At 72.6% G+C, this 57671-nt stretch carries 45 protein-coding genes and 1 pseudogene (2 of these 46 running past the window's edge); 24 read left to right on the forward strand and 22 right to left on the reverse strand.

The window, feature by feature from the left end; genetic code table 11:
* The 3 genes from exaC to HDG69_RS05100 form a co-directional block, all read left to right on the forward strand.
* Positions 1 to 889 carry the 3' portion of an acetaldehyde dehydrogenase ExaC gene (gene exaC, locus HDG69_RS05090; protein ID WP_171782633.1) on the forward strand. Its footprint begins 635 nt before the window's first position, so 889 of the gene's 1524 nt are visible here — the last part of the coding sequence; its start codon lies beyond the left edge, outside the window; the stop codon is at positions 887 to 889.
* Between the two features lie 3 nt (positions 890 to 892).
* Positions 893 to 1306, forward strand: coding sequence for a DUF779 domain-containing protein (locus tag HDG69_RS05095; RefSeq protein ID WP_171782634.1), 414 nt, complete (start codon positions 893 to 895; stop codon positions 1304 to 1306).
* A gap of 73 nt (positions 1307 to 1379) precedes the next feature.
* On the forward strand, positions 1380 to 2417 hold the full coding sequence (locus tag HDG69_RS05100) for a hypothetical protein (RefSeq protein WP_343036259.1): 1038 nt from the start codon (positions 1380 to 1382) through the stop codon (positions 2415 to 2417).
* 84 nt (positions 2418 to 2501) lie between these two features.
* Here the strand turns inward: HDG69_RS05100 and HDG69_RS05105 are convergent, their stop codons facing one another.
* The gene (locus tag HDG69_RS05105) at positions 2502 to 2978 is read right to left on the reverse strand and encodes an HNH endonuclease (protein ID WP_171782636.1); all 477 of its coding nucleotides are present in this window, start codon (positions 2976 to 2978) and stop codon (positions 2502 to 2504) included.
* Positions 2979 to 3282: 304 nt separating this feature from the next.
* On the opposite strand from HDG69_RS05105, the gene HDG69_RS05110 reads away from it, so the two are divergent.
* Complete coding sequence (locus HDG69_RS05110) at positions 3283 to 4371, forward strand: FUSC family protein (RefSeq protein WP_171782637.1); 1089 nt, start codon at positions 3283 to 3285, stop codon at positions 4369 to 4371.
* Between the two features lie 56 nt (positions 4372 to 4427).
* On the opposite strand, the gene HDG69_RS05115 is transcribed toward HDG69_RS05110, so the two are convergent.
* The 4 genes from HDG69_RS05115 to aceA all read right to left on the reverse strand — a co-directional run bounded on the left by HDG69_RS05115 (position 4428) and on the right by aceA (position 9109).
* Positions 4428 to 5345 carry a CHAD domain-containing protein gene (locus HDG69_RS05115; protein ID WP_171782638.1) on the reverse strand — a complete coding sequence of 306 codons (918 nt, stop codon included), beginning with the start codon at positions 5343 to 5345 and terminating at the stop codon, positions 4428 to 4430.
* 59 nt (positions 5346 to 5404) lie between these two features.
* Positions 5405 to 5833: a hypothetical protein gene (locus HDG69_RS05120; protein WP_171782639.1), complete on the reverse strand. Its 429-nt coding sequence runs from the start codon at positions 5831 to 5833 to the stop codon at positions 5405 to 5407.
* A gap of 142 nt (positions 5834 to 5975) precedes the next feature.
* Positions 5976 to 7601 (reverse strand): malate synthase A, encoded by a 1626-nt coding sequence (gene aceB / locus HDG69_RS05125; protein WP_171783184.1) that lies wholly within the window; start codon positions 7599 to 7601, stop codon positions 5976 to 5978.
* A 176-nt stretch (positions 7602 to 7777) separates the two neighbouring features.
* Positions 7778 to 9109 carry an isocitrate lyase gene (aceA, locus tag HDG69_RS05130; protein WP_171782640.1) on the reverse strand — a complete coding sequence of 444 codons (1332 nt, stop codon included), beginning with the start codon at positions 9107 to 9109 and terminating at the stop codon, positions 7778 to 7780.
* A 136-nt stretch (positions 9110 to 9245) separates the two neighbouring features.
* On the opposite strand from aceA, the gene HDG69_RS05135 reads away from it, so the two are divergent.
* Both HDG69_RS05135 and HDG69_RS05140 read left to right on the forward strand, forming a co-directional pair.
* The gene (locus HDG69_RS05135) at positions 9246 to 10805 is read left to right on the forward strand and encodes a helix-turn-helix domain-containing protein (RefSeq protein ID WP_425484011.1); all 1560 of its coding nucleotides are present in this window, start codon (positions 9246 to 9248) and stop codon (positions 10803 to 10805) included.
* 90 nt (positions 10806 to 10895) lie between these two features.
* On the forward strand, positions 10896 to 15671 hold the full coding sequence (locus tag HDG69_RS05140; protein WP_171782641.1) for an NAD-glutamate dehydrogenase: 4776 nt from the start codon (positions 10896 to 10898) through the stop codon (positions 15669 to 15671).
* A 32-nt stretch (positions 15672 to 15703) separates the two neighbouring features.
* On the opposite strand, the gene HDG69_RS05145 is transcribed toward HDG69_RS05140, so the two are convergent.
* The 3 genes and pseudogenes from HDG69_RS05145 to HDG69_RS18660 form a co-directional block, all read right to left on the reverse strand.
* Positions 15704 to 16924: an acetyl-CoA C-acyltransferase gene (locus HDG69_RS05145; protein WP_171782642.1), complete on the reverse strand. Its 1221-nt coding sequence runs from the start codon at positions 16922 to 16924 to the stop codon at positions 15704 to 15706.
* On the reverse strand, positions 16921 to 17565 hold the full coding sequence (locus tag HDG69_RS18655; RefSeq protein WP_216645326.1) for a 3-oxoacid CoA-transferase subunit B: 645 nt from the start codon (positions 17563 to 17565) through the stop codon (positions 16921 to 16923). The genes HDG69_RS05145 and HDG69_RS18655 overlap by 4 nt, the downstream gene beginning before the upstream one ends.
* Before the next feature lie 75 nt (positions 17566 to 17640).
* Positions 17641 to 18441: pseudogene (locus HDG69_RS18660) on the reverse strand (CoA transferase subunit A); the annotation flags it as partial.
* 153 nt (positions 18442 to 18594) lie between these two features.
* Here HDG69_RS18660 and HDG69_RS05155 point away from each other — a divergent pair.
* Positions 18595 to 19512, forward strand: coding sequence for a LysR family transcriptional regulator (locus HDG69_RS05155; RefSeq protein WP_171782644.1), 918 nt, complete (start codon positions 18595 to 18597; stop codon positions 19510 to 19512).
* A 20-nt stretch (positions 19513 to 19532) separates the two neighbouring features.
* On the opposite strand, the gene HDG69_RS05160 is transcribed toward HDG69_RS05155, so the two are convergent.
* The 7 genes from HDG69_RS05160 to HDG69_RS05190 are packed head-to-tail and all read right to left on the reverse strand — an operon-like array spanning position 19533 to position 25495.
* Positions 19533 to 19892, reverse strand: coding sequence for a cation:proton antiporter (locus tag HDG69_RS05160; RefSeq protein WP_171782645.1), 360 nt, complete (start codon positions 19890 to 19892; stop codon positions 19533 to 19535).
* Positions 19889 to 20146, reverse strand: a complete 258-nt coding sequence (locus HDG69_RS05165; RefSeq protein ID WP_171782646.1) for an MrpF/PhaF family protein — start codon at positions 20144 to 20146, stop codon at positions 19889 to 19891. The genes HDG69_RS05160 and HDG69_RS05165 overlap by 4 nt, the downstream gene beginning before the upstream one ends.
* On the reverse strand, positions 20143 to 20499 hold the full coding sequence (locus tag HDG69_RS05170; RefSeq protein WP_171782647.1) for a Na+/H+ antiporter subunit E: 357 nt from the start codon (positions 20497 to 20499) through the stop codon (positions 20143 to 20145). The genes HDG69_RS05165 and HDG69_RS05170 overlap by 4 nt, the downstream gene beginning before the upstream one ends.
* Positions 20496 to 22046, reverse strand: a complete 1551-nt coding sequence (locus HDG69_RS05175; RefSeq protein ID WP_171782648.1) for a monovalent cation/H+ antiporter subunit D family protein — start codon at positions 22044 to 22046, stop codon at positions 20496 to 20498. The genes HDG69_RS05170 and HDG69_RS05175 overlap by 4 nt, the downstream gene beginning before the upstream one ends.
* A complete protein-coding gene (locus HDG69_RS05180; protein WP_171782649.1) occupies positions 22046 to 22462 on the reverse strand; it encodes a sodium:proton antiporter in 417 nt (138 codons plus the stop codon). The genes HDG69_RS05175 and HDG69_RS05180 overlap by 1 nt, the downstream gene beginning before the upstream one ends.
* Positions 22459 to 25299 carry a DUF4040 family protein gene (locus tag HDG69_RS05185; protein WP_216645327.1) on the reverse strand — a complete coding sequence of 947 codons (2841 nt, stop codon included), beginning with the start codon at positions 25297 to 25299 and terminating at the stop codon, positions 22459 to 22461. The genes HDG69_RS05180 and HDG69_RS05185 overlap by 4 nt, the downstream gene beginning before the upstream one ends.
* Before the next feature lie 55 nt (positions 25300 to 25354).
* Entirely contained in the window at positions 25355 to 25495 is a 141-nt protein-coding gene (locus HDG69_RS05190; RefSeq protein ID WP_171782651.1) for a hypothetical protein, read from the reverse strand.
* A gap of 285 nt (positions 25496 to 25780) precedes the next feature.
* On the opposite strand from HDG69_RS05190, the gene phoH2 reads away from it, so the two are divergent.
* Positions 25781 to 27118: an RNA 5'-3' helicase PhoH2 gene (phoH2, locus tag HDG69_RS05195; protein WP_171782652.1), complete on the forward strand. Its 1338-nt coding sequence runs from the start codon at positions 25781 to 25783 to the stop codon at positions 27116 to 27118.
* A 239-nt stretch (positions 27119 to 27357) separates the two neighbouring features.
* Here the strand turns inward: phoH2 and HDG69_RS05200 are convergent, their stop codons facing one another.
* The 4 genes from HDG69_RS05200 to HDG69_RS05215 all read right to left on the reverse strand — a co-directional run bounded on the left by HDG69_RS05200 (position 27358) and on the right by HDG69_RS05215 (position 30695).
* Positions 27358 to 28791: a class II fumarate hydratase gene (locus HDG69_RS05200; protein ID WP_171782653.1), complete on the reverse strand. Its 1434-nt coding sequence runs from the start codon at positions 28789 to 28791 to the stop codon at positions 27358 to 27360.
* A 94-nt stretch (positions 28792 to 28885) separates the two neighbouring features.
* Positions 28886 to 29524, reverse strand: a complete 639-nt coding sequence (locus HDG69_RS05205) for a carbonic anhydrase (RefSeq protein WP_171782654.1) — start codon at positions 29522 to 29524, stop codon at positions 28886 to 28888.
* On the reverse strand, positions 29521 to 30444 hold the full coding sequence (locus HDG69_RS05210) for a carbohydrate kinase family protein (RefSeq protein ID WP_171782655.1): 924 nt from the start codon (positions 30442 to 30444) through the stop codon (positions 29521 to 29523). The genes HDG69_RS05205 and HDG69_RS05210 overlap by 4 nt, the downstream gene beginning before the upstream one ends.
* Complete coding sequence (locus tag HDG69_RS05215; protein WP_171782656.1) at positions 30444 to 30695, reverse strand: exodeoxyribonuclease VII small subunit; 252 nt, start codon at positions 30693 to 30695, stop codon at positions 30444 to 30446. Before HDG69_RS05215 ends, HDG69_RS05210 begins: the two co-directional genes overlap by 1 nt.
* Positions 30696 to 30792: 97 nt before the next feature.
* Here HDG69_RS05215 and HDG69_RS05220 point away from each other — a divergent pair, with 97 nt between their 5' ends.
* Complete coding sequence (locus tag HDG69_RS05220) at positions 30793 to 32424, forward strand: ABC-F family ATP-binding cassette domain-containing protein (protein ID WP_171782657.1); 1632 nt, start codon at positions 30793 to 30795, stop codon at positions 32422 to 32424.
* 5 nt (positions 32425 to 32429) lie between these two features.
* On the opposite strand, the gene xseA is transcribed toward HDG69_RS05220, so the two are convergent.
* Positions 32430 to 33689, reverse strand: a complete 1260-nt coding sequence (gene xseA, locus HDG69_RS05225) for an exodeoxyribonuclease VII large subunit (protein ID WP_171782658.1) — start codon at positions 33687 to 33689, stop codon at positions 32430 to 32432.
* 92 nt (positions 33690 to 33781) lie between these two features.
* Here xseA and HDG69_RS05230 point away from each other — a divergent pair, with 92 nt between their 5' ends.
* Positions 33782 to 34822: a 4-hydroxy-3-methylbut-2-enyl diphosphate reductase gene (locus tag HDG69_RS05230; protein ID WP_171782659.1), complete on the forward strand. Its 1041-nt coding sequence runs from the start codon at positions 33782 to 33784 to the stop codon at positions 34820 to 34822.
* An 18-nt stretch (positions 34823 to 34840) separates the two neighbouring features.
* Here the strand turns inward: HDG69_RS05230 and HDG69_RS05235 are convergent, their stop codons facing one another.
* A complete protein-coding gene (locus HDG69_RS05235; RefSeq protein WP_171782660.1) occupies positions 34841 to 36613 on the reverse strand; it encodes an SLC13 family permease in 1773 nt (590 codons plus the stop codon).
* 42 nt (positions 36614 to 36655) lie between these two features.
* Positions 36656 to 38245, reverse strand: a complete 1590-nt coding sequence (locus tag HDG69_RS05240; RefSeq protein WP_171782661.1) for a DNA recombination protein RmuC — start codon at positions 38243 to 38245, stop codon at positions 36656 to 36658.
* 103 nt (positions 38246 to 38348) lie between these two features.
* Between HDG69_RS05240 and HDG69_RS05245 the strand changes: the two genes are divergently transcribed.
* The 14 genes from HDG69_RS05245 to HDG69_RS05310 all read left to right on the forward strand — a co-directional run.
* Positions 38349 to 39164 carry an ABC transporter ATP-binding protein gene (locus tag HDG69_RS05245; RefSeq protein ID WP_343036260.1) on the forward strand — a complete coding sequence of 272 codons (816 nt, stop codon included), beginning with the start codon at positions 38349 to 38351 and terminating at the stop codon, positions 39162 to 39164.
* Positions 39134 to 40759: a hypothetical protein gene (locus HDG69_RS05250; protein WP_171782662.1), complete on the forward strand. Its 1626-nt coding sequence runs from the start codon at positions 39134 to 39136 to the stop codon at positions 40757 to 40759. Before HDG69_RS05245 ends, HDG69_RS05250 begins: the two co-directional genes overlap by 31 nt.
* A gap of 48 nt (positions 40760 to 40807) precedes the next feature.
* Positions 40808 to 41857, forward strand: coding sequence for a GNAT family N-acetyltransferase (locus tag HDG69_RS05255; protein ID WP_343036261.1), 1050 nt, complete (start codon positions 40808 to 40810; stop codon positions 41855 to 41857).
* A 56-nt stretch (positions 41858 to 41913) separates the two neighbouring features.
* On the forward strand, positions 41914 to 42999 hold the full coding sequence (gene ychF / locus HDG69_RS05260) for a redox-regulated ATPase YchF (RefSeq protein WP_171782663.1): 1086 nt from the start codon (positions 41914 to 41916) through the stop codon (positions 42997 to 42999).
* Positions 43000 to 43168: 169 nt separating this feature from the next.
* Positions 43169 to 43384 (forward strand): hypothetical protein, encoded by a 216-nt coding sequence (locus HDG69_RS05265; protein ID WP_171782664.1) that lies wholly within the window; start codon positions 43169 to 43171, stop codon positions 43382 to 43384.
* A gap of 306 nt (positions 43385 to 43690) precedes the next feature.
* Positions 43691 to 45517, forward strand: coding sequence for an ABC transporter substrate-binding protein (locus HDG69_RS05270; RefSeq protein WP_171782665.1), 1827 nt, complete (start codon positions 43691 to 43693; stop codon positions 45515 to 45517).
* 164 nt (positions 45518 to 45681) lie between these two features.
* A complete protein-coding gene (locus HDG69_RS05275) occupies positions 45682 to 47202 on the forward strand; it encodes an ABC transporter permease subunit (RefSeq protein WP_171782666.1) in 1521 nt (506 codons plus the stop codon).
* A gap of 45 nt (positions 47203 to 47247) precedes the next feature.
* Positions 47248 to 48156 carry an ABC transporter permease gene (locus tag HDG69_RS05280; RefSeq protein WP_171782667.1) on the forward strand — a complete coding sequence of 303 codons (909 nt, stop codon included), beginning with the start codon at positions 47248 to 47250 and terminating at the stop codon, positions 48154 to 48156.
* Positions 48156 to 49988 carry an ABC transporter ATP-binding protein gene (locus HDG69_RS05285; RefSeq protein WP_171782668.1) on the forward strand — a complete coding sequence of 611 codons (1833 nt, stop codon included), beginning with the start codon at positions 48156 to 48158 and terminating at the stop codon, positions 49986 to 49988. Before HDG69_RS05280 ends, HDG69_RS05285 begins: the two co-directional genes overlap by 1 nt.
* Positions 49989 to 49991: 3 nt before the next feature.
* Positions 49992 to 52748: an FtsX-like permease family protein gene (locus HDG69_RS19530; RefSeq protein ID WP_171782669.1), complete on the forward strand. Its 2757-nt coding sequence runs from the start codon at positions 49992 to 49994 to the stop codon at positions 52746 to 52748.
* Complete coding sequence (locus tag HDG69_RS05295) at positions 52745 to 55498, forward strand: FtsX-like permease family protein (protein WP_171782670.1); 2754 nt, start codon at positions 52745 to 52747, stop codon at positions 55496 to 55498. The genes HDG69_RS19530 and HDG69_RS05295 overlap by 4 nt, the downstream gene beginning before the upstream one ends.
* Before the next feature lie 20 nt (positions 55499 to 55518).
* Entirely contained in the window at positions 55519 to 56400 is an 882-nt protein-coding gene (locus tag HDG69_RS05300; RefSeq protein WP_171782671.1) for an ABC transporter ATP-binding protein, read from the forward strand.
* A complete protein-coding gene (locus HDG69_RS05305; RefSeq protein ID WP_171782672.1) occupies positions 56397 to 57110 on the forward strand; it encodes an ABC transporter ATP-binding protein in 714 nt (237 codons plus the stop codon). Before HDG69_RS05300 ends, HDG69_RS05305 begins: the two co-directional genes overlap by 4 nt.
* Before the next feature lie 225 nt (positions 57111 to 57335).
* A protein-coding gene (locus HDG69_RS05310; RefSeq protein WP_171782673.1) for an ABC transporter substrate-binding protein crosses the window boundary here: on the forward strand, positions 57336 to 57671 show its start. Its footprint extends 1284 nt past the window's final position; only the first 336 of its 1620 coding nucleotides appear in the window; its start codon is at positions 57336 to 57338; its stop codon lies beyond the right edge, outside the window.

Genomic DNA, 57671 nt, shown 5'->3' on the forward strand with positions numbered 1-57671 from the left:
CGTGCTGAACATCGTCAACGGGTTCGGCGTCGAGGCCGGCAAGCCCCTCGCCTCCTCCCCGCGCATCCGCAAGATCGCCTTCACCGGCGAGACCACGACCGGCCGGCTGATCATGCAGTACGCCTCGCAGAACATCATCCCGGTGACCCTCGAGCTCGGCGGCAAGTCGCCGAACGTGTTCTTCTCCGACGTGGCCGCCGAGCGCGACGACTTCTACGACAAGGCGCTCGAGGGCTTCACGATGTTCGCCTTCAACCAGGGCGAGGTGTGCACCTGCCCCTCGCGCGCGCTCATCCAGGCGGACATCTACGACCAGTTCCTCGGGGACGCCCTCGAGCGGACGAAGGCCGCCGTCCAGGGCAACCCCCTGGACACCGAGACGATGGTCGGCGCGCAGGCCAGCAACGACCAGCTCGAGAAGATCCTGTCCTACCTGGACATCGGCCAGGCCGAGGGCGCTCGCGTGCTCACCGGCGGCGAACGGGTCGACCTGGGCGGGGACCTCACGGGCGGGTACTACGTGGCGCCGACCGTCTTCGAGGGCAAGAACTCCATGCGGATCTTCCAGGAGGAGATCTTCGGGCCGGTGGTGTCCGTCACCGAGTTCGGTGACTACGACGACGCCATCAAGACCGCCAACGACACCCTCTACGGGCTGGGCGCCGGCGTGTGGACCCGCGACGGGACGACGGCGTACCGGGCGGGCCGGGACATCCAGGCCGGGCGGGTGTGGACCAACTGCTACCACGCCTACCCCGCGGCCGCCGCGTTCGGCGGGTACAAGGGCTCCGGCGTCGGGCGCGAGAACCACAAGATGATGCTCGACCACTACCAGCAGACCAAGAACCTGCTCGTCAGCTACTCGGGCGTGCGGGACGGGTTCTTCTAGGCCATGGCCGAGGCGACACGCGTCGCCGTCACCGGCGCCGCGGCCGAGCTCCTCGCTCGGCTGCGGCGCCGCCACGGCGAGCTGATGTTCCACCAGTCCGGCGGCTGCTGCGACGGGTCCAGCCCCATGTGCTACCCGGACGGCGACTTCCTCACCGGGGACGCGGACGTCCACCTGGGCGACCTGACGGTGGCGGACAGCGCGGACGGGCCCGGTGCCGGCGGGACCGGTACCTCGTTCACCGTGCCGGTCTGGATGAGCCGGGCCCAGTTCGAGTACTGGAGCCACACCCACCTGACGATCGACGTCGTGCCCGGGCGTGGCGCCGGGTTCAGCGTGGAGGCACCCGAGGGGGTGCGGTTCCTCATCCGCTCACGGTTGTTCACGGACGCCGAGGCCGCGGCCCTGCGCGACTGACGGCGTCTCCATCGGGGGCCGGGGGGCCCGACGGGGTACCGCGCCACCACCCCGACCCGCTATGTTGCACTTCGTGAGCACCGAAGCAGAGGCCTTCCCGTCCGTCTCGTCGTTGCCGGCATGGCTCGTCCCGTCCGTGTACCTGAACTGGTCCACCGACTGGCTGAACGAGTCCATCGCGATCGCGACCCGTTCCTCCACGCACACCCTGCCGGGCGGACCGGACGGTCCCAAGCGGGGCGACGTCGTCGTCACCGTGCTGGGTGACGCGGGTGTCGTGGCCTCCGTGGAGCTCATGGGATCGTCCGACGGGGACTCCTGGGTCACCGACGAGCTGTTCGGACCCGACCGGCCGATCGTGTGGGCCGACCTCTTCGACGGCGCAGACGCCTACATCGGCTCGTCCGGGTGGCTGCCCGCCGAGCACGCCCGCGCCGTCCTGGACGGCGTCGCGAACCAGTTCCACGACGGCCCGGTGCACACCATCGACCCGGGTGACTGCGCCGAGGGCACGGCAGCCCCCGACGTGCACGTGCTGCGCGTCCTCGGCCACCGCGCCGTCTCCGGCTGGGCGATGCGCCGCGAGGAGCGCTGCGCCACCTGCGAGCGGTTCGTCGACGTGCACGAGCTGCAGGCGCACGACGACGGCGCGGTCCGGCTCGGCACCACGACGGCCGGGGGGCGCACCCTCGAGCAGGTTATCCGCGACGTGCACCTGATGTGCTCGCCGTGCCACGAGCTGATGCACGCACACTCCGTCTCCGCCCAGCGCGCACGCCTGCGCCCGCAGTGCCCCGGCTGCGGGGTCCGCGGCCGGACCAAGCGCATCGTGTGGGGCATGACCTTCTCCGACGACGTCGTCAGCTCCGAGCCCGACGTCGTGTACGGCGGCTTCGAGGTCCCCGTCCCGGCGCCCGACTGGTACTGCACCGAGTGCCACGCCAACTTCGGCACCACCGTCGTCGCGACCCGGGTGCTGGACTCCGAGGGCCCGGCCGTGCCGCAGCCGGTCACGGGCGCGATCACCCGTGTCGGCGAGGTCGACCTCGAGGCGCCCCCCGCCGAGCCGGACGGCGTCGAGACGCGCTGGGAGCCCGTCGAAGGCGTCTGATCGCTTCGGTACGACGCGGCCGGGTCGGCACACCTGCTTGCCGACCCGGCCGCGTCGTACCGAACAGATCGTCGAAGCCGCTGATCAGGCAGCGACCGGTCTGGCGCGTCGATGGCGCCGGACGAGTCCGTGGTCGAACGGCGGCACGTACGGGGCCAGCCGCAGCGGCATCCCCGCCTCGAGCGGGGTGCGGTCCGCCTTGCGATGGTTGCAGGGCCGGCAGGCCGCGACGAGGTTCAGCCACGAGCTCTCGCCACCACGGGAGCGGGGGATCACGTGGTCGACCGTCTGCGCCGGACCTCCGCAATAGGCGCACGCACCGTCGCGACGTTTGATGCCGTCCTTGGTGACCGCCGGGCGGCCACCTCCCCGGTAGAGCCACCGCATGGTCACGTAGCGCACCAGGCGCAGCACCCGGGGCAACGGGTAGGGACCGAAGGACTCGCCCTCGACGAACTCCTCGACGACCGCGACCTCACGGACCAGCATCGTGATGGCGTGCTTGACCGACACCCGGTGCAGCGGCTCGTAGCCGGCGTTGAGGACCAGCACGTCGGCCACGGTCCTGCTCCCTCCTGCGTCGCACCGGCCTGGTCGGGACGGTGCGGGTCTCGGCGGCTCCCTCGGTCGGACGGGTGACTCGGGCACGGCGCTCCCGGACAGGACCGCCGGACGGGCGCCCTGTGGCGTCCGTCACGGAAAATGTAAGGGCACGGCGCGTGGAGGTCCAGGCCTTTGAGGGTGGTTCTCCGCTGCTGCCGACGCCGGATGTCCCGGTTCGGGTCATGATGCGCGTTTCGCGCACTCCGTGTCGGCGCGCGGGAGATGCCGCGCGCCGCAGAGCGAGATCGCGTTCACTGGGCAGATGGACACCCGGTGGAAGGCTGCGCGTGGGCGGGTCGGCGACTGGCTCCGGTCGCCGGTGAACCAGGTGGACCTCCTGCAGACGGCGAAGGCCGCGGCCGCCACGATGATCGCCTGGGCGCTCGCGGAGATGGTGCTCGAGCTGCACCAGGCGTTCCTCGCGCCGTGGGTGGCGCTCCTGACGGTCCACGCCACCGTCTACCGCACGTTCTGGCGTGGCACGCAGACGGTGCTGGCCGTCGGGACCGGCATCCTGGTGTCCCTCGTCGTGGTCCAGGCGTTCGGGACCACCGTCCTGTCCTTCGGGCTGGCCCTGGTGGTGGCGCTGGTCCTCGCCCGCGCCCCGCTCTACCGCGACGAGGGCATCACGATCGCGACGACGGTGCTGTTCATCATCACCGTCGGCTACGACTCCTCGACGGAGCAGACGATCGACCTGCTGCCCGACCGGCTGCTCTCCACCGCGATCGGCGTGGTCGTCGCCCTGGCCGTCAACGCGCTGGTCCTTCCCCCGCTCAACGACCGCAGCGCGCAGCAGCAGATCGACGCGGTCGACCGAGCCCTCGGAGCCCTTCTCGTCGGCATGGCGACCCAGCTCCGCCGCGAGTCGGAGGATCAGGAGGAGGACGACTGGATCGAACGCACCCGCGAGATCTCGGACGACGTCGAGCGGGCCTGGTCGCTCGTGCGCACCGCGAGGGAGAGCGGTTCGTGGAACCCACGGCGCCGACGCCATCCCGGCGACGAGCTCGAGAACTACCCACAGGTGCTGATGCGGCTCGAGGAGGGTGTGTCGACCACACGGAGCATCGCCCGCCTGGTGCGTGAGTCCGACCGCGACGCCGAGACCTGGGACACCGAGTTCCGCGACCGGTACACCGATCTGCTCGCCGAGGTCGGGCGTCGCATCGCGCAGCCGGAACCCGACGTCGCCACGTTGGGGAACGACCTGCGCACCCTCGCGAGGGACATGTCGACGGAAGATCTCTCGGGAAAGCTGTGGCCGCTCTACGGAGCACTCATCGCGAACCTGCAGATGATCGTCGACGTGGTGGACGACGTGGCGACCGCGCGGCCGGTGCGGACCTGACGGCACGCGGCCGCCGGCGCCCGGTGCCGTGGCCCCGAGTGCCGTGGCCCCGGAGGTCAGCGGCCGGACGCGACCTCGCGGAGGCGTTCGACGGCCTCCCGTGCGGTGTCGAGGTGCTCGGCCCCGCGGCGTGCCGCCGCCCGCGCGAGCCTGTCGTACGGGCCCCGGTCCCCGCCGTCGTCGGCCACCGCGTCGGCGACCGCTGTCACGTGGGCGGCGAGCTGGAACGCGTCGCGATGGTCGCCCAAGGTGGACTGCACCCGCTGGCCGGCCGCACCCAGCTCCCGGGCGGTCCCGCCGAGCGCCCTGGTGGGCTTCCGGGTCACCGCGCGGGCCGCGTGGGACACCCGGCGACCGGCCTTGCGCAGCCGGTGGGCTGCGGCGGACAGGTCCTCCAGCTCGTCTCCCGAGGCCGTGCTCAACCGTTCGAGGTCGACGTCCTCGGCGGTCCGCAGCGCCTTCGCGACCGCCTTGTCGAGGCGCCGTCGTGCCACCTTGCGCGCCGGGTCGTCCGCCTTCGGACCCCGCGGGGGGTCGGCCACCCAGCGCACGAGGGCGGCGGTGAGGTCGGCCATCTCCGGGCCGTTCAACCACTCCACCAGCCGGCGGTGGGCGGCGTCGTGGCGGCGGGTGAGGTCGTCGACCAGGTGACGGCGTGCCTCGACCGACACCCGCGCGCCGGCGCCCACGGCGTCGACGTCGGCGATCCGGACCTCCAGGTCGCGGACCTCTCCCAGGAGGTCGCCGAGCACCGTGAGCCGGTCGCGCAGGGCGTCCGCCTCCCGCTTGCCGAACACCGGGCGATAGACGGTCAGCACGGTGCGCAGCCTGCGGACCGCGGTGCGCAGGCGGTGGACGCCGTCGGGCTCGTCGGACAGCGCGGCCGGGACGCGCTGCTCGGTGCGGCGGACGTGCTCGGCCACCACCGCGGCGAACAGCTCACCGGCGGTGCTGGAGCTCCAGGGGTGCGACATCCGTCCACGCTACGTGGTTCGTGAAGGGGAGGGTCGTTCCTCGTCGGTTGCCGGCGCCATCACCCCGCGTCGTCCATCGCGATCGGCCGCACCGCACCACCGGCCGCGACGAACAGCCCGTGCAGGCGGAAGTCGCGCTGCGCGGCCTGGGCCCTCAGGGCGGTGTTCCAGGCGCGGTCGGCGGCGGTGACGGACTGCTCGCCGGGGCGTTCCAGGATGGCGACGACGGAGCCGCCCGGGACGGACTGCTGGGTGACGGAGGCGATGACCCCGCCGAACCGGGCGGCGTCGTCGTCGCTCGGGTGCTGGGGGACCTCGCGGACCGGGACGGCGATGCCGGTGACGCGGTCGTCGGCGTCGAGCCAGGCCAGGGTGAGGATGCGTTCGCGGGGCAGGACGCCGCCGGCGAGGAAGGTGGCGAGCGCGAGGCGCTCGCCGTCGTCGGCGACCTTGTCGCCCGGTCGGAACGGTGTGGTGGTGAGGTTCATGCCGTCCACCCTCCCGAACCTGCGCCCACCCCGCCGCCACCATCCACAGCCTGTGGACAGATCTCGTGCCTTGATGCCGAACAGGAGGTTGGGCCCGCTTGGGGAGACCAAAGCGGGCCCAACCTCCTGTTCGGCACCTCGCTCAGAAGTAGCGGGCGTAGGCGCTCGTGGTGAGGAACGGCGGGAACTCGTCACCCATCGCCACCTCGCGGAAGATCGCCGCGGCGTCGTCCACCCGGTCGCCGCGCGAGCGCGGCGTCGAGCGGAGGAACTCCCGGAGCATCGACTCGCAGAGCTCGCGGGTCACGGCGACACCGTCGTCGGTCACGGTGTGGCAGTGGATCCACTGCCACACCTGGGACCGCGAGATCTCGGCCGTCGCGGCGTCCTCCATGAGGCTGTCCAGGGCCGCGGCCCCGGTGCCCCGCAGCCAGGAGGCGATGTACCGCACGCCCACCGAGATGTTGGTCCGCAGACCTGCCTCGGTGATCGTCGCGCCCTCCCGGCGGGCCGAGGCCACGTCGAGGAGCTCCGCCTGGCCGACGGTGACGTCGTCGCGCAGCCGCTCCACCTGGTTCTCGCGCTTGCCGAGCACCTCGTCGAACGCCGCCCGCGCGACCGGGATGAGGTCCGGGTGAGCCACCCAGGAGCCGTCGAACCCGTCACCGGCCTCCCGCTCCTTGTCGGCCTGGACCTTGGCGAACGCCTGCTCGGTGACCTCCGGGTTGCGGCGGTCCGGGATGAAGGCGCTCATGCCGCCGATGGCGTGCGCCCCACGACGGTGGCAGGTGGCCACCAGCAGCTCGGTGTAGGCGCGCATGAACGGGGCGGTCATCGTCACCTGCGCGCGGTCGGGCAGCACGTAGGAGTCCCCGCGGTTGCGGAAGCACTTGATGACGCTGAACAGGTAGTCCCAGCGCCCGGCGTTCAGACCGGCGCAGTGCTCGCGCAGCTCGTAGAGGATCTCCTCCATCTCGAACGCCGCGGGCAGCGTCTCGATGAGCACCGTCGCGCGGATCGTGCCGCGCGGGATGCCGAGCGTCTCCTGCGCCAGCTCGAAGACCTCGTTCCACAGCCGCGCCTCGCGGTGGCCCTCGAGCTTCGGCAGGTAGAAGTACGGCCCGCGCCCGCGCTCGATCAGCTCGGCCGCGTTGTGGAAGAGGTACAGCCCGAAGTCCACCAGCGAGCCCGACGCCGGCTGGGTGGAGCCGTCCGTGCCCGTGTAGGCCAGGTGCGACTCGAACAGGTGCCAGCCGCGCGGCCGGAACACGATGGTGGGCATCTTCGTCAGCTCGGACGTGTTCAGGGCGTACCGCTTGCCGGGGGTGCGACCGTCCGGCGACGGTGCCTCGAAGGTGAGCTCGCCCCGGATCGCGGACCGCAGCGCCCGCTGGCCGCCGACGACGTTCTCCCACGTCGGGCTGGAGGCGTCCTCGGCGTCGGCGAGCCACACCCTGGCGCCCGAGTTCAGCGCGTTGATCGTCATCTTGGGGTCCGTGGGCCCGGTGATCTCCACGCGCCGGTCGGACAGCCCGGGTGCCCCGGCGGCCCCGGCGACGCGCCACGAGGAGTCCTCGCGCACCGCCCGGGTCACGGGCAGGAAGTCGGGGTCGGCGCCCGCGGCGATCTCGCGGGTGCGGCGCTGCCGGGTGAGCAGCAGCTCGGTGCGCGCGTCGGCGAACTGGTCGTGCAGCAGGGCCAGGAACTCCAGCGCCGCGGGGGTGAGGATCTCCTCGGAGCCGGGCACGGGGGGTCCGACGACGTCCATGGTTCCCTCCGCGATGGTGGCCGAGTCGGCGAGGGCGGTGCCGCGCGGCGGCGTCGCGGGCGAGCCGGTCGAGCGGGCCAGGGTGCGGGGAGGGTCGGCGATCGTGGTCATGGTGTACCTCCAGGGTGCCGCGGCGGGACGAGGGGGGCGTCCCGCCGCGACGGGTGGTGAGCGAGTCAGAACTGAGCGGCCTCGGTGGAGCCGGCGAGAGCGAGGGTGGCGGCGTCGGGGTTGAGCGCCGTGGACACGCGGTCGAAGTAACCGGTGCCCACCTCCCGCTGGTGCTTGGTGGCGGTGTAGCCGCGGGTCTCGGAGGCGAACTCGGCCTCCTGCAGCTGCACGTAGGCCGTCATCTGCTCACGGGCGTAACCGTGGGCCAGATCGAACATGGAGTGGTTGAGGGCGTGGAAGCCCGCCAGGGTGATGAACTGGAAGCTGAAGCCCATGGCACCGAGCTCGCGCTGGAACTTCGCGATGGTGTCGTCGTCGAGGTGCTTCTTCCAGTTGAACGACGGCGAGCAGTTGTACGCCAGCATCTGGTCCGGGAACTCGGCCTTGACCGACTCGGCGAACCGGCGGGCGAGGTCGAGGTCGGGGGTGCCGGTCTCCATCCAGATGAGGTCGGCGTAGGGGGCGTAGGCGTGGGCCCGGGTGATGCAGGGCTCGATGCCGTTGGTGACCTTGTAGAAGCCCTCGGCGGTGCGCTCGCCGGTGAGGAACGGGCGGTCGCGCTCGTCGACGTCGGAGGTCAGCAGGGTGGCGGCCTCGGCGTCGGTGCGGGCGATGATGACGCTCGGCACGTCGGCGACGTCGGCGGCCAGCCGGGCGGCGTTGAGGGTCCGCACGTGCTGCTTGGTCGGGATGAGCACCTTGCCACCGAGGTGGCCGCACTTCTTCTCCGAGGCGAGCTGGTCCTCCCAGTGCACGCCGGAGGCGCCGGAGACGATCATCGACTTCATGAGCTCGTAGGCGTTGAGCGGGCCTCCGAAGCCGGCCTCGGCGTCCGCGACGATCGGCGCGATCCAGTTGCGGGTCGGTGCGCCGTTCTCCTCCACGTCGATCTGGTCGGCGCGCAGCAGCGCGTTGTTGATGCGCCGCACGACGGCGGGCACCGAGTTCGCCGGGTAGAGCGACTGGTCGGGGTACGTCTGACCCGACAGGTTGGCGTCGCCGGCCACCTGCCAGCCGGACAGGTAGATCGCCTTGAGCCCCGCCTTGACCTGCTGCACGGCCTGGTTGCCGGTCAGCGCACCGAGGGCGTTGACGTAGTCCTCGGTGTGCAGCAGCTCCCACAGCAGCTCGGAGCCGCGGCGGGCGAGGGTGTGCTCCTCACCGACGGAGCCCCGCAGCGCGACGACGTCCTCGGCGGTGTAGTCCCGCGTGGTGCCGGCCCAGCGCGGGTCGGTGGCCCACCGCTCGGCGAGGGCGGCGGCGGTGGTGACCTGGTCGCCGGGCCGGGTCGCCGTGGTGGTCCCGGGCGTGGAGCCGGTCTCGAGGATCGCGGTCATGGTCCTGCCTTTCGTCGTTCGGCCGGGGCGCCGAGGAGGTGCCCTCGGGAACGACTCTGCGGCCTGCGCAACCCCGGTGGCGAGCGATTCGTCGGAGAAGAACCAGGGTTCTTCTGCTTGGCAGAAGGAGTGGCGCATGTCACGCTGGATCATGGCCACGACGACGACGTACCGGCCGCCGGCGACACCTCCCGCGCCGCCCCCGGTCGAGAACGAACCCGACGCCCTGACGATCGGGCGGCGGATCCGACACCTGCGCACGCAGCGCGGGATGACCCTCGAGGAGCTCGGAGACGCTGTCTCACGTGCTCCTTCGCAGATCTCCGTGCTAGAGAACGGCAAGCGGGAGCCCACGATCGCCCGGCTGCAGGCCATCGCTCGTGCGCTCGGCACCAGCGTGGACGACCTGCTCTCCCCGGAGGCGCCGTCACGCCGGGACGCCCTCGAGATCGAGCTGGAGCGAGTGCAAAGAGGCCCGCTCTTCTCGGCCCTCGGGGTGCGTCCGGTGCGGGTCGGCAAGTCACTGCCGACCGATGCGCTGGAGGCGATCGTCTCGCTGCAGGCCGAGCTCGAGCGCCTGCACTCGGAGCGGGCGCTGACCCCCGAAGAGGCACGACGGGCCAACACCGAGCTCCGCGCCGACATGCGCGCGCAGGACAACTACTTCCCGGACCTGGAGATCGTCGCGCGTTCCCTGCTCGACGACGTCGGGCACACGCGTGGACCGGTCCCGCAGCGCGCCGCCGTCGACATCGCGTCCCACCTGGGGTTCTCGATCCACTACGAGTCGGACCTGCCGCACTCGACCCGGGCCGTCATCGACCAGCGCCACCGCCGCGTCTACCTGCCGAGCAACGGCATCCGCGGGCGCTCCGACGCGCGCTCCGCCCTGCTGCAGGCCCTGGCCTCGCACGTCCTGGAGCACGCCGAGCCGCGCGACTACGCGGGGTTCCTGCGCCAGCGGGTCGAGGCGAACTACCTGTGCGCCGCGCTGCTGCTGCCGGAGCGCGAGGCCGTCAAGCACCTGCGCGAGGCCAAGGACGCCCGCGCGATCTCCATCGAGGACCTCCGCGACGCCTTCGCCGTCTCCTACGAGACCGCCGCGCACCGCTTCACCAACCTCGCCACCCGGCACCTCGGCATCGGGGTGCACTTCATGAAGGTCCACGAGTCGGGGGCCATCCACAAGGCCTACGAGAACGACGGCGTGCGCTTCCCGGCCGACGCCCTGGGGACCGTCGAGGGGCAGCACGTGTGCCGGCACTGGACGGCACGGGTGGTCTTCGACATCGCCGACCGGCTGAGCCCGTACTACCAGTACACGGACACCCCCACCGGCACCTACTGGTGCACCTCCCGGGTCTCCGACACCCCGGACGGGCGGTTCTCCGTCAGCGTCGGCGTGCCGTACGCGCAGGTCAAGTGGTTCCTCGGCCGGGAGACGACGGCGCGGTCCACCTCCCGCTGCCCCGACGAGTCGTGCTGCCGGCAGCCGTCGCGCCCGCTCGCCGAGCGGTGGGACGGCCACGCCCTGCCGAGCGCGCGCCCCCACGCCTCGATGCTGGCGGCGATGCCCTCCGGCGCGTTCCCCGGCGTGGACACCACCGAGGTGTACGAGTTCCTGGAGCGGCACGCTCCCCGGGCCCGCGATCGCGACGCCGGCGGCACCGAGAGCCCGGGCGCCGCGGGCGGCTGAGGCGCCCGCGCCGACCTGGCGAGATCGCGTCCCTCGGATAGCATCGAACGGGCCAGTCATCATCGGTCCCGACGAAGAACGAAGAGGTTCATGACCGACGACGTCGTCTCGAGCCAGGAGGCTCGCCGGGCCCTCGAGGAGCTGCCCGTCGAGATGCGGCGAACGGTGCGCAGGCTCCTCGGTGCGTACAGCGCGGAGGACCTCGCGGAACGTGACCCACGGGACGCCGTCGGCGCGGCCGCGTCGACCTGCCGCTTCGCCGCGCGTCGCCGACCAGGGCAGACGCTCGTGCGGGTCTTCACCCCGACGCTGCGGGAGGACGGCTGGACGTCGCGCCGCACCGTCGTCGACGTCTGCACCGACGACGCCCCCTTCCTCGTCGACTCGGTCGACGCGGCGATCGCCCGGCACGGCGGCACGGTCCACGTGCTGCAGCACCCGGTGCTCGACGTCCGGCGCGACGACGACGGCGAGCTGGTGGAGATCGGTGCGCACGGTGGCCGGCTGGAGTCGTGGATCCATCTGGAGATCGACCGCATCACCGCGCAGGAGGAGCGCGACGCCCTCGTCGCCCGGCTGGGGGACGTCGTCGGGGACGTGCACGCCGCCGTCGACGACTGGACGGCGATGCGCCGCGCCTGCCTGGAGCTGTGCACCGACCTGCGCCTGCAGCCGCCGGCCACCGTCGACCCGACGACGGTCGCCCCCACGGTGGACTTCCTGACCTGGCTCGCCGAGGACCACTTCACGTTCCTCGGCTACCGGGAGTACGCGTTGGAGACGGACGACGGCGAAGAGGTGCTGCGTCCGCTGCCGCACACCGGGCTGGGCATCCTGCGCAGGGCGCGGACCGCCGTCGTGCACCTGCGCCCCGAGGCGCGCCGCACCGCGCGCGAGCCCCGGCTGCTCACGATCACCAAGGCGAACTCCCGTGCCACGGTGCACCGTGACGTGTACCTCGACTACGTCGGTGTGCGCAGCTTCGACGAGGAGGGCAACGTCACCGGCGAGCGCCGGATCGTCGGGATGTTCACGTCGGCGGCCTACGCCTCGTCGGTGCTGACGCTGCCGATCGTCGCCGCGAAGGCACGGGCGGTGCTGGCCGACTCGGGGTACGCGCCGACGTCCCACTCGGGGAAGGATCTCCTGCAGGTGCTCGAGCAGTACCCGCGCGACGAGCTCTTCCAGGACACCGCCGAGCACCTGGCCCACGTCGCGGGCCAGGTGACACGCCTGCGCGAGCGTCGCCGGACACGACTCTTCCTGCGGACCGACGAGTTCGGCCGGTTCGTCTCCGCCCTGGTCTACCTCCCGCGGGACCGGTACAACACCACGGTGCGGCTGCGTATCGAGGCGTTGCTGCGGGACGCCTTCGACGCCGAGCGGGTCGAGCACACCACGCGGGTGGACGACTCACCCCTGGCGCAGCTGCACTTCGTGGTGCGTGTCCCGCGCGACGCCACGATCCCGGACGTGGACGAGGCGGACCTGCAGCGCCGCCTCGAGGCGGCCATCCGGACCTGGTCCGCCGCGTTGGTCGACGAGCTCCACCGGGTGCACGGCGAGGAGGAGGCCGCCCAGATCCTGGCCCGCTACGGGACGGCCTTCCCCGAGGCCTACAAGGAGCAGGTCACCCCGGCCGCGGCCGTGGGGGACATCGCCCGGCTCGACGCCCTCACCCCGGACAGCCCCATCGCGGTGCACCTCTACGCACCGGACGACGCCGACCCCGCCCTGCGCCGGCTCACCCTCGCGTCCCTGCACGAGCACCGGCTCACCCAGGTGCTGCCCCTGCTGGTGGACCTCGGTGTGGACGTGCTGGACGAGCGCCCGTACACCGTGCAGCGGGCGGGCGGTCAGACCCGGTACATCTCGGACTTCGGTCTCACCGCACCGGACCCGGCGCTGTGGGACGCCGACGGCGCTGCCGGGGCCCTGGAGGTCGCCTTCGGCGCGGTGTGGTCGGGTGCCGCGGAGAGCGACGCGCTCAACGCGCTGGTGCTCCGCGCCGGGTTGTCCTGGCGGGACATCGTCATCCTGCGGGCGATCGGACGCTACCTGCGCCAGGCGGGCTCAGCGTTCTCCATGGAGTACATCGACGCCGCCCTCGTCGCCCATCCGGAGCTGGCGGCCGACCTGGTGCAGCTCTTCGCGGTACGCCTCGACCCGGATCTCGACGACGACCGTGACGCACGGGTGCAGGAGGCGACGGACGCCCTGCTGGCCGACCTCGACGGTGTCGCGAGCCTCGACCACGACCGCATCCTGCGGTCCTTCGTCGGCGTCATCGGGGCGGTGTGGCGCACCAACTTCTACGTCCGGGACGATGACGGCTCGCCCAGACCGTGGGTGTCGATGAAGCTGGACTGCGCGCGCGTTCCCGACCTGCCCCTGCCTCGACCGATGGCAGAGGTCTGGGTGTACTCGCCGCGGGTCGAGGGCGTGCACCTCCGGTTCGGCCGGGTGGCCCGCGGGGGACTGCGCTGGAGCGACCGGCGCGAGGACTTCCGCACCGAGGTGCTGGGTCTCGTCAAGGCGCAGATGGTCAAGAACGCCGTCATCGTACCGACGGGGTCCAAGGGCGGGTTCGTCGCCAAGAACCTGCCCGACGCCGACGACCGCGCCGCCTGGCTCGCCGAGGGCAAGGCCGCCTACCGCACGTTCATCCGCGGGCTGCTGGACATCACCGACAACCGCCGGGGCACCGAGGTCGTGCCGCCTCCCGGGGTCGTGCGCCACGACGGCGACGACCCGTACCTGGTCGTCGCCGCGGACAAGGGGACGGCGTCGTTCTCGGACCTCGCGAACGAGATCGCGCAGGAGTACGGCTTCTGGCTCGACGACGCGTTCGCCTCCGGAGGCTCGGCGGGCTACGACCACAAGGCGATGGGGATCACGGCGCGCGGGGCGTGGGAGTCGGTGAAGCGGCACTTCCGCGAGCTCGGGCACGACACGCAGACCCAGGACTTCACGGCGGTGGGCGTCGGGGACATGTCCGGCGACGTGTTCGGCAACGGGATGCTGCTCTCCGAGCACGTCCGGCTGGTGGCCGCGTTCGACCACCGCCACGTCTTCGTCGATCCCGACCCTGACGCGGCGGCCTCCTTCGCCGAGCGGCGTCGGCTGTTCGACCTGCCCGGCTCGTCGTGGGACGACTACGACCGCGAGCTGGTCTCCGCCGGGGGCGGTGTGTTCCCGCTGTCCCTGAAGTCCGTCCGTGTCACCCCGCAGATGGCCGAGGCGCTCGGGATCGGTGCCGACGTCACGGCGCTCACCCCGACCGAGCTGAAGCGAGCGGTGCTGCTCGCGCCGGTCGACCTGCTGTGGAACGGGGGTATCGGCACCTACGTCAAGGCCTCCGGCGAGACGGACGCCGAGATCGGGGACCGTGCGAACGACCTCGTCCGTGTGGACGGTGCCGACCTGCGCGTCCGGGTCGTGGGGGAGGGCGGCAACCTGGGCGTCTCCCAGCGTGGCCGCATCGAGGCCGCCCACGCCGGGGTGCAGATCAACACCGACGCGATCGACAACTCGGCCGGCGTCGGCACCTCGGACCACGAGGTGAACATCAAGATCCTGCTCGGGGCGGTGGTGCGCGACGGGCGGCTCGCGCTCGACGAGCGCGACCGGCTCCTGCAGGAGATGACCGACGAGGTCGCGGCGCAGGTGCTGCGTGACAACTACGAGCAGAACGTGCTGCTCGGCAACTCGCGCGCCAACGCCGCCTCGATGCTCCCGGTGCACGAGCGCTTCATGGAGTGGCTCGAGGCGCGCGGCGAGCTGGACCGCGAGCTGGAGGTCCTGCCCGACGCCGCGGAGATCGCCCGGCGGACCGAGCAGGGCCAGGGCCTGACGCGGCCGGAGTTCGCGGTGCTGGTGGCGTACGCGAAGCTCGCGCTGAAGTCGGACCTCACCGAGTCGGACCTCGCCGACGACCCGTGGTTCGCCAGGACGCTGGCGGGGTACTTTCCGGCAGCGGTCCGGGAGAGGTACTCGGGCGATCTCGCCGACCACCCGCTGCGCCGGCAGATCGTCGTCAACGCGGTGGTGAACTCCATGGTCAACCGGGGCGGCATCACGTTCGCGTTCCGGGCGACGGACGAGACGGGGGCGCCCACCGCGCAGATCGCCCGGGCGTTCGTCGCGGCCCGCGAGGTGATGGACCTGAGCGGTTTCGTCGCGGCGGTCGAGGCGACGGACAACGTGGTGGGCACGACGGTGCAGACCGAGCTGTACCTCGAGTTCCGACGACTGCTCGACCGCGCGGCCCGGTGGTTCGTCCAGCACCGTCCCGACCGCATCGACGTGGGCGAGGAGATCGACACGTTCGCCGCGCCGGTGCGCTCCTGCGCCGGCCGTCTGGCCGAGCTGTTCCAGGGTGAGGACGCCGTCTGGTACGCGGAGCGGGTCGCCGAGCTGGAGGCCGCCGGGTGCGGGCCCGAGCTCGCGCGGCGCGGTGCGGGCCTCCTGGCGTCGCTGCCGCTGCTCGACGTCGTCGAGCTGGCGGCGACCCGCGACCTGGACCTCGACGAGGTCGCCGGGACGTACTTCGCCCTCTCGGCACGCGCCGGCGTCGGCGACCTGCTCAGCCGGGTGTCGGACCTGCCGCAGGACGACCGCTGGGACTCGATGGCCCGGTCCGCGCTGCGGGACGACCTGTACGCGGCGATGGTGGCGCTGACCGCGTCGGTGATCGACGGCTCGGAGCCGTGGGCTCCCGCGGACCGGATCGAGGCGTGGCTCGCCGACGGCGGCGCGCCCGCCCGGCGCGCGATGGAGGCGCTGGCCACCGTGCACGCCGTCGAACGGCCGGGCATCGCCACGCTCTCGGTGGCGCTGCGCCAGCTGCGCTCGCTCGCGGGGTGACCTGGCGGCGGGTGCGGCGGGTGCGGCGGCGCTCAGGCCTCGAGCAGCAGCGCCTCGCCCTGACCCCCGCCACCGCACAGGGCGACGGCGGCCCGGGCGCCGTCCTGTCCCTCGGCCCGACGGCGGGCGAGCTCGTGGGTGGCATGGACGGCCAGGCGCGCCCCGGACGCGCCGATCGGGTGGCCGAGCGAGATGCCGCCCCCGTGGGGGTTGACGACCTGCGGGTCCAGACCCAGTGCCCGCCCGGAGACGACGGACACGACGGCGAACGCCTCGTTGATCTCGACGTGGTCCAGGTCGTCGGCCGACCACCCTTCGCGGGCCAGCGCCGCGTTGATCGCGTTCGCCGGCTGGGAGTGCAGGGAGGTGTCCGGGCCGGCGACCTGGCCGGCGGAGCGCACCGTGGCGAGCGCCGGCACACCGGCCGCCTCCGCCCGCGCCCTCGTGGTGAGGACGAGCGCCGCCGCGCCGTCGGAGATCTGCGAGGAGTTGCCGGCGGTCAGCGTGCCGTCGCCGGCGAAGGCCGGTCGCAGCCGGGCCAGGCCCTCGGCGGTGGTGTCGGGACGTACGCCCTCGTCGGAGGAGACGACGACGGGGTCACCCCGGCGCTGCGGCACCTCGACCGGTGCGATCTCCGCGGTGAACAGACCGTCCTTGGCGGCGCGGGCGGCGCGCTGGTGCGAGGCCGCGGCGGCGGCGTCCTGCTCCTCGCGGGAGACGAACACCTCGTCGCGGTTGTGCTCCTCGGTGCTCAGGCCCATCGCCTGCCCGTCGAAGGCGTCGGTGAGGCCGTCGCGGGCCACGGCGTCGAGCAGCGTGGCATCGCCGTACCGGAAGCCCGCACGGGCGCCGGGCAGCAGGTGAGGGGCGTTGGTCATCGACTCCTGGCCGCCGACCAGCACCACGGAGGCCTCGCCGGTGCGCAGCAGGCGGGCCCCGTCGACGACGGCGGTGAGCCCGGACAGGCAGACCTTGTTGACGGTCACGGCGGGCACGTCCATCGCGACTCCGGCGGCCACGGCCGTCTGCCGGGCCGGGTTCTGCCCGGCACCCGCCTGCAGCACCTGGCCGAGGATCACCGCGTCGAGGTCCGCGGCGAGGTCCGCTGCCGCGTCCAGGGCGTGGCGGGCGGCCACGGCGCCGAGCTGGACCGCGGACAGCGAGGCGAGCGCCCCGGCGAGACGTCCCTGGGGTGTGCGCGAGGCGGAGACGACGACGACGTCGTCGGGCCGCGGGGTGGTCGTGCCGGTCATGTCTGGGCCTCTCGTGAGGGGTCGAGGTCGAGGTCGAGGAGGAGCGGGGCGGCCGTGGCGGCGACGACCTCGTCGACCGTCACGCCGGGGGCGAGCTCGCGCAGGACCAGGCCGTCGTCGGTCACGTCGATCACGGCGAGGTCGGTGATGATGCGGTCGACGACGCCGCGTCCGGTGAGCGGCAGCGTGCACTCGGGCAGGATCTTGGGCGAGCCGTCGCGTGCGGTGTGGTCCATGAGCACGACGAGGCGCCGGGCGCCGTTGACGAGGTCCATCGCCCCGCCCGGTCCCTTGACCATCTTGCCGGGGATCATCCAGTTGGCGAGGTCGCCGGTGGCCGAGACCTGCATCGCCCCGAGGATCGCGGCGTCGATCTTGCCGCCGCGGATCATCCCGAAGCTGGTGGCGGCGTCGAACACCGAGGCCCCGGGCAGCAGCGTCACCGTCTCCTTGCCGGCGTTGATGAGGTCCGGGTCCACCTCGTCCTCGGTGGGGTAGGGGCCCACCCCGAGCAGGCCGTTCTCGGACTGCAGCACGAGGTGGCGGCCCGGCGGGACGTGGTTGGGCACGAGGGTCGGCATGCCGATGCCGAGGTTGACCGACGAGCCGTCGGCCAGCTCGGCGGCGGCGCGGGCGGCCATCTGGTCGCGGGTGCGGCCGTGCCGTGCGGGGTCCGTGCCGGTGTCGGCGCCGTCTGCCGGCCGGGTGCTCGGCGACGACCCGGCGGGACGTGTGGTGCGCTTCTCGATCCGCTTCTCGATCGCCGACCCGACCGGCACCACCCGGTGCACGTAGACGCCCGGCAGGTGGATCTCGTCCGGGTCGAGCTCGCCCGGCTCGACCAGCTGCTCCACCTGCGCCACGCACACGCGCCCGGCCATCGCGGCCTGCGGCGCGAAGTTGCGGGCCGACCGGTGGAAGACGAGGTTGCCGTGCCGGTCGCCCTTCGCGGCGTGCACGAGGGCGAAGTCGGTGCTGATCGCCTCCTCCAGGACGTACTCCGACTCGGTCCCGTCCGGCGCAGCCGGGTCCGTGAAGGTCCGGACGTCCTTCGGCGGGGACGCGACCACGACCCCGCCGTCGGCGTCGTAGCGCTGCGGCAGACCGCCGTCGGCCACCTGGGTGCCGATCCCGGCCCGCGTGTAGAACGCGGCGATGCCCGACCCCCCGGCACGCAGCTTCTCGGCGAGCGTGCCCTGGGGCGTGAGCTCCAGCTGGAGCTCACCGGACAGGTACCGGCGGGCGAACTCCTTGTTCTCGCCGACGTAGGACGCGGTGATGCGGCGGATGCGGTCGGCGGCGAGCAGGACGCCCAGGCCCCAGTCGTCGACGCCGCAGTTGTTGCTGACCACCCACAGGTCGCGGGTGCCCCGGTCGCGCAGCGCCTCGATGAGGGCGATCGGGTTGCCGCAGAGGCCGAAGCCGCCGACGGCGACGCTCGCGCCGTCGGGGACGTCGGCGACGGCGTCCGCCGCGGATCGGACGACCTTGTCGATCCCGGTACCGGTGCTGGTCATGCGGGTCCCTCCGTGGTGCGGCACGGCGCGGCGTCGTCGCCGAGGTGTCTCGTGCGCGTCCTTCCTCGATGGTCGCAGTGCGCAGATGGGCACGCAACGCACACCTCGGCACAGCACGCGTGCGTGGATGCAGATGCCCGTACCGTGTGAGGCATGCGGTCGCACCCCGTCTCGCCGGACCATCTGCTCTGCCTGCTCGCCGTGGCGCGCACCGGCCGGTTCACCCTGGCGGCCGACAGCCTCGGGGTGAACCACACGACGGTCTCGCGGACCGTCGCCGCCCTGGAACGGGCCCTCGGTGGGCGGGTGCTCGTCCGGGGGACGGACGGGTGGGAGCTCACCGCGCTGGGGGAGAGGGCAGCACGCGCGGCGGAACGCGTGGCGGAGGCCGTCGACGCGCTGGACGGGGACGACGACGACCCCGTCGCGGGGGTCGTGCGGATGACGGCCACGGACGCCTTCAGCGCCCTGGTGGTACCGCCCGCCGTGGCCGCCCTGCGCGAGCACCACCCGGCGCTCTCCGTGGAGGTCGAGACGGTCACCCGGCGACCGGCGCAGCACCGGTCAGGCGTGGACGTGGAGGTGGTCGTCGGCACGGTCGCCGCGACGCGGGCGAAGGTCGTGCCGCTCGGCGAGTTCGCGCTCGGCATGTACGCCGCACGCCGCTACCTCGCGCGGCACGGCACACCGACGTCGGTGCCCGAGCTCGCGCGGCACGGGCTGGTGCACTTCATCGACTCCATGCTCCAGGTGGACGACCTGGACGCGCCGCGCCGGCTGGTCCCCGGCATGGTCGACGTGCTGACGTCGACCAACGTGTTCGTCCACGTCGAGGCCACACGGGCAGGCGTGGGCCTGGGGTTCCTGCCGTGCCTGGTGGCGGACCGGCACGACGACCTGGTCAGGGTGTGCCCCGACGAGGTGCGCACCACGCTGAGCTACCACGCCCTCGTCCACCCCGAGTCCTGGCGCCGTCCTGCCGTGGCTGCCGTCGTCGAGGTGCTGGTCGCCGAGGTGCGCCGGCAGCAGCCCGCGCTCCTGGGCCTGCGGGGCGCACGAGGGTCGCGGTGAGCGGGCGGGCCGGAGAGCTCTCAGGCCCGCGGCTCGGCGTCGGCGGTGTCTGCTGCGTCCTCGGCGAGCTGGTCCGGCGAGGTCCCCTCGACCAGCGGTGAACCGACGAGGTAGCCGGAACGGGCCAAGGCCATTCCTCCCACCGCCGACGTCGCCAGCTGCAGCACGACGGCGATCGCGGCCTTCACCACGTTCTCCGGGCCGGGCAGCAGGAGCACGGCGCCGACGATGATCTGCATCAGGCCGAACCCGGCCGCCGTCGAGATCGCCGAGATGCGCGTGTAGACGTCCGGCAGCTTGATCACGCCCAGCCCGGCGGTGGCGAACACCAGGGCCCCGAGGACGATGAGCACCTGGCCCACGATCTCCAGCACGGTCATCTTCTCCCTCTCGTCAGGGCACGGGCGAGCGACACCGCGGACAGGAAACCGATGAGCGAGGCCACGAGCACCAGGTCGAACGTGCCCGTCGCCCCGGACCCCACCCCCGCCAGGGCGATGAGCGCGATCACGGCGAAGAACAGCAGGTCGGCGGCCACCGTCCGGTTCGTGTCGTCGGGGCCGACCACGATGCGCCAGGTCGCGGCCAGCAGGGAGGCGACGATCAGCGCGGCGGCGATCCACAGGGCGATCATGCGGCGGCCTCCCGTCGGGTGGCGGTGAACAGGTGGTCCTCGATGTGACGCACCGACGCCGCCAGCCCGTCCGGGGTCCGGTCGTACATGCTGTGCACGTAGAGGATGCGCGTGCCCGAGGGTTCGTCCCGCGTGCCCAGCGTCAGGGTGCCGGGCGTCAGGGTGATCGCCGTGGCGAGCAACGTCAGCTCCGCGTCGGACCGGCAGCGCGACTCGAAGCGGGCGATCAGCGGTCGCGAGTTCTGGCCGGGCGTGACGGTGTCCCAGATGACCGTCATGTTCGACCTGATCACCAGGGCCAGGAACCAGACGGCGAACCAGACCCAGCGCAGGGGCCACGTCAACCAGCTCATCCGCCCATCACCGCCTGTACGTAGCTCGAGGTGTCGACCAGGTTGCCCGCCGCGACCTCGCTGAGTGCCATGAGGCCCTGGGCACCGATCCCCAGCCCGACGGTCAACGCGGCGAGGAACACCGCCGGCGCGGCCAGCGCGAAGCTGATCTTCCGACGGGGCTGCACCGCCAGGATCGTCGCCGCGTCCCGCAGCGCGACCTCGTCGAACTCGCCGGTGACCTCGCCCGGCTGCTCGGGGGTCCGTCCGGCCCGTCCCCAGAAGGTGCCGGACCAGATCTTCAGCATCGACATCAGGGTGACGATGCTGACCACCAGCGCGACGACGGCGGCAGCGACCTGGCCGCCGTCGAACGCCGCCTGCAGCAACGACAGCTTGGCGACGAAGCCGGAGAACGGTGGGATGCCGGCCAGCGACATCGCCGCGACGAAGAACGCCACCGCGACCAGGGGCTCGGCGCGGGCGATGCCGTGCACGGTCCCCAACGGCCCGGTGCCGTACCGGACCTCGATCGCCCCGGTCGACAGGAACAGGGAGGCCTTCACGATCATGTGGTGCAGCAGGTAGAAGATGCCGGCTGCCAGCCCGAGCGGTCCGAAGAGCGCCACACCCAGCAGGATGTAGCCGATCTGGCTGACCATGTGGAAGGCCAGGATCGAGCGCGTGCTGCCCTCGCCGACCGCGCCCAGCACCCCGACGGCCATGGTGAGCGAGAACATCACCACGCCGATCCACAGGTACTCGGACATGCCCTCGAAGACGACCGCGTAGATGCGGTAGATCGCGTAGATGGCGACCTTCGTGTGCAGGCCGGAGAACAGGGCGGTCACCGCCGGGGACGCCGACGGGTAGGTCCTCGCCAGCCAGCCGTGCACGGGGACGACGGCCGCCTTCATCGACAGGGCGAAGAGGCAGACCGCGACGGCGATCGCGACGGCGGTGGACTCGCGGGCCGCCCCGGCGAGCTCACCGAGGTTGACGGTGCCCGCGACGCCGTAGGTGACGCCGACGCCGGCGAGGAAGATCGTGGAGATGAGCAGGTTCGCGGTGACGTAGAGCCGTGACCCGGAGACCCGCTTCAGCGGTGCCCGGCCGGGCGAGGAGAGGACCAGCAGCCCGTAGGAGGGCAGCAGCATCACCTCGATGAACACGAACAGGTTGAACAGGTCCGCGGTGAGCAGGGCGCCGTTCACCCCGGCCGTCAGCACCAGCACGAGCGGGGCGAAGAACCGCAGGTGGGCGTGCGAGGACGCGACGGCGAACGCCACGCAGGTGATGGTCAGGATCCCCGTCAGGGTGATCATCAACGCCGAGAACTGGTCACCGACGAACGGGATCGAGATACCGGCCGGCCACAGCCCGACGGCGTGCCCGAGGGACGAGCCGTCGTACGTCGAGGCCACCATCCAGATGCCGCCGCCGATCGAGGCGAGCAGGGTCAGGCCGAGGGTGACGACCGACCACAGCCTGCCGAACGGGACGAGGACGAGGACGGCCGACACGACGAGCGGCACCGCGACGAACAGGGTGAGCACGGAAGCGGGCATCAGTCCTCCCTCCTCGGGGTCGGCTCGGGCGTCAGGCCGTGGGCACGCGCGACCTCCGCGATGTCCAGGGCGTCCTCGCTGGCGCCGTGGTCGGCGCGCGCCGCGTCCGACCGGTCCGCGGTGTCGTCGTCCTTGCGGCCCACGACGGCGAGGGTGAGCATGTAGATCGTGATGGCCAGGGCGATGACGATCGCCGTCAGGACGAAGGCCTGCGGCAGCGGGTCCGCGGTGGTGGCCAGGTCCGGGGAGTCGCCGAGCGGCTGGTCGCGCCGGTCGGCGCCGCCGGCCGAGAAGATGAGCACGTTGACCGCGTGGCTCAGCAGGATGAAGCCCAGCACGATGCGCAGCATCTCGCGCTGCAGCACCAGGTAGACCCCGCCGGCCACGAGGACGCCGACGATGAGGGCGAGCGTCATGACTCCTCCTTCGTCGGTGCGCCCGTGGTCACGGGCTCACGCGTGGGTACCGGTGCGGGCTCGGTCGGGTCGGGCGGGGGATCGGGAGCCTCGGTGCGGGTGCCACCGGTCGGTTGCTTCGGAGCGGGCCAGCCGCCCAGCAGGTCGAGCGACGCGACCACCACGCCGATGACGGCCAGGTAGACGCCCACGTCGAACAGCACCGCGCTGGTGAGGTGGAGGGTACCGATGTCGACGTGCAGGGGCTTGAGGAAGGAGCCTTCGAGGAAGCCCAGCAGCCCCGTCCCGGTGGCGATGAGGATCCCGGCACCGATGAGCCGGAAGTACGAGGCCCGACGCTGGGTGTCCGACGACGCCGCGAGGTACGCGAGCGCGAAGGCCGACGCCGCCACCAGCGCGCCGATGAAGCCACCGCCGGGGTTCTGGTGCCCCCGCAGGAGCAGGTACACCGAGAACGCGAGCATCAGGGGGATGCCGAGCTTCGCGAACGTGCGGTTGAAGACACCGTTGGTCTCGGCGTCGACCAGCGGCGAGGTGGCGGGGACCCGCAGCACCGGCACGGGGTCGCGGTACGTCAGAGGGAGCGCTCGGGCGGACTCCAGGAGGACGTAGATCACCACACCGGCGATGCCGAGCACGGTCAGCTCACCGAGGGTGTCGAGCGCTCGGTAGTCCACGAGGATCGTGTTGACGACGTTCGAGCCGCCGGTGTCGTCCGGGGCGTTGAGCAGGAAGTGCTCTCCGGTGGGCGAGAGGCCCCGCCGCCCGGTGAGGGCGAAGGTGGCCACCGCAGCGGCCAGCCCCCCGATCACGGCGACGACGCCGGTGACCGCGGCGCGTGACCGGGGGATCCGACGGAACCGCCGCGGCAGCCTGCGCAGCAGCAGGACCGCCACCACCACCGTGAGGATCTCCACCAGCAGCTGGGTGAGCGCGACGTCCGCCGCGCCGAGCGTGAAGAAGAGCAGGGTCACGGCGAACCCGGTCACGCCGATCACGGCCAGCGCGCCGATCCGGGACCGCAGCGACACCGCCGCGACCGTACCGGTCGTCACCAGCGCCAGCAGCACCCAGTCGAAGGGTCTGCTCGTGTCGCGCAGGTCTCCCAGGCCGGTCACGCCGACGGCTCCGACGGCGGCCAGCACGCCCATGGTGACGATCGGCACGGCGAGGTGCCGCGCCGGTGCGTCGGAACGCGTCAGGTCGCCGACCCGAGCGCCGAAGGCCACGGTGCCCCGCTGCCAGGCGGCCACGGCCTCGACCCCGGTGAACGGGAAGAGCGGGCGGTCCAGCACCCGGTCCACCGACGCCGCGCGCCAGACCACCAGCGCACCCACGGTGTACACCGCCAGCGACAGGAAGAGGGCGGGCGTCAGCCCGTGCCAGAGCGTCAGGTGGGTGTGCACCTCGCTGCCGGCGGCCGCCGTCGCGCCGGCGCTGGTGAGCCCGTCGAGCATCCACGCGGCCGGGCCCAGCAGGACACCCAGGACGGCCGGGACCGCAGCCGGCAGGACCAGCCAGAAGCCGCCCTCGGACATGCCAGACAGGGACGCCGGGCGGGTGCCCGGCAGGGGCCGCAGCACCATGCGGGCGCAGTAGGCGAAGGTGAAGACGGCGCCGAGGGCGGCGATGCCGGCCACGAGCCAGCCGGCCCCGGAACCCTCCCACATGGCGTCGAGGATCGACTCCTTCGAGACGAACCCGAGCAACGGCGGGATGCCGGCCATCGACGCGGCGGCGAGCGCCAGCATCGCCGCGGTCCACGGCATGGCCCTGCCCACACCGGCGAGGGTGCGGATGTCCCGGGTGCCGGCCTGGTGGTCGATGACCCCGACGAGCATGAACGCGGCCGACTTGAACAGGGCGTGCGCCATGGTGTGCAGCGTGGCGGCGGCGATCGCCGCCGAGGAGCCGACACCGATCGTCGCGACGATCAGGCCGAGCTGGCTGACGGTCGAGTACGCCAGGAGCTCCTTGAGGTCGTTGCGCTGCAGGGCGAAGACGGCGCCCATCACCGTCGTGACGAGACCGATCGTGATGAGCAGGACGTTCCAGGTCAGCACGTCGCTCATCGCGGGCGAGAACCGCAGGAGCAGGTAGATGCCGGCCTTGACCATCGCGGCGGCGTGCAGGTAGGCGCTGACCGGCGTCGGGGCGACCATGGCGTCGGGCAGCCACGCGTGGAACGGGAACTGCGCGGACTTCGTGAACGCCGCGACGGCGACGAGGACGGCGATCACGGCGGCGAACGTGGGGTCCTGGGACCACACCGGGTCCTCGAGGATGGCGCTGAGCTGGGTCGTGCCGGTGCGGACGGAGGTGGCGATGACGGCACCGAGCAGGCACAGCCCGCCGCCCACCGTGACGAGGAACGTCCGCACGGCCGGAGCCTGAGCCTGAGGGCTGGTCCGGGCGATGAGGAAGAAGGAGCAGACGGTCGTGAACTCCCACATGACGAAGAGCAGGATCACGTCGTCGGCGAGGACGAGCCCGGTCATCGCGGCGGCGAAGGCCGTCATCAGCCCGTAGAAGCCTGGGTGCGGCCCACGCTTGAGGTAGCGGGCCGAGTACGCCAGGACGGCGGCACCGACGCCGAGGACGAGGAGCAGGAAGACCCAGCTCAACCCGTCGAAGCGCAGGCGGATGCCCACGTCGAGGCTGGGGATCCAGGGCAGGAACCAGGAGGTGCCCAGGGCGGGCGGCGCGAGGCCGACCCACAGAGCGAGGGCGAGCAGCCCGGCGGCGAGCGGCCAGCCGCCGGGGCGTCCGGCCCAGCGGCCCAGGAACGGGGCTGCGGCAGCGAGGAGTGCGACGAGCCCGAGGAGAGCGGCAAGCATCACGTCGGTGGCCTTGTCGTTCGAGGAAGGACGGTGCGGTCAACGAGTCGAGGGTCTACCTCGCAGGGTCGGCATCCGGAGCGATGCCTGCCTGCTGGTCTCCCCAGGACGAGATGTATCCGTTGGTGCCGCGTGCCGACTGCCCAGGGCGGGCGGCACGGATGCGCGGTCGGCGCAGCGGGGTCGTCTCGGGCACCCGTGGAGTCTAACGGCCCGGTGGGACCGGCCGTGCCGTGACAGGGCCGGACGGCCCCCGTGTGAACTCTGGGTGACGACTTCGCGACGCGCCGGTCCCGTGACGTTCCTCACGCCGTCGGCGTCGTAGCGTGACGTTCAGGACGCACGCCCAGTGCGTCCCCGGGAGGCCAACTGATGGAGTGCTCGCTCCGCGCAGGAGGGCCGGCCCCGGTTCGACTGCACACCGTGCGCTCGGCCGGTCGCCCGCCCCGTCCACCGTCCCGCTCTGCGCGAGGAGCACATCGTGGCCACTGAGAACACCAGCACCGACCTGCGGACGTTCGTCGTCGACACGTCCGTCCTGCTGTCCGACCCGAGAGCCATCCACCGGTTCGCCGAGCACGACGTCGTGCTGCCCGTCGTCGTGATCACCGAGCTGGAGGGCAAGCGTCACCACGCCGAGCTGGGCTACTTCGCCCGCAGCGCGCTGCGGGCGCTGGACGACCTGAGGATCAAGCACGGGCGCCTGGACGCTCCGGTGCCGATCGGGGGCGACGGTGGGACGTTGCGGGTCGAGCTGAACCACACCGACCCCGAGGTGCTGCCGGCCGGGTTCCGGCTGGGTGACAACGACACCCGGATCCTGTCGGTCGCGGCGAACCTCGCCGCCGAGGGTCGGGACGTCACCGTGGTCTCCAAGGACCTGCCGATGCGGGTCAAGGCATCGGCCCTGGGTCTGCGGGCCGAGGAGTACCGTCACGAGCTCGCGGTGGACTCCGGGTGGACCGGGATGCGCGAGATCGCGATGACCGACGACCAGGTCGGGTCCCTCTACGAGGGGTCCACCGTGGAGCTCGCCGCCCTCGACCCGCAGGTGGTCGAGGAGGCCGCCCCGCTGCTGTGCCACACGGGCCTGGTGATCCACGGGTCCGGAGGCTCGGCGCTCGGCCGGGTCACCGCGGACAAGCAGGTACAGCTCGTGCGCGGGGACCAGGACGTGTTCGGGGTCCACGGCCGCTCCGCCGAGCAGCGCATCGCGATCGACCTGCTGCTCGACCCGGACATCGGCATCCTGTCGCTGGGCGGGCGCGCCGGCACCGGCAAGTCGGCGCTCGCCCTGTGCGCCGGGCTGGAGGCGGTGCTGGAGCGCCGCCAGCACCGCAAGATCCTGGTCTTCCGCCCCCTGTACGCGGTGGGTGGCCAGGAGCTGGGCTACCTGCCGGGCAGCGAGTCCGAGAAGATGAACCCGTGGGCCCAGGCGGTGTTCGACACGCTCGGTGCGCTCGTCTCGCCGGAGGTGGTCGAGGAGGTCATCGACCGGGAGATGCTGGAGGTGCTCCCGTTGACCCACATCCGGGGGCGGTCGTTGCACGATGCGTTCGTCATCGTCGACGAGGCCCAGTCGTTGGAGCGCAACGTGCTGCTGACGGTGCTGTCGCGCATCGGGCAGGACTCGCGGGTGGTGCTGACGCACGACGTCGCGCAGCGGGACAACCTGCGGGTAGGCCGTCACGACGGGGTCGCCGCGGTCATCGAGGCGATGAAGGGCCACCCGTTGTTCGCCCACGTGACGCTCACCCGGTCCGAGCGGTCGCCGGTGGCGGCGCTGGTCACCGAGATGCTGGAGTCGCTCGAGATCTGAGGTCCGGGGAGGCGCGCCGGCCCAGGTGGAACCCCCCAGCCCCGTGCACTCGGCGGCGCGCCTCCCTCGTAACGCTGACGGTAGCAGGTGAGGTAAGGCTTACCAAACCCCTGTCCCATCCCTCGAGACCTCGGCCGCCGAACATGCCCTGAGACCGGCCGAACATGCGATGGCGGCCCGTCCTGGTACCAGGACGGGCCGCCATCGCATGTTCGGAAGGCCCGGAGGGGGCGGGGGAGTCAGGCCTGGGGCGGTCGCGTCATCGACAGCACGTCCAGCGCCTCGTCGAGCTGGGCCTCGGTGACCTCGCCCCGCTCGACGAACCCGAGCGCCACCACGGCCTCCCGCACCGTGATGCCCTCGGCCACCGCCTTCTTGGCCACCTTCGCCGCGGCCTCGTACCCGATGACCCGGTTGAGCGGCGTGACGATCGACGGCGAGGACTCGGCGAACGCCCGCGCCCGCTCGACGTTGGCCGTCAGCCCGGAGACGGTCTTGTCCGCCAGGACCCGCGAGGCGTTCGACAGCAGGCGGATCGACTCCAGCACCCCCTGCGCGATGACGGGGATCTGCACGTTCAGCTCGAACGTGCCCGTGGCGCCGGCCCAGGCAACCGTCGCGTCGTTGCCGACCACCCGGGCCGCGACCATCAGCACGGCCTCCGGGATCACCGGGTTCACCTTGCCCGGCATGATCGACGACCCCGGCTGCAGGTCCGGGATCGCGATCTCCCCGAGGCCGGTGTTCGGGCCCGACCCCATCCAGCGCAGGTCGTTGCAGATCTTCGTCACGGAGACCGCGATGGTGCGCAGCGCGCCCGAGAGCTCCACGAGACCGTCCCGCGCGGACTGCGCCTCGAAGTGGTCGCGCGCCTCGGTCAGCGGCAGCCCGGTGTCCTCGCGCAGCAGCTCGATGACGCGCTGGGGGAACCCGGCCGGTGTGTTGATGCCGGTCCCGACCGCCGTACCGCCGAGCGGGACCTCGGCGGCGCGGGGGAGCGCCGACTCCAGGCGCTCGATGCCGTACCGCACCGCTGCCGCGTAGCCGCCGAACTCCTGGCCGAGCGTGACCGGGGTGGCGTCCATCAGGTGCGTGCGTCCCGACTTCACCACACCGGCGAACTCGGTCGCCTTCGCCTCGAGGGCGACCGCCAGGTGCTCCAGGGCGGGCACCAGGTCGCGGACGACGCCGGCCGTCGCGGCCACGTGCACCGAGGTGGGGAAGACGTCGTTCGAGGACTGGGAGGCGTTGACGTGGTCGTTCGGGTGCACGTCGCGGCCCAGCGAGGTGCTCGCGAGGTTCGCCAGGACCTCGTTGGTGTTCATGTTCGACGACGTGCCCGACCCCGTCTGGAAGACGTCGACCGGGAAGTGCTCGTCCAGCTCCCCTGACGCGACCCGGTCCGCTGCGGCGGCGATCGCGTCGGCGACGTCGCGGTCGAGCACGCCCAGCTCGGCGTTGGCCAGTGCCGCAGCCTTCTTCACCTGCGCGAGCGCCTGGATGTGGCCCCGTTCCAGCGGCGTGCCCGAGATCGGGAAGTTCTCCACGGCGCGCTGCGTCTGCGCGCGGTACAGGGCGTGGGCAGGCACGCGGACCTCGCCCATCGTGTCGTGCTCGATGCGGTAGGCGGTCTCGGGCGCGTCGGCGCCGCCGGCGACGGTGTCGGAAGTCATGCGTCTATCGTGCCGCACCCGCCGGGGCGTCGACGTGTGAGAGGTGTCACGCGGTGCGGCCGAGACGTCCCGGCGCACCGCGTGACGCGCTGTCTCAGCGCAGCGGTTCCTCGCCGACGTCGCCGGCGACCTCGACCAGTCGTGCCGACCCCTCGGCGAGGTCGTACTCGACGCCGACGATCGCCAGGCGCCCCTCGGTCACGGCCGCGTCGAGGGCCCGGGAGTACCCGCGCAGGGTCTCGACCGTGTGCTGCACGTGGGCCGTGCGCAGCCGGTCGGCGAACGGCGACCCCTCCTCGTCGTCCGTCGACGTGCCGTCCAGGTCCGCGATCGACGGGATCACCTTGTCCACGATCGAGCGCACGAAGCCCGGGGGCTGCTCGCCCGTGCGCAGCGTGTGGGCCGTGGCGCCGACGGCCCCGCACGAGTCGTGGCCGAGCACCACCACCAGCGGCGCCCCCAGCACCTCGACGCCGTACTCGATCGAGCCGAGCACGGTGGTGTCGACCACGTGCCCGGCGGTCCTCACGACGAAGACGTCACCGAGGCCCTGGTCGAAGATGATCTCGGCAGCCACCCGCGAGTCGGAGCAGCCGAACACGACGGTGTGCGGGTGCTGTGCCGCGGCCAGCTCGGCGCGGCGCAGCGACATCTGCGACCGCTCGGCCGGCTCGTCACGGACGAAGCGGTCGTTGCCGGACCGCATCGTGGCCCAGGCTTCCTTGGGGGTCATGCATCCTCCAGCTCGTGCGACCAGGGCGGGTTGGCTCCTGCCCGGGAGACGGTGACCGCCGCGACGGCTGCGCAGCGTCCCAGCAGCGCTTCGACGGTCGCGGCGTCGATGGTACGCAACGCCTCGCGCCGGTCGGCACCCAGCAGGTCGGAGGACCACAGGCCGTCGAGCAGGGCGCCCATGAACGAGTCGCCCGCCCCGACGGTGTCGACGACGGTGACCGGGCGCGAGGCCTCGTGCACCTCGCCGGAGCGGGTCACCGCTGTCGCGCCGTCGCCACCGAACGTCACCACCACGAGCGCGGCCCCCAGGTCGTGGACCCACGACCGGGCGACGTCGAGCGGGGCCGTGCCGGCGGCGAGCCACTCCAGGTCCTCGTCGCTGACCTTGACCACGTCGGACAGCCGCACGAGGGACTCCACCTGCGCGCGCGCCGCGGTGGGCTCGCCCATGAGGACCGGTCGGGCGTTCGGGTCGTAGGTGATCGTGGACGTCGCCCGCGCCGTCTCGACGAGCGCCCGCACGTCCGAGGCCCCCGGTTCGAGCACGGCGGCGATCGACCCCGTGTGCACGGCGAGGGTCTCGTCCGTCGCCGAGGCCCCCGGGGGCACGCGCCAGGCCAGGTCGAACTCGTAGGTCGCCGATCCCGCGGCGTCCAGGGTGGCCTGCGCGACCGAGGTGCGCTCCGCGCCGTCGCTGCCCGGCGTCGTCGTCACCCCCGACTCCGCCAGCCACCCGCGGACCGCGTCGCCCCGCTCGTCGGGCCCGAGCCACGTGGCCAGCCGGGCCTCCCGGCCGAGCCTGCCCAGCGTGAGCGCGACGTTGGCGAGCGACCCGCCGGGGTGCTCGCTGCGCGAACCGTCGGCCCGGTGGACGACGTCGACGAGGGCCTCGCCCACGGCGAGGACGTGCCGGGCCATCAGTCCTCCTCCACCGTGGGGCTCGCCGCGGCCTGGGCGGCGGCGAGCCGCTCCCGCGCGCCGTCGAGCCATTCCTGGCAGCGGGCGGCGAGCGCCTCGCCCCGCTCCCACAGGCTCAACGAGGCCTCCAGCGGTTCGCCGCCGGCCTCGAGCCGTGCGACGACCTGGACCAGCTCGTCGCGAGCCTGCTCGTACGTCAGGGAGCCGACGTCGGGTGCGTCGGGCGTCGTGGAAAGATCTGCGTCGGTCACGGGACCAGTCAACCGCACCGCACCGACATCGTGCCGCGTCGTCTCGCGTCCGCATATCTCTTTGCCCCTCGGAGCACCCGCGGGGGAGGATCGGGGGATGGGTCATCTCGAGGTCGCGCACGTCGAGTACGTGCTGCCGGACGGGCGCGCGCTGCTCGACGACGTCTCCTTCCGTGTGGGGGAGGGCAGCGCGACGGCGCTCGTCGGCCCCAACGGGGCCGGCAAGACGACGCTGCTGCGGCTCGTCACCGGAGAGCTGCGCCCCGACGCGGGGACGGTCACCGTCAGCGGAGGGCTCGGCATCATGCCGCAGTTCGTGGGTTCCGTCCGCGACGGCACCACCGTGCGCCAGCTCCTCGCGAGCGTCGCGCCGCCGCGGGTCCGGGACGCCGCGCGCGCCGTCGAGGAGGCGGAGCTCGCCGTCATGGGGCTCGACGGCGACGGCGACGAGACCGCGGTGCAGATGCGCTACGCGCAGGCGCTCGCCGACTGGGCCGAGGTGCAGGGCTACGAGTCCGAGACGCTGTGGGACGTGTGCACGACGGCGGCGCTCGGCGTGGAGTTCGAGCGCGCCCAGTGGCGCGAGGTGCGCACCCTGTCCGGCGGCGAGCAGAAGCGGCTGGTGCTCGAGGCGCTGCTGCGCGGTCCGGACGAGGTCCTGCTCCTCGACGAGCCGGACAACTACCTCGACGTGCCCGGCAAGCGGTGGCTCGAGGAGCAGCTGCAGGCCACCCGCAAGACCGTGCTGTTCGTCTCCCACGACCGCGAGCTGCTCGCGAGGTCGGCCGACCGGATCGTCGCGCTCGAACCGGGGCCCGCCGGGGCGGACGCCTGGGTGCACGGTGCCGGGTTCGCGACGTTCCACGAGGCGCGGCGGCAGCGGTTCGCCCGGTTCGAGGAGCTGCGCCGGCGCTGGGAGGAGAAGCACTCCCAGCTCAAGAAGCTGGTGCTGACGCTGCGGCAGCAGGCGGCCAACAGCCCGGACATGGCCTCGCGCTACCGGGCCGCGCAGACCCGGCTGCGCAAGTTCGAGGAGGCCGGCCCGCCCCCGGAGCCGCCCCGCGAGCAGGACATCCGCATGCGCCTGCGCGGAGGCCGGACCGGCACCCGGGCGGTCACCTGCGAGGCCTTGGAGCTGGTCGGGCTCATGGACCCGTTCGACCTGGAGGTGTTCTACGGCGAGCGGGTCGCGGTGCTCGGCTCCAACGGCTCCGGCAAGTCGCACTTCCTGCGGCTGCTGGCCGGCGAGGACGTCGCGCACACCGGCAGCGCGCGGTTGGGTGCGCGGGTGGTGCCCGGGCACTTCGCGCAGACGCACGCCCATCCCGAGCTGGCCGGACGCACGCTGCGGGACATCCTGTGGGAGGACCACGCGCAGGACCGGGGCAAGGCCATGGCGGCGCTGCGCCGGTACGAGCTGACGACGGCGGCCGAGCGGCCCTTCGACCGGCTCTCGGGCGGGCAGCAGGCCAGGTTCCAGATCCTGCTGCTCGAGCTCGGCGGGTGTACCGCGCTGCTGCTCGACGAACCGACGGACAACCTCGACCTGGAGAGCGCCGAGGCCCTGCAGGAGGGGCTCGAGGCGTTCGACGGCACGGTGCTCGCCGTGACGCACGACCGCTGGTTCGCCCGCGGCTTCGACCGGTTCCTGGTGTTCGGGGCCGACGGCGCCGTCCGGGAGACGCCGGAGCCCGTCTGGGACGAGGGTCGGGTCGAGCGGGTGCGCTGAGCGCCCTACCGGGGCGAGGTGCGCGCCACCGTGGCGTCCAGCGTGCCGGCGGCGAGCCGCACGTGCACCTCGTCCCCGGCCGCGACGTCGTCGGACGCACGCACGACCGCGCCGTCGCCGCGCTGCACGACGGCGTAGCCGCGGTCGAGCGTGGAGGCGGGCGACAGCGTGCGCACCTGCGCCGCGAGCCGACCGATCTCGCCGGAGCCCTTGAGCAGCGCGGCGTCGAGGCGGTGCCGGGCGCGGCGCAGGTGCTGGGCGACCTCGTCCTCGCGAGCCTCGACCATGGTCAGCGGGTGGCGCAGCACGGGCCGGGAGCGCACGGCGTCGAGGCCGCGCTGCTCGCGGTCCAGCAGGGCGGTCACGCCCTGGCGCAGCCGCTGCCGGGCCTGGACGACGCGATGACGCTCCTCGCCGACGTCGGGCACGACCCGCTTGGCGGCGTCGGTCGGGGTGGAGGCCCGGTAGTCGGCGACGAGGTCGACCAGCGGGGTGTCCGTCTCGTGACCGATCGCGCTGACCAGGGGGGTGCGGCACGCCGCCGCGGCCCGGACCAGCGTCTCGTTGCTGAAGGGCAGCAGGTCCTCGACCGACCCCCCGCCCCGGGCGACGACGATCACGTCGACGTCGGGCCGGTCGTCGAGCTCGGTGATCGCCTCGCACACCTCGCGAACGGCGTTGACGCCCTGCACGGCGACCTCGCGGATCTCGAAACGGACCTGGGGCCACCGGGCGCGGGCGTTCACCACGACGTCGTGCTCCGCCTTGGACTCCCGGCCGCAGACCAGGCCGACGACGGCGGGCAGGAACGGCAGCGGGCGCTTGCGGTCGGCGTCGAACAGCCCTTCGGCGGCGAGCACGCGGCGCAGTTGCTCGATGCGGGCCAGGAGCTCGCCGACGCCCACCTGACGGATCGTTGAGGCCCGCAGCGACATCCGGCCCGTCTTGACCCAGAACTCCGGCTTGGCCTGCACCACGACGTGCTGGCCGACCTCCGGCCTGGCGTCGAGGCCGTCGAAGGCGCGGGTCAGCATGTGCACCGGCAGCGACGCCTCCACGTCGGTGTCCCGCAGGGTGACGAACTGCATGCCGGACGTGCGGCGGTAGGTGTGCTCGACCACCTGGCCCTCGACCCACACCGGCGACATCCTCGCGACGTAGTCGCGGATCTTCGTCGACAGCAGGCGCACCGGCCACGGGCGCTCGGCGGACGTGTCCGCGGCACGGTCGGGCAGAGGCTGAGGTCCGGGGCTCGCGTCGGTCACGCGTCCCAGGATGCCGCACGCCACCCACGGTGGACGTCACGAGCAGGCCGGGCCGTCACAGCGTCTCCACACGGGCCTCCTAGACTGGGGCCGTGACGACGACAGCCCCCGCCCCCGCCCGCACCTCCACCAAGCGTGTGCTGCTCGCTGCCCCTCGGGGCTACTGCGCCGGGGTGGATCGCGCCGTCGTCGCCGTGGAGAAGGCGCTCGACGCCTACGGTGCGCCGGTGTACGTGCGCAAGGAGATCGTGCACAACAAGCACGTCGTCGACACGCTGCGCGAGCGGGGGGCGATCTTCGTCGAGGAGACCGACGAGGTGCCCGAGGGCGCCCGCCTGGTGTTCTCGGCCCACGGTGTCTCGCCCGCCGTCCGCGAGTCCGCCGCCGCACGCGGCCTGGACACCATCGACGCCACCTGCCCCCTGGTGACCAAGGTGCACAAGGAGGCCGTGCGCTTCGCCAAGGACGACTACGACATCCTGCTCATCGGCCACGACGGTCACGAGGAGGTCGAGGGCACCGCCGGCGAGGCGCCGGACCACGTGCAGGTCGTCAACTCGCCGGACCACGTCGACGACGTCGTCGTGCGCGACCCGCACAAGGTCGTGTGGATCTCGCAGACCACGCTGTCGGTCGACGAGACGATGGAGACGGTGCGCCGGCTGCGGGAGAAGTTCCCCGAGATGCAGGACCCGCCCAGCGACGACATCTGCTACGCCACCCAGAACCGCCAGGTGGCCGTGAAGAAGCTGGCGCCCGAGTGCGACCTCGTCATCGTCGTCGGATCGGCCAACTCCTCGAACTCGGTGCGGCTCGTCGAGGTGGCGCTGCAGGCCGGCGCCCGCACCTCCTACCGCGTCGACCGCGCCACGGAGATCGACGACTCGTGGTTCGACGGCGTCACCACCGTCGGGGTGACCTCGGGCGCGTCGGTGCCGGAGATCCTCGTCGACGACGTCCTGCGACAGCTCGCCGACCGCGGCTACGGGACGGTCGAGGAGGTGCGCACGGCCACGGAGGACCTGATGTTCTCGTTGCCGCGCGAGCTGCGCACCAGCCTCAAGAAGTCGGGGGAAGCCGGCGGCCGACCAGTCCCGCAGCAGCGTCGCGAGCTGCCGATCCAGCCGGTCTGAGCACGGCCCGTCGCCCGGTCAGGCGGTCGGCCAGAACACCGGGACGAGCACCACGGTCGCCACGATCACGAGCGTCGTGAACATCCAGCCCAGCCGTGCGTAGTCGGTGAACCGGTAGCCGCCGGGACCGTAGACCATCATGTTGGTCTGGTAGCCGATCGGTGACAGGAACGACGCCGACGCCGCCACCGCGACGGCGATCGCCGCTCCCCGGGGGTCGACGCCGCCCGCCGCCGCGGCGTTGACCGCGATCGGCAGCATGAGCAGGGCTGCGGCGTTGTTGGTCACCAGCTCGGTGAGGATGATGGTGGCGAGCACGAGACCGAGGACGACGCCATGTGGTCCCAGGGCGCTGGTGAGCTGGACGAGGCCGCCGGCGACCACGTCGGCAAGCCCGGAGCTCTGCATGGCGGCGGCCAGGCCGAAGGCCGAGGCGATCACGAGGATGACGTCGAAGTCGATGGCGCGCCGGGCCTCGGGGAACGAGAGGATCCCGGTCATGATCAGCACCGCTGCCGCGATGAGTGCGCCGTTGAGGATGGGCACCAGCCCGGTCGCCGCCAGCACGACCACCGCGGCCAGGGCGGTGATCGGGATCCAGGCGCGCGGGGAGGCCACCGGTGGCCTGCCGTCGAGGTCCGCGACCAGCAGGAAGTCCGGCCGGTCGCGCCACCGCTCTCGGAAGCCGGGGTCGCTGACGAGGATGAGCGTGTCGCCCAGGCGGATCCGTTCGGTCCCGAGACGGTTGGCGACCAGGTGCCCGGAACGGTGGATCGCCAGGACCGCGGCCTGGTAGGCCGAGCGGAACCCGACCGCCTTGAGCGTCTGGCCGACCAGCGGTGATCGCTGGCCCACCACCGCCTCGAAGTAGCGCACCGAGGGTTCGTCCAGGTCCAGCACGTGCTCGAGCTCGGCGGAGCGCAGACCCGGCATGCCCTGCAGGTCGACGACGCGGCCTGCTGGCCCGACGAAGTGCAGGCGGTTGCCCCCGCGCAGGACGGTCTCCGGCCGCACCGGGGCGATCACGGTGTCCCCCCGGTCGACGGAGGCAAGGAAGAGCCCGTCCAGCCGGCGCAGGCGGGCCTGCTCGACGGACCGGCCGTCCATGGGGCCACCGGGGACCACCTGCATCTCGAACGAGAAGCGCCTGCCGGCCTCCTCGACCTCGGCGCGGGCCGAGCGCCGGTCGGGCAGGACGACCGGCGCCAGGGTCACCAGCAGGACGAGCCCGATCGCAGCGATCGGGAGCCCGACCAGGGAGATCTCGAAGAAGCCCAGCTCCTCGAGCCCGAAGGTCGTCATCTGGCTGGAGACCACCAGGGTGGTCGAGGTGCCGATCACGGTGAGCAGACCGCCCATGATCGCCGCGAAGGAGATCGGCATGAGGAACTTCGACGCGGCGACGTCCCGTCGGTCGGCCCAGGCCGACACCTGCATCGCGAGCATCGCGACGACGGGCGTGTTGTTGAGGAACGCCGACGCGGCCATCGTCGGGGGCAGGGTACGCAGCAGCGGACGTCGGTACGTCCCGTTGTCACCGAGGGTGCGTTGCATCACCGGGGTGAGGGCACCGGTCTTCTCGACGCCGGCTGCGAGGACGTACAGCGCCGCCACCGTGATCGGGGCCGGGTTGGAGAACCCGGAGAACGCCTCCTGGGGCTGCACCACACCCAGGACGAGAACCGCGACGGCACCACCGAGCAGGACCAACGACGGCGCGACCCGTCCTCGCACGAGCAGCGCGAGCACCACGACCACGACGGCCAGCGTCACCCAGGCATCAACGTTCACGGCTCACCTCCCTCGCGGGAGGGTACAGGGGAAGGAGCAGGGTCACCCCGCCGCGCTGTCGGTGTCGTCCGCCGCGTCGTCGGACGCCGCTTCCATGGCACGGCGGTCGGCCTCGACCAGCGCCTCCAGGGTGGGGTCGGCGCTGATCGAGTCGATGGCGATCACACCGCCCCCCTCGGCGGCGAGCAGCTCGGGCTTGGTGACCGGCCGGGTGGTCTCCTCGACGACCTTCAGCGGTTCGATGGTGTTGGTCGCGTCGACGACCTTCAGCTCGACCATGCGCCGGGCCTGCGGGAGCACCCGTGTCTCCAACGACCCGACGAACTCGTTGTACCGCCGCGTCGCGGTGGTCATCGACTGCCCGAGCCGGGAGATCTTGTCCGTCATCGTGATGATGCGGCTGTAGAGCTCCTTGCCCACCTGCAGGACCTTCTGCGCGTCCTCGGCGATGGCCTCCTGCTGCCAGGCATAGCCCACGGTGCGCAGCATCGCGATGAGCGTCATCGGGGTCGCGACCAGCACGTTCTTGCGTGCCGCTGTCTCGAGCAGGTCGGCCCGACGCTCGACCGCCGCCGCGAGGATCGGTTCGGCCGGGACGAACAGCACGACGAACTCCGGAGCGGCGTCGAACTGCGACCAGTAGGCCTTGTTCGCCAGGACGTCGACGTGCTTGAGCACGTCCTTCGCATGGGCGTCGAGCTGCTTGTCCACCTCCTCGCGCCCGGTGGCGGACTGGGCCTTGAGGTAGGCGCTGAGCGGCACCTTGGAGTCGACGACGATCTTCTTGCCGCCCGCCAGGTTCACCACCAGGTCCGGGACGAGCGACTCGCCCTCGGCGCTGGTGACGTGCACCTGCACGTCGAAGTCCACGTGGTCCAGCATCCCGGCCGCCTCGACGACGCGCTTGAGCTGGAGCTCGCCCCACACGCCGCGCGTCTGGTTCGAGCGGAGCGCCGCGACCAGGTCCGTGGTCCCGGTGCGCAGCTCGGTGTTGACCGCCTCGAGGTTGCGCAGCTGCTCGCTCAGCGTGCTGTGCCCCTGGCTCCGCGCCCGCTCGGCCTCGTCGACGCGCTGGTTCACCTTGTCGAGGGTCTTGCTCATCGGGTCGAGCAGGGCCCGGAAGGCCTGTTCGCGCTGGGCGAGGGTCTCGTCGTTCTTGACGGTGCTCGCCGAGAGCTTCTGCTCCGCCAGGTCGAGGAACTGCTTGCTGCTCGACTGCAACGCCTCTCCGGCCAGCGCCCGGAACCGCTGCGCCATCTCCTCCTGGTCGCCCTTGGCCTCGGTGATCTGTCGCTCGAGGTCCTCGCGCACCTGGGCCAGGAACCGGTCGGCCTGCTCCCGGGTCTCGGCGACCCGCCGGTCCGCCTCGCGACGGCCGCGTTCGAGCTCGGCGTCGAGCTGGGCACGCTCCGCCTCGAGCCGGTGCCGAGACTCGGCCGCGGCGGACTCCAGGCGGTCGCGCAGCTCGGCGACGTCGCGGCGTGCGGCGTCGAGGTCGCCACGTGCCCGCACCAGCTCGAACTCCTCGGAGCGCCGGGCGCCCGCAGCGCGGTTCGCGTGCCAGAGCCAGCCGACGAGGACCCCCACGACGAGGGTCCCGAGCGCGATGAGCAGAGCGGTCGTCGTGTCCATGTCCGCCAGGCTGCCACGAGGGTCCGACAACGCGCGCCCGACGCTCCGTCGTCCGTCACGATCGGCCGTGACCTGCAGCGGGATCACCCTCTACGGTGGGCGGGTGAGTACCCCGACGTTCCCGAGCACTCCTGACCTGCCGCCCCCGGACCCCGCAGCGGCGCTGTCCGTGCGCGGCCTGTGGAAGAGGTTCGGCGACAAGATCGCCGTCGCCGGGATCGACCTGGACGTCCCGGCCGGGTCGTTCTTCGGGCTCGTCGGCCCCAACGGGGCCGGCAAGACGACCAGCCTGTCCATGGCCACCGGCCTGCTGCGACCGGACTTCGGCACGGCCGCGGTCCACGGCACGGACCTGTGGGCGCGGCCCGACGAGGCGAAGGCGATGCTCGGTATCCTTCCCGACGGGCTGCGGCTCTTCGACCGGCTCACGGGCGCCCAGCTCCTCACCTACGCCGGGCTGCTGCACGGCCTGGACCGCGCCACGGTGGCCGACCGGACCGAGGACCTGCTGCGGGCGATGGACCTGGTCGCCGACCGCGACAACCTCGTCGTCGACTACTCGGCCGGGATGACCAAGAAGATCGCGCTCGCCGGCGCGATGATCCACGCGCCGCGCGTGCTGGTCCTCGACGAGCCCTTCGAGGCCGTCGATCCCGTCAGTGCCGCGAACATCCGCGACATCCTGCGCCGCTACGTCGACGACGGCGGCACGGTCGTCGTGTCCAGCCACGTGATGGACCTGGTGCAGCGGATGTGCTCGCACGTCGCGATCATCGCCGGCGGGCACGTGCTGGACGTCGGGACCGTCGACGCGGTCCGCGGTGAGCAGTCCCTGGAGGACCGGTTCGTCGACCTCGTCGGTGGGCGCAAGGGATCGGAGGGGCTGGAATGGTTGCGCACTTCGTCCGGCTCAAGCTGACCCTGCTCGCCAACACGCTGCGCCGCAGCGTGTGGCAGACGATCGGGCTCGCGGTCGCCCTGCTGTACGGCCTGACCGTGATCACGTTCCTGGTCGGCGCGGCGGTCGTCGGCGGCCGGGCCGATCCCGCGCTGACCGGACAGGTGCTCACGGTGGTGGGCGCCGCCGTCGTCCTCGGGTGGTGGGTGGTGCCGTTGTTCGCGTTCGGGGTCGACTCGACCCTGGACCCGTTGCGGTTCGCGACGTACGCGATCCCGCGTCGGCGGCTGCTCGCCGGGCTGGCCGCGGCGGGGGCGGTGTCCGTGCCGGCCGTCGTGACGCTGCTGGCGGGTCTCGGTGCGGCCTTCGCCTGGGCGAGCGACCCCGTGGCGCTGCTCGCCGCCCTCCTGGGGGCGGTCGCGGCGTTCGCCCTGTGCGTCGTGGGTTCCCGGGCGACGACGACGCTGCTCGCCCCGCTGCTCGACTCGCGCCGGTACCGCGAGATCCTCATGGTGGTGGCGATCGTCCCGTTGCTCGCCGTCGGACCGTTCTTCGCCTGGTTGGGGTCGAGCGCCGACAGACAGGTGGACGGCTCCGGGGTGACGGTCACGACGACCGGTCCCGGCGAGGAGCTGCTCTCCGGGATCACCACGCTGGCCGGCATCGCCTCGTGGACGCCGTTCGGTGCGCCGTGGGCGCTCGCCGGTGCTGTGCACGACGGCGCGTGGCCGGCCGCCCTCGCCCGGCTCGCCGTCGTCGTCGTCACCCTGGCGGCCGCGGTGGTCGTGTGGGACCGTTCGCTCGCGCGCACGCTCGTGACGCCGCGGGGTGACGGCGCGGCCACGGCCTCCCGGCGGGGCCTGGGCTGGTTCGCCCGCGTGCCCGCCACGCCGACGGGTGCCGTGGCCGCACGCTGCGCCACGTACTGGGTCCGCGACCCCCGGTACGCCGCGAGCCTCGCGCTGGTGCCACTGCTGCCGGTCGTGCTGGTCGCCGTCGCGCTGAGCAGCGGGGCGGGCACGGAGCTGTTCCTGGTGGTGGCGCCGACCGCTGCGTTCATCCTGGGGATCGGGCTGTCGAACGACGTCGGTTACGACAACACCGCCTTCGCCCTGCACGTCGCGGCCGGCGTCCCGGGCCGCGCAGACCGCTGGGGTCGGGTGATCCCGGTCGCGGTCGTGGGTGTCCCCCTCGTGGTGGCGTTCGCCGTCGCGGCGGTGCTGGTCTCAGGGCGCTGGGACGCCTTGCCGGCCGTGCTGGGCACGAGCCTGGGTGTGCTGGGTGTCGGTGTGGGTGTGTCGAGCGTGGCGTCGGCACGCCTGGTCTACCCCGTGCCGAAGCCGGGGGAGAGCGCGTTCAAGACACCGCAGGGCGCGACCGTGGCCACGATGGTGGCGCAGGCGGTGGCGTTCGCGATCGTGGCGGTCCTCACGGCTCCGACCGTCGTCCTGGCGCTGCTGGGCCTGTTCGGCGTCGGGTCGGGCTACGGGTGGGCCGCGCTCGCCGTGGGGCTGGTCAGCGCCGTCGTGGCCCTCGTGGTGGGTGTGCGGTGGGGCGCCCGGGTGTACGAACGACGCCAGCCGGAGCTGTTGGCACAGGTCACGGCGTTCTCCTGACGCACCCCGCACCCGGGCGTGTCGCGGGGACCTGCGAGACTGGTCGGCGTGAATCCACCGAACGACCGCACGTCCGTGACACCTCCCGACGGGTGGACGGCGGTGGTTCCCGGCCTGGCGGACGTACCGCGGCTCGGTGAGCTGAGGGGACGTCACGCTGCTCCGTTCACCGGATCGGCCGCCTACGACACCGCGGCGATCGAGTCGGAGGTGGCCGGGGCGGCGTCGTGGACCCGGCGGCAGATCGTCCTGAAGGACACCGACGGCGTGATCCGTGCCTGGGCGCACGCCCACGACCGGGCCGCGGGGCGCACCGTCATCGGCGTCGACGTCGACCGGACGACCGAGGCGCGGACGCAGGGAGCGCTGGCCCGCTGGTGCTTCGCGTGGCTGGCCGACGTCGGCCGCGAGCTGGCCGTCCAGCGCGACGTGGCGGTCACGCAGCTCGACGCCGGTGCCTACGCGGGGGACGACGCGCAGAAGGGCTGGCTCGCGGACGCCGGCTTCGCCCACGTCCGCACCTGGTGGCAGATGTCCCGGCCGGTCGCTCCGGGGGAGGCAGAGCCGGGCGCCCTGCCGGGACCCAAGGCCGGGGTCACCGTGCGCCAGGTCGCCCGTCATGACAACGGGATGCCGGTCGCCGAGGATCTCAACACCGTGCACCGGGTGCTCGAGGAGGCGTTCGCCGACCACTTCAACTCCTACTCCGAGAGCTTCGCCGAGTTCGCCCAGCGGCTGCGCGAGGACCCTGGGCACCGCTGGGACCACTGGTGGCTGGCCTTCATGGACGACCCGCAGGAGCCCGCCGCCGAGCCCGTGGTGGCAGGTGCGCTCGTCGGGTCGCAGACCGCGCCGGACGAGGCCGGCGTCCGCGGCAGCTATGTCGACTACCTCGGTGCGGTGCAGCAGGCCCGGGGGCGCGGGGTGGCGACCGCTCTGCTGCACGCCGTGGTCGCCGACGCCGCGGCCCGAGGGCGCAACCGCGTCGGGCTCGAGGTCGACGCGGACAGCCCGACGGGCGCCGAGGCCCTCTACGTCCACCTGGGCTGGCGCACGAAGTACACCACCGAGTCCTGGCACCGCGACCTGACGATCTGAGCGCCGGGCCGCGGCCCGGGGGCCGGCGGTCGGACCGGTGCGTAGACTGGGCCGACGTGGCACTCACTATCGGCATCGTCGGCCTGCCCAACGTCGGCAAGTCCACCCTGTTCAACGCCCTGACCCGCAACACCGTGCTCGCGGCGAACTACCCGTTCGCGACGATCGAGCCGAACGTGGGAGTGGTGCCCCTGCCGGACGAGAGGCTCGGCAGGCTCGCCGAGATCTTCGGCTCCGAGCGCATCCTGCCCGCCACGGTGTCGTTCGTCGACATCGCCGGCATCGTCAAGGGCGCGTCCGAGGGTGAGGGGCTGGGCAACAAGTTTCTCGCCAACATCCGCGAGGCGGACGCGATCTGCCAGGTCACCCGCGCGTTCGACGACGGCGACGTCGTCCGCGTCGAGGGCTCGCAGGACGCCGCCGGCGACATCGAGACGATCTCCACCGAGCTGATCCTGGCCGACCTCCAGACCCTCGAGAAGGCGCTGCCGAGGATGGAGAAGGAGGTCAAGATCAAGAAGGGCGACCCGGTCCTCCTCACCGCGGCGAAGCGGGCGCAGGAGATCCTGGAGGAGGGCACGACCCTGTTCCAGGGCGCGAAGGCCGCCGGCCTCGACCTGGCCGAGATCGCCTCGCTGCAGCTCATGACGGCCAAGCCGTTCATCTACGTCTTCAACACCGACGACGCCGGCCTCGCCGACGCCGGGATGCAGGAGCGGATGCGCGAGCTCGTCGCGCCGGCCCACGCGATCTTCCTGGACGCGAAGTTCGAGTCCGAGCTCGTCGAGCTGGAGCCGGACGAGGCGGCCGAGATGCTGGCCGAGTCGGGGCAGGCGGAGGCCGGCCTCGACCAGCTCGCCCACGTGGGCTTCGACACCCTGGGTCTGCAGACGTACCTCACCGCGGGGCCCAAGGAGGCCCGGGCCTGGACGATCCGCAAGGGCTGGACCGCCCCGCAGGCGGCCGGTGTCATCCACACGGACTTCGAGCGCGGCTTCATCAAGGCCGAGATCGTCTCGTTCGACGACCTCGTCGAGCACGGTTCCGTCCAGGCGGCGAAGGCGGCGGGCAAGGCGCGCATCGAGGGCAAGGACTACGTGATGGCCGACGGCGACGTGGTGGAGTTCCGTTTCAACGTGTAGCCCGTCCTCGATCGCGCAGCTCGTCGCGCGGTACAGGGTCGACGTCGGAGCCGGACGGGGCCGGGGTGGACGGGAAAATCCGTTGCGGCGCGGCCGTGCCCCCTGGCACCGTCGCCGGCATGACCTCTCCTGCGCGTGCACGCCCCTCGGGTGGCGGGTCGGTGGCGCCGTGAGCCTGGAGCAGGACCCCTTCGAGCACCGCGTGACCAAGGACGGTCGGGTGCTCGTGAACCGGGGCGGGGTGCAGGTGGCCGTCGTCGCCGGTGCGCGGGCGGACCGGCTCGTGTCCCTCCTCGGCCAGGACCACGACCGGGACCAGGAGCTCCTCGCGAGGGCGACGGGCAACTACCGCCGTGGCAACGAACGCACCCGGCGCCGTCCCTGAGCCCGCCCCGGCTTTTCGTGAGACATTTCCTGTTCCATAACCTCGTTATATAGAGGTCGTGTGATGGAACTGAAACCTGTGTTTCGCCCGTGTTCCGATGCAACCGGCCAAATCGTCCACCATGCTTCTCCGCAGTCTCAGATCGGTAACAATCGCCCTGCATTTCAACCGGCGGGTGAATTGCGGCACCCACGGCTGGGTACGGTGTGGCGAACACCACGGACCTCCCGAGGGTGAGACCGGACACAGCCAGCTGGCGTGACGGGCGAGCACGTCGGGGGGTCCTTCCCCTTGAGGAGGATCCCAGTGAAGATGAGGCGAGCAAGCGCAGCCGTCGCGGTCGTCGCGACCGGCGCCCTGCTGTTCTCGGCGTGCTCGAGCCCTGCGGCCGACAACGAGGAGCCGGAGACCGAGGAGACCACCACCGAGTCGGCGTCCGTCGACCCGGGTGAGCCGTGCAAGCCGGATCTCGGCATCACGGAGACCGCTGACGGCGAGATCAAGTACTCCGTCGGCGAGGACGAGTTCCTCGGCTACAACACGCTGACACCCGAGACGTACTCCACGTACAACAGCGCCGTGACCGAGCGGATGCACACCGGGTTCTGGTACTTCGGCGTCGACGGCACCATCTGCCGCGACGAGACCTTCGGGACCTACGAGGCCATCTCCGAGGACCCGCTGCAGGTGCAGTACACGATCGCCGACGACGCCGTCTGGTCGGACGGCACGCCGATCACCTACGCCGACTTCCTGCTCGAGTGGGCGACGAAGGCCATCACCGCCGACGGCACCGTGACCGAGGACGGCTCCGAGGACCCGCTGTTCAACAGCGTCTCCGGCCTCACGCTGGGTGACTACACGCCCGACGGCCCGCAGGCGGACTCCGCGGACGCCAAGTCGTTCCAGTACGACTACGAGACGGTCTACGCCGACTGGGAGATCGTCATCGAGGCGCCCCTCCCGGCGCACGTGGTCGCCGAGCAGGCCGGGGTCTCCACCGAGGAGCTCGTGACCGCCATCCAGGAGCTCGACATGGAGGTCCTGGAGCCCGCCGCCGAGTTCTGGTCCACGGGATGGCTGTCGAGCCCCGGCGAGCTGCCGGACCCGGCGCTGGTGCCCTCCTCCGGTCCGTACACCTTCAAGGAGGACGGCTGGGTCGCCGGTCAGTCGATCACCCTGACGGCCAACGAGAGCTACTGGGGCGCGCCCGCGGCGACGCGGGAGCTGACCTTCCGGTTCGCCGCGGCGGACACCCACGTCCAGGCGCTGCAGAACGGTGACCTCAACGTCATCGAGCCGCAGGCCACGGTCGACACCGTGACGCAGCTGGAGCAGCTCGGCGAGGCGGTGACCGTCACGACCGGTCAGACGCTCACGTGGGAGCACCTCGACTTCAACTTCAACAACGGCGTGTTCTCCGACAGCCTCGAGGCGCGTGAGGCGTTCGCCTACTGCGTGCCGCGCCAGAAGATCGTCGACGACCTGATCAAGCCGATCGACGATTCGGCCGTGGTGATGAACGCTCGTGAGGTCTTCCCGTTCCAGACGGAGAAGTACGACGAGGTCGTCGCCGAGTCCTACGACGGCCGCTACGACGAGGTGGACCTCGACCTGGCCGCGGAGAAGTTCGCCGCCGCCGGTCTCGAGGAGGGTACCGAGGTCCGCATCGGCTACTCGGCCCCGAACCCGCGTCGCGCGGACCAGGTCAGCTCCATCAAGGCCTCGTGCGACCAGGTGGGCTTCGAGGTCGTCGACGCCGGTTCGCCGGACTTCTTCGACCAGGACCTGCCGAACGGTGACTACGAGGTGGCGATGTTCGCCTGGGCCGGCTCGGGCCAGAAGGCCTCGGGTCAGAACATCTACGCGACGAACCAGCCGCAGAACTACGGCGGCTACTCCGACGAGGTCGTCGACGAGGCGTGGAACACGCTCGCCTCGACCGCTGACGAGACGGTGCACCTCGAGCAGACCAAGGTGATCGAGAAGCAGCTGTGGGACACCCTGTTCGGCATCCCGCTGTACGCTCACCCGGGCGTCGGGGCGTTCAGCTCCGACCTCGAGAACGTGCGGGACACCGCTGCCCAGTCGGGCATCGTGTGGAGCTCCGAGCAGTGGTCTCGCGCCTCCTGACGAGCTGACGCACCGGCCGTGGGGCAGGGAGCATGTCTCCCTGCCCCACGGTCTTGTGGCCGGACGACGACGTCCGGCGGTGGCACCTCGTCCGGTGCCCGCGACCTCCGTCCCACCGACCTGACCGGCGGCGAGCCCGTCCGCCGCCCGTGAAGGGGCACCCCGTGCTCAAGTTCATCCTCCGACGCCTCGGCATCTCGGTCCTCGTCCTGTTGCTGGCGTCGGTCCTCATCTACTGGCTCGTGACGATCTCGGGCGACCCGTTGCAGGACCTGCGCGAGTCGAACGCCGACAACGCCGCGCAGCTCATGCAGGCGCGCATCGAGCTGATGAACCTCGACCAGCCCTGGTACCAGCGCTACTGGGCGTGGCTGCAGGGCGTGGCCGGCTGCTTCACCGGCTCGTGCGACCTCGGGACCAACATCAACGGCGCCGACGTGCTGGCCCTCACCAGCCTCGCCGCCGGCTCGACCCTGCGGCTCGTCACGCTCGCCACGCTGCTCGCCATCGTCATCGGCGTCGCGCTCGGCATCCTGACCGCGATCCGTCAGTACTCCGGCTTCGACTACGCGGTGACGTTCCTCGCGTTCCTCTTCTTCTCCCTCCCCGTCTTCTGGGCAGCGGTGCTGCTCAAGGAGTACGGCGCCATCCGGTTCAACGACTGGATCGCCAGCGGCGACATGGAGCCGCCGATGGTCCTCGGCATAGCGGTCATTGCCGCGATCCTCCTGCCGGCCGTGCTCGGGGGGACGTGGAGACGGCGTCTGTACACCGGGGCGGGGACCTTCGCGTTCGTCGCCGTCGTGCTGTACGTGCTCAACATCCTCGAGTGGTACCGCAACCCGTTCTTCGGGCTGGGCATGGTCCTGCTGACCGCCGGCGGTGCCGCGGTGCTCACGACGGGCGTCGTCGCCGGCCTGGGCAACCGCCGCGTGCTCTACGGTGCGCTGACCACCGCGGTCGTCGGCACCGTGAGCTACCTGGTCTTCGCCGGCCTGCTCCTGGAACCGTCCTCGTGGTGGACGCTCATCGGTCTGTTCGTGCTCGCCGTGGCCGTCTCGATCGGCGTGGGGGCGGCGTGGGGCGGGTACGCCCGCAAGCAGGCGATGCTGGTCTCCGCCGTCACCGGCGTCCTGACCTCGTTGGTCGTGGTCTTCGACATCCTCGTCGCGAACTGGTCGGGGTTCCTGCAGCTCAAGCCGCGTCCGATCTCGACGATCGGCTCCCAGACCCCCAACTTCACCGGCGACTTCTGGGAGTCGGTGCTGGACACCGGGATGCAGCTCCTGCTGCCGACGGTCCTGCTCACCCTGATCTCGGTGGCCTCGTACTCCCGGTACACGCGGTCCTCGATGCTCGAGACGATGAACCAGGACTACGTGCGCACCGCACGGTCCAAGGGCCTGAGCGAGCGGGCGGTCATCACCAAGCACGCGTTCCGCAACGCGCTCATCCCCATCACCACGATCGTCGCGTTCGACTTCGCGAGCCTCATCGGCGGTGCGGTGATCACCGAGCGGGTCTTCGGGTGGAAGGGGATGGGTGCGCTGTTCATCGACGCGCTCAACCACGTCGACCCGGCGCCCGTCATGGCGTTCTTCCTGGTCACCGGTGTCGTTGCGATCGTGATGAACATGCTGGCCGACATCGCCTACGCCTTCCTCGACCCACGGATCCGGCGATGAGCGCGACGACCGGACCCCGTCTGCACCACCCCATCGGAGCGAGCCATGACTGATGCCGAGACCGTCACCATCGAGGAGAAGTCCTACAGCCAGGGGCAGCTCGTCCGACGGCGCTTCTTCCGTCACAAGGGTGCGATCGTCGCGATGATCGTGCTGGGACTGGTGGTCCTGGTCGCCTTCACCTCCATCGGGATCGGGCCGATCCCGGGCTGGTGGGACAAGAATCCTGTCTCCCAGTACGAGAAGGTCGGCACGGGCGCTCCCACGTGGGCCCACCCGTTCGGTCAGGACTCGATCGGCAAGGACTACTTCGCCCTCGTGATGCTCGGCACCCAGAAGTCGCTGATCATCGCGTTCGGCGTCGGGCTGATCTCGACGCTCATCGGTACCGTGGTCGGCGCGTTCGCCGGGTACTACCGGGGATGGGTCGAGTCGGCGCTCATGCGCCTGACGGACCTGCTCATCGTCATCCCCCTGCTGGTGCTCGCCGCGGTGCTCGGCAAGATCGCGAGCCCGTGGGGCATCTGGGGACTGACGCTGATGCTCGGCATCGTCACCTGGACCGGGCTGGCTCGGCTGGTGCGCGGCGAGGTGCTCTCGTTGCGCGAGCGGGACTTCGTCGTCGCGGCCACGGCCGTCGGCACCGGTGCCCAGCGGATCATCTTCAAGCACGTCCTGCCGAACGCCGTCGGGACGATCATCGTCGCGGCGACCCTGGCGATCTCGGCGGCGATCCTGCTGGAGACCTCGCTGAGCTTCCTGGGCTTCGGCGTGCAGCCGCCCGACACCTCGCTCGGTCTGCTGATCTCGCAGTACCAGACGGCGTTCACCACGCGCCCGTGGCTGTTCTGGTGGCCGGGCCTGATGATCCTCGCCATCGCCCTGAGCGTGAACTTCATCGGCGACGGGCTGCGCGACGCGTTCGACCCCCGTCAGAACAGGAGCAAGGCCTGATGCCCACCCTCGACCTCACCTCCTCCGCGGACATCGTCGCCGGTGGGGACGCCGTGCTGGCCTTCACCGATCTCCACGTCACCTTCGGCACGGAGTTCGGCGACGTCCACGCCGTCAAGGGCGTCACCCTCGAGGTGCACCCGGGCGAGGTGGTCGCCCTGGTCGGCGAGTCGGGGTCCGGCAAGTCCGTGACCTCGACGACGGCGCTGGGCCTGCTCCCGGGCAACGCCCGGGTCTCGGGCTCCGTCCGGGTCGGCGACAAGATCGTCGGAGACCTCGACCCTGCCGCGCTGCGCAAGATGCGGGGCAACGACATCGCCATGGTCTTCCAGGAGCCGATGACGGCGCTGAACCCGGTGCTGACCATCGGCGACCAGCTCACCGAGGCGCTGCAGCTGCACGGACTCGCCTATGGCAGCCAGGCGATGGCGCGCGCGGCGGAGCTGCTCGAGATGGTCGGGATCCCCGAGCCGCGGCGGCGGCTCAAGCAGTACCCGCACGAGCTGTCCGGCGGGCAGCGGCAGCGGGTCGTCATCGCGATGGCGATCTCCTGCGACCCGCGGGTGATCATCGCCGACGAGCCGACCACAGCCCTCGACGTCACGGTGCAGGCGGACATCCTCGACCTGCTGCGCTCGCTGAAGGACAAGCTCGACACCGGGATCCTGCTCATCACCCACAACATGGGCGTGGTGGCGGACATGGCCGACCGGGTCGCCGTCATGCTCAAGGGCGACCTCGTCGAGACGGGGACCGCGGAGCAGGTGCTGACGAACCCGCAGCACGAGTACACCCGGCGCCTTCTGGGCGCCGTGCCCCACCTCGGCGAGGGCTCCGGGCAGAGCGACGAGGGCGTGCGTGCCTCCGTCGAGAAGGAGAAGGTCGACGCGGCGGTCCCGGCGCTCGAGCTGGACAACCTCGTCATCGAGTACCACCGCCTGGGCAAGCCGCCGTTCCGGGCGGTCGACGACGTCTCGTTCACCGTCGGACCCGGCGAGATCGTGGGCCTGGTGGGGGAGTCCGGCTCCGGGAAGTCCACCATCGGCAAGTGCGCCCTGGGCCTCATCCCGGCGGTCTCCGGCGCGGTCCGGATCCTCGGCGAGGACTACGGGAGGCTGCGCAGGAAGCAGCTCAAGGACCTGCGCCGGCGGATCGGGGTGGTCTTCCAGGACCCGGCCGCCTCGATCAACCCGCGGTTCCCCGTCGGCGAGGCGATCGCCGAGCCGCTGGCCGTGCACCAGGTCGGTGACGCGGCCTCCCGGAAGCAGCGGGTCATGGACCTGCTGGACGCCGTCGAGCTGCCACGCTCGTTCTACAACCGGTACCCGCACGAGCTCTCGGGAGGGCAGCGTCAGCGCGTGTCCATCGCGCGTGCACTGACCCTGGAGCCGGAGCTCCTGGTGGCGGACGAGCCGACCTCGGCCCTGGACGTGTCCGTCCAGGCCGCGGTGCTGGAGATGTTCCTGTCGCTGCAGAGCGAGTTCGGCTTCGCCTGCCTCTTCGTCAGCCACGACCTGGCGGTCATCGACCTGCTGGCCCACAAGGTCGTGGTGCTCCAGAACGGCCGGATCGTCGAGCAGGGCGACCGCGACACCGTGCTGCGCACGCCCCGGGAGGACTACACGAAGCGTCTGCTGGCGGCCGCCCCCGTACCCGACCCGATCGAGCAGAAGCTGCGTCGCGAGGACCGGCACCGGCTGCTGGCCGAGCTCGGTGACGAGATCGTCGAGCTCCGCGTCGACCCGACCTCGGACCCCGAGCCGCCCGCTGGACGGAAGACCCCCGGTGCGGAGGGTGGCAACCCGCTCGGCGGAGCCTTCCACGGGGGCTGACGGGTGTTCCGGGGCGCGGCCCGCAGGGCGTGGGCGTACCGCGGCCTGCTGAGCCTGGTCGCCCTGCTCGTGGCCGTCGTCGCGGCCACGAGCGGGGTGCTCCTCGGTGCCGTCACCGGAGCGACGACGGACGCCACCCGGGAGGCGCTGTCACGGCCGGAGCCCGCGGGCCTGGTCGTGACCACCCGCGTCGCGCCGGACGCCCGGGCGCAGGACGTGCGTGTCCGGTCCGAGATCGAGGCCCTCTTCGCCGGTGCCCCGCTCGTGGTGGTCCGGTCCGAGACCCCGGACGGCACGGACACCCCGTTCGTGTCCTGGTCGCTGTCGCCTGACCTGGCCGCGCTGGCCCCCGCCGACACCGCGGGCCTCGCCGCCGGTGCACACCTTCGTGCCGTGCTGCGCGACGCGCCGGGCGTGGCCGTCCGCGGCGTCGTCGTCGAGGGCGATCTCGCCGAGCGGGCGGCAGCGGTGGCGACCGCTCAGCGGTCCGCCGGGGCCGTCTCGACGGTGCCGCTGCTGCTGCTCGTCCTGGCGGCCGGGGTGGCACTGGTCCAGGTCGCCCGCCTGCTGGCCGGTGCCCGGTCGAACGAGGTGGAGATCCTCGTGGCGCGAGGCGCGTCACCGCGCCGCCTGGCGGTGGGTGCCTTCGTCGAGGCCGGCGTCGTCGGGGTGGTCGCCGCCGGCGTGGGCGGTGCCGTGGCAGAGGTGGTGATCGCCGGACCGGGGGCGGCCGCCGTCGCGGTGGCCGCTGGGCTGACGGCGGTCGGCGCGGTGGTCGTCCTGACCCTGGTCGCGACGCTCCAGGCCCGGGCGGTCGCCCGCCGGCAGGTCGCCGACCGGTCCGGGCGGCTGCGGCACGTCGCCGCGGTCGGGACGGTGCTGGTGGTGCTCGCGGTCGCGGTGGCCGGGATGCTGCGGTTGCGCTCGCCGGGTTCGCCCCTCGTCGTGACGGCGGGCGGTGCACGCACGGACCTGCTCGCGGCCGTGGCGCCGGGCGTGGCGCTCATGGCGCTCGGCCTGGTGGTGGTCGCTCTCCTCGGTCCGGTGTCCCGGGCCGGTGCGGCGGTGGCCGCCCGGCGACCGGGCTCGACCGTCGTCCTGGCCGCCCGACAGGTGGCGCGCCGGCTGCGCGTGGTCGCGGTGGGGGTGGTGCTGCTGGTGCTCGCCGCGGGCTCCGCGGTGCTGGCCGGTGCCTTCGTCGGCACGTCGGAGCAGGCTCGTGCCGCGGTGCTCACCCAGCAGGCCGGCTCGGACGTGCGGGTGACGGTCCCCGGCGGACGTCTGACCCCGTCCGCACCGCCGCCACGGGCCGAGGCCTTCGAGGCGCTGGACGGTGTCGCGGCCGCTGTCCCGGTGCTGGTGGCCGACGCGACGGTCCAGGGGGAACCGGTCGGGCTCACCGCGCTTCCCGCGCACCGGGCGACGGCGGTGGTTCGCTCGCCCGACCACCAGGGAGCCGCTGCGTCGTGGCAGCACGACGACCCGTTCGCCGCGGCCCCCACCCTGCCGGAGGGGAGCTCCGAGCTGGTCCTGGCCCTGGAGGGCGTGGTCTCGAGCGGGACGCTCGAGGTCCAGGTCTCCGTCTGGCTCGCGGGCGACGACGGCACCGTGGCCGTCGTGGAGGCCGGCGCCGCGCAGCTCACCGAGGGCACGAGCGCCACGACCGTGACCGTCCCGCTCGGTGCGGGCACGCCGCCCGCCGCCCGGCTCGCCGCGGTGGACCTGGTGCTCGACGGCGCGCCCCACCCGCGTGACGTGTCCCTCGCCGCAGCGTCGGTCACGGCGACCACTCCCGACGGCACGGTGCCGGTGGACGTCGCCGGCGCGGTCTGGGCGACGGCGTCGGAGGCCGGTACGGCCGGCATCGTCGGCCGGGAGGACGGGACCCTCGGGCTCGATGCCGCGCTCGACGCCCCGGAGCGGTCGTCGCTGCGACTCGTGGCGACCGGTGCCGAGGGTGCTGGTGCCGTCGACGCCGTCGCGGCGGTCGTCAGCGACGCCGTCGTCGAACGCTGGGACCTGACGCTCGGGGACACGTTCCGGGCCACGACGGGCGGGGCCGGGGTGACGTTGCGGGTCGCGGACGTCGTGCCGGTCGTGCCGGGCCAGGAGTCCGCCCGCTCGGTGCTCGTCGATCTCGCCGCGCTCGACGCCGCGCTGCTGCGCACCACCGCCCATCTCCCGCGGCCGGGCGAGGTGTGGGTCGCGGTGACCGACCCCGACGACGGCGGCGCGGTGGCCAGGACCGCCACGGACGCCCGGGCCGTGGCGCAGGAACAGGCGCCCCTGGCCCAGGACGTCGAGGTCCGCACCGCCGTCGGCGACGGCCCCGACCTGGCCGCCCCCGTGCGCGAGGCCTTCGTCCTCGCCGCCGCGGGAGCGGTGGCGCTCGCGATGGTCGGCCTGGCCGTGGTGGCGGTGTCGGACCTGTCCGGTCGGCGCGCCGAGGTCGCCGTCCTGCGAGCCGCGGGCGTCGGCCCACGGTCGCAGGCGGCCGGACGCGCGCTGGAGTCCGGGGCGGTCGGTGCCGCCGCGCTGCTCGCGGGGTCCGGCGCCGGGTGGTCGGTCGCGGCCGTTGCCGTGCCCGGTCTGGTGGGGTCCGTGCTCGACGTCGCGCGCCCGGGGTTCACGGTCGACGTCGGTCTCGTGGTGGCGCTGGTCGGTGCCGCCGCCGCGGGGACGGCCGCCGTGGCCGCCGCCCTCACCTGGCGCGTCGCCGCCCAGGCGCGCGACACCGGCTACCGACCGGAGGTGCGATGAGCCTGCTGCTCCTGGTCCGCCGTCACCTCCTGGCATCCCCTGGTCCTGGGCTCGCCCTCGCCGCGGTAGCGATGCTGGCCGCGCTGGTCACCTCGACGGCGCCTCGCGCCGTCGCCGTGCTGCACGCCGACCAGCTGGTCCACGAGACCGCGCTGGCGTCCGCGGTCGCGACGGACGTGATCTCCGTGGGCCTCGCCGTGCCGGGGTACGGCGAGGGGTACGTCCCCTCGCAGGGGCCGACCCTCGACGCCTCCGGCGCGCCGCAGGTCCGCCCGCCGTCGCCGGACCTGGCCGGCTACGTCGCGGGGTTGCGCGACCTGGCAGCGTCACAGCCCGAGCCGCTCGCCGAGGTGCTCGGTGAGCCGGACCTCGTGATCTCCGGCACCCGGGTCGGCGTCGAGCGGGTGCCCGGCAACGACGTCGCGTCCCCGGGCATCGTGCTGCGCGGCGGTCCCACGGCACGTGACCACGTGGACCTCGTGACCGGCAGGTGGCCCGAGGCGACCCTGGTGCCCGTCGACCGGACCGCGATGCTGCCGGGGTCCGACGGCGTGCCCGACGTCGTGCCGGAGCCGTTGGAGGTGGCGATGTCCACGGCGTCCGCCGCCGAGCTCGGCTGGACCCTCGGCTCCGTGCACGCCACGGCCGACCAGCTCCTGCCACCGGTGGAGCTCGTGGGCCTCTGGGAGCCCCGGGACGCCGACGCCGACTACTGGGTGCACGCACCGCTGGCGGTCACGCCCGAGGTGGTGATGGACGCGAACGTCGGCAAGATCGTGACCGCCGCGGTGCTCGCCGACCCGGCCGTCGTCGGAGCCTGGACGAGCGCGCCGAGCACGCGCACGTGGTACCCCGTGGACACCCGCGCGGTGACCGCCGCCGAGGCGATGCCCCTGCTCGCCCAGCTCCGGGGCTTCACCGCCACGGTGTGGACCCCGGTCGAGGGCGACGCCGCGGTGCTCGAGCCCGCCTCGGGCCTGGTCGCGCTCCTGGAGCGCGTGCTCGGCCAGCGACAGGGAGTCGACGCCGTCGTGGCGGTGCTCGCCGTCGGCCCTCTCGGTGCCCTCGTCGCCGTCCTGCTGCTGGCGGCCCGGCTGCTGGTCGACCGGCGCCGGGACGCGCTGGTCCTGGTGCGGGCGCGCGGCGCCTCGGGTGCCCAGGTGCGGGCGGTCGTGGCGCTGGAGGGCCTGGTGGTCGGCCTCCCTGCCACTGCAGCAGGCCTTGCCGCGGGCCTGCTCGTCGTCCCGGCGCCGCTGACGGCAGGGCAGGTCGGGGTCGCGCTGGCCTGCGGCCTGGGCCCGGCGGTCGCGGCGGGTGCGGCCGCGGGGCCTGGCGGGCTGCGGGCGCGACGGAGGGACCTCGACGGCGCCCCGGGGCGGTACCGGCGGCGTCGGCTGACGGCAGAGGTCGCGGTCGTCGGGGCCGCAGCGGGCACCACGGCGCTGGCGCTCGCCCGCGGCGTGCTGAGCCTCCCGGGGGCAGGCCCGGCGGTCGACCCCCTGGTCGTCGCCGCGCCGCTGCTGCTGAGCGTGGCCGCCGCCCTCGTGGCGCTGCGTCTCGTGCCTCCGGTGGTCCGCGTCGCCGAGCGCGTGCTGGCCCGGCGTCCCGGCCTGGTGCCGTTCCTCGGTGCGGCGCGCGTGCGACGGGACGCCGCCGGAGGACTGGTGCCCGCGCTCGCTCTGGTGCTGTCGGTGGGCGTCGCCGCCTCGTCCCTCGTGCTGGCCGCCACGGTGCGAGACGGCGTCGTGCGCGAGGCATGGGGGTCGGTCGGTGCCGACCTGCGGGTGGCCGGCCCGCTCCTCGACGACGAGGCGGTCGAGGCGCTGCGGGCGGTGTCGGGGGTGACGGGGGTCGTCCCGGTGACGGACCTGGGCCGCCACCAGCTCCGCTCGGGGTCCGAGACGGTGACCGTCACGGTCTACGCGACCGACGCCGCGGCGCTCGCGGCGGTGCAGGCGGGCGCGCCCGGGGCACCGGCACGCACCGCGGACCTGACCGTGCCCGCGGGAGGCGCGCTGCCCGCCGTGGCGGCGGGCGGTCTCAGCGGTGCATGGACCACGGCCGGGGGGCCGGTGACGGTCGTGGAGGACGTGGACGAGCTGCCCGGCCTGCCGCCGTCGTCCGCGGCCCTGCTGGTCGACGCCGACCTCGCCGCCGGATGGTTCGCCGCGGCAGGCTCGCCCCGCCTCGCGCTGCTCGGGTTGGACGACGGTGCCACCGCGAGCGACCGGGCCCGCGCGGAGCGCGAGATCGCCGCGTCGCTGCCCACCGCCGTCGTCGACGACCCGTCCGCGGGGGAGGAGGCGCTGCTGGCCTCGCCCTCGGCATCGGGTCTTGCCACGGCGTTCGCCGTCGCCGTCGCCCTGTCGGCGGTGCTGAGCGCCGCGACCGTGGCGCTGGCACTCGTGCTCGCGGGGCCGGCTCGACGCCGGGTCCTGGTCGTGCTGCGCACCCTGGGGCTGCCGCAGGGCGCGGAGCGAGGGATCGTGGCCTGGGAGACGGTGCCGTGGACGGTCGCCGCGCTGCTGGCCGGAGCCGTGATCGGCGGGGTGGTGCCCGTCCTCGTCCTCGCCGCGGTCGACCTCTCGCCCCTGACCGGGGGCCACGAACCGCCACCCCTGGCCTTCGACGCGGGCTGGCTCGCTCTTCTGGCGGCCGGTCTCCTGGCCGTGGTCGCGATCGGGACGCTGGTGGCCGGAGCCGTGGGCCGCCGCCACGACGGCGTCCACCTGCGGACGGCGACCGACTGAACGATGGGAAGGAACCTGTGATGAGCGAGATCCTGTGCCGCGGCCTGGTGCGCATCTACGCCACCGACGGCGTGGAGGTCCAGGCGTTGCAGGGCCTGGACCTGCGTCTCGAGGCGGGCGAGCTGGTCGCGGTCGTGGGTGCCTCCGGTTCCGGCAAGTCCACGCTCCTGGGCATCCTGTCCGGGCTCGACACGCCCACCGGCGGGTCGGCGGTGGTCGCGGGCACGGACCTGCTGACGATGTCCGGTCGGGACCGTGTCCGCTACCAGCGACACGCCGTGGGGTTCGTCTGGCAGCAGACGTCGCGCAACCTGCTTCCGTATCTGACGGCGGCGCAGAACGTCCGGCTCGTGCTGGACCTGGGGTGGTCGCCACGGAGGGCCCGGGCGGCCCGGGTCACCGAGATGCTCGACCTGCTGGGCGTCGCGGACCTCGCGGACCGGCGTCCGGCCGAGATGTCCGGGGGGCAGCAGCAGCGCGTGGCGATCGCCGTCGCGGTGGCGAACCGGCCGCGGGTGCTGCTCGCGGACGAGCCGACCGGCGAGCTGGACGAGGCCACCAGCGTCGAGGTGCTGGAGGCACTGCGTTCCGTGAACGAGGCCACCGGGGTGACGACGTTGATCGTCACCCACGACCCGTCGGTCTCGGAGCACGTGGCCCGGACGGTGCAGATCCGCGACGGCCGCACCTCCACCGAGGTGCTGCGCCGCACCGAGACCGACGAGCAGGGCGTCGAGCGGCACGTGGCCGAGGAGTTCGCCGTGCTGGACCGGGTGGGTCGCCTGCAGCTGCCGACCGACTTCGTGGCCGCGCTCGACCTGCGCGAACGCGTGCGGCTGGCGCTGGAGCCCGACCACGTGCAGGTCCGGCCGGACCTGGCGCAGAAGGACGAGGACCGATGACGGCACCAGGCGGGACGACGACCGCGCTCACGGCGCAGGACGTGAGCCGCACCTTCGGCACCGGCGCCGCGAAGGTGCACGCCCTGCGCGCGGTGAGCCTGAGCGTCGAGGCGGGAGAGCTGCTCGTCGTGCGAGGGCCGTCCGGCTCGGGCAAGACGACGCTGCTCAACGTGCTGGGCGGGCTGGACACGCCGTCGTCGGGCCGGGTGTGGCTGGGGGAGCGGGAGCTCACCGCGATGCGACCGGACGAGGTGCTCGCGGTGCGACGCGACGAGATCGGCTACGTCTTCCAGGCCTTCGGGCTGCTCCCGGTGCTGTCCGCGGCGGAGAACGTCGAGGTGCCGCTGCGGCTGAGACGGACTCCCGGGCCGGAGCGGGCGCGCCGGGTGGCGTCCGCCCTGGAGCGGGTCGGTCTGGCCGACCACGCGCGGCAGCGACCGTACGAGCTCTCGGGCGGGCAGCAGCAGCGGGTCGGCATCGCGAGAGCCCTGGTCGCGGCACCGCGGGTGCTGCTCGCCGACGAACCCACGGGCCAGCTCGACTCCGCGACGGCTCGTCGGGTGATGGACCTGCTGCGCGAGGTGGTGCACACGCAGGGCGCCGCGGCCGTCGTGACGACCCACGATCCGGAGCTGGTGGCGCGCGCGGACCGCGTCGTCGACCTGCACGACGGTGCCCTGGCGAGCACGGCCGGCGCGCGCCGGTCGTGACGGACGCCACAGGTGGCGCACCGGAACGCGCTTGCCCTGGCCCTGGGGTTTCGTGCGCGTTCCGATCGGGTCACGATCAGGGCAGCGGGCGCAGAAGGGTGACCCGGGACACGATCGAGGGGTTAGGCTCCTTACCGCATCGTGCCACGTGCGCCCATCCGCGCACGGGTACCACCGCCACCGGACATCCATGCCGGGGGCGTGCACACCTACTCAGGAGGACACGTGACACCTCGACGACGTCTAGCAGGCATCGGGGCCTTCACCCTGGCTTCGGCGCTGCTGCTCACTGCGTGCGGAGACTCGGGCTCCGACGACGGCGACTCGACCGCTGACGGCGACGGCGCCAGCACCGGCATCGTCTCCGTGAACAGCGGCGAGCCCCAGAACCCGCTGACCCCCGGCATGACCAACGAGGTCTTCGGTGGCCTCGTGGTCAAGAACATCTACTCCGGCCTCGTCTACTACGACGCCGACGGCGCCGCGCAGAACGAGATGGCCGAGTCGATCGAGACCGACGACAACGTCACCTGGACGATCACGATCCAGGACGACTGGACC

Source organism: Isoptericola halotolerans (assembly GCF_013149785.1).
GTDB lineage: Bacteria > Actinomycetota > Actinomycetes > Actinomycetales > Cellulomonadaceae > Isoptericola > Isoptericola halotolerans.

Coding starts and splice junctions, on each gene's coding strand:
- HDG69_RS05180 (WP_171782649.1), bottom strand. CDS start 22,462: ATGACGCTCGCCCTCATCGTCGGCGTCCTCGTGGCCGGCGGGGTCTAC.
- HDG69_RS05285 (WP_171782668.1), top strand. CDS start 48,156: ATGCCCACCCTCGACCTCACCTCCTCCGCGGACATCGTCGCCGGTGGG.
- HDG69_RS05205 (WP_171782654.1), bottom strand. CDS start 29,524: ATGACCCCCAAGGAAGCCTGGGCCACGATGCGGTCCGGCAACGACCGC.
- HDG69_RS05110 (WP_171782637.1), top strand. CDS start 3,283: ATGGACACCCGGTGGAAGGCTGCGCGTGGGCGGGTCGGCGACTGGCTC.
- HDG69_RS05300 (WP_171782671.1), top strand. CDS start 55,519: ATGAGCGAGATCCTGTGCCGCGGCCTGGTGCGCATCTACGCCACCGAC.
- HDG69_RS05165 (WP_171782646.1), bottom strand. CDS start 20,146: ATGATCGCCCTGTGGATCGCCGCCGCGCTGATCGTCGCCTCCCTGCTG.
- HDG69_RS05200 (WP_171782653.1), bottom strand. CDS start 28,791: ATGACTTCCGACACCGTCGCCGGCGGCGCCGACGCGCCCGAGACCGCC.
- HDG69_RS18655 (WP_216645326.1), bottom strand. CDS start 17,565: ATGGCCGCCCGCGCCGCCGCCGAGCTGGCCGACGGCTCGTCGGTCAAC.
- HDG69_RS05145 (WP_171782642.1), bottom strand. CDS start 16,924: ATGACCGGCACGACCACCCCGCGGCCCGACGACGTCGTCGTCGTCTCC.
- HDG69_RS05220 (WP_171782657.1), top strand. CDS start 30,793: ATGGGTCATCTCGAGGTCGCGCACGTCGAGTACGTGCTGCCGGACGGG.
- HDG69_RS05250 (WP_171782662.1), top strand. CDS start 39,134: ATGGTTGCGCACTTCGTCCGGCTCAAGCTGACCCTGCTCGCCAACACG.
- HDG69_RS05280 (WP_171782667.1), top strand. CDS start 47,248: ATGACTGATGCCGAGACCGTCACCATCGAGGAGAAGTCCTACAGCCAG.
- HDG69_RS05140 (WP_171782641.1), top strand. CDS start 10,896: ATGACCGACGACGTCGTCTCGAGCCAGGAGGCTCGCCGGGCCCTCGAG.
- HDG69_RS05095 (WP_171782634.1), top strand. CDS start 893: ATGGCCGAGGCGACACGCGTCGCCGTCACCGGCGCCGCGGCCGAGCTC.
- HDG69_RS05295 (WP_171782670.1), top strand. CDS start 52,745: ATGAGCCTGCTGCTCCTGGTCCGCCGTCACCTCCTGGCATCCCCTGGT.
- HDG69_RS05155 (WP_171782644.1), top strand. CDS start 18,595: ATGCGGTCGCACCCCGTCTCGCCGGACCATCTGCTCTGCCTGCTCGCC.
- HDG69_RS05170 (WP_171782647.1), bottom strand. CDS start 20,499: ATGAGCTGGTTGACGTGGCCCCTGCGCTGGGTCTGGTTCGCCGTCTGG.
- HDG69_RS05210 (WP_171782655.1), bottom strand. CDS start 30,444: ATGGCCCGGCACGTCCTCGCCGTGGGCGAGGCCCTCGTCGACGTCGTC.
- HDG69_RS05135 (WP_425484011.1), top strand. CDS start 9,246: ATGTCACGCTGGATCATGGCCACGACGACGACGTACCGGCCGCCGGCG.
- aceB (WP_171783184.1), bottom strand. CDS start 7,601: ATGGACGTCGTCGGACCCCCCGTGCCCGGCTCCGAGGAGATCCTCACC.
- HDG69_RS05175 (WP_171782648.1), bottom strand. CDS start 22,046: ATGCCCGCTTCCGTGCTCACCCTGTTCGTCGCGGTGCCGCTCGTCGTG.
- aceA (WP_171782640.1), bottom strand. CDS start 9,109: ATGACCGCGATCCTCGAGACCGGCTCCACGCCCGGGACCACCACGGCG.
- HDG69_RS05240 (WP_171782661.1), bottom strand. CDS start 38,245: ATGGACACGACGACCGCTCTGCTCATCGCGCTCGGGACCCTCGTCGTG.
- HDG69_RS05185 (WP_216645327.1), bottom strand. CDS start 25,299: ATGCTTGCCGCTCTCCTCGGGCTCGTCGCACTCCTCGCTGCCGCAGCC.
- HDG69_RS05120 (WP_171782639.1), bottom strand. CDS start 5,833: ATGAACCTCACCACCACACCGTTCCGACCGGGCGACAAGGTCGCCGAC.
- HDG69_RS05115 (WP_171782638.1), bottom strand. CDS start 5,345: ATGTCGCACCCCTGGAGCTCCAGCACCGCCGGTGAGCTGTTCGCCGCG.
- HDG69_RS05160 (WP_171782645.1), bottom strand. CDS start 19,892: ATGACCGTGCTGGAGATCGTGGGCCAGGTGCTCATCGTCCTCGGGGCC.
- HDG69_RS05305 (WP_171782672.1), top strand. CDS start 56,397: ATGACGGCACCAGGCGGGACGACGACCGCGCTCACGGCGCAGGACGTG.